The organism is Rhizobium sp. BK212, assembly GCF_014197475.1.
GTDB lineage: Bacteria > Pseudomonadota > Alphaproteobacteria > Rhizobiales > Rhizobiaceae > Rhizobium > Rhizobium anhuiense.
The window spans coordinates 110,086-164,543 of sequence record NZ_JACIFS010000012.1; the positions used below are offsets into that span (position 1 = coordinate 110,086).

The window sequence follows — 54,458 nt, forward strand, 5'->3', positions numbered from 1 at the left end:
TAGATCGAGCGCGCGGTCACTTCGAGCGTCTCGGCCATGTCAGCCGCCGTTATCGGCTTTCTTGCCAGCCGGAGGATCTGAATGATCTCGAAAAGCCGCGAGGCCTTGCGCATTTAACCTCTCCCATCCGCCACGCTCCTGACAGTACACTGTCAGTTGGGTTCCCGTATAGAGCCGCCTATCAGATTGAAATCAATCAGGGTCTTTGAAAACGGCCCGCAGAAATTCAAGGCGGTAACTGACATGAACTACCATGAAAACCTCTGGCTTTTCTTCACCCTTCTGTTCGGCATCATCATCGTGCCGGGCATGGACATGCTCTTCGTGCTCGCCAATTCGCTGACCGGCGGCGTCAGGCGTGGGCTGGCGGCAACCGGCGGCATCATGGCCGGGGGTGCGGTACATTCGGCCTATGGCGCGGCCGGCGTCGGCGTGCTCGTCACCATGCTGCCCCAGCTTTTCAACGTGCTGCTCTTTGCCGGCGTGGCCTACATGATCTGGATCGGGATTTCGCTGATCCGCAGCTCGATCACCGTCGAGGCGGTCGGGCCGGGAACGGCGCGCTCCGGCTGGCGCGCCTTCCGCCAGGGGGCCGTCACCTGTCTGGTCAACCCGAAGGCCTATATCTTCATGTTTGCCGTCTACCCGCAGTTCCTGAGACCGGAATATGGTCCGCTCTGGATACAGGGGCTGATCATGGGCGTCATGACTGTCGTCACCCAGTTCGCCATCTACGGCACACTGGCGATGACGGCCGGCCGCAGCCGCGACCTGCTCGTCGCCAACCCTGACGTCACGGCCCTTGTCGGCCGCTTCGCCGGACTGCTGCTGGTTGCGGTCTCCGCCTTCAGCCTCTGGCAGGGGTGGAAAAGCGCTTGAGCCGCTGCGGCCTATCACATTGTTTTTATGATGATCCGGCAAAACGTGACTGCCCGGACGCATGGATTTTGGCATGCTCCCGGTGCAGATTGGCCTTCGGCCACCCTGGCCGAGGAGAAACGGAGAGGAATATGAATTGGAAAGCAGTAGCTGCGGCCCTGGCGATGGCCGGCATGGCCGCCGGTTCGGTGACCGCCGCCGACGGCACTCATGATTCGCGCGTTGCGTTGATGAAGCAGATCGGCGGTTCGGCCGGGGCCTTGGCAGCCATCGCCAAGGGCACCAAGCCCTATGACGCCGAGGCCGTGAAGGCGGCGCTGACGACGATCGCCGCAACTGCCAAGGTCTTCCCCGACCAGTTCAAGCCGGGCACGGACACGAATGACGAAGGCGCGAGCCCGAAAATCTGGGAAAACATGGACGACTTCAAGGCGCGCGCCGCCAAGCTCTCCAGCGACGCTGAAACCGCGTTGGCTCAGCTTCCGGCCGATCCTGCGGCCGTCGGCGCCACGATGAACACGCTCGGCGCCAATTGCGGCGGCTGTCACAAGGCCTATCGCCTCAGCAAGTGAGCGATAGGCCATCTTCATCTGGATACAGGATCCGCGCCGGCCTTGTCGCCGGCGCGGATCGCCTTATTCTCCGCCTGCGCAGATCGATCGGGGGATCGATCGACGCGGAAATCTCGGCAAAAGGGGAGGCGGCGCATGGTCCGCAGGTTCATCCGGTTATTGCTCTGTCTGATCGGCGTCGCCGTCCTCGGCGGAGGCGCCTTCTATCTCGTCACCGCACCCGATCCGCTGCCGGAAAGCCATTGGGCCAATCTCGGCGCGCCTGATACGGCAAACGGTGAGATGGTCTTCTGGGCGGGCGGCTGCGTCAGCTGTCATGCCGCACCCGGTTCCGAAGGTGATGCCAAGCTGACACTGTCAGGCGGCCTGGCGCTGAAGAGCCCTTTCGGAACCTTCCACGTGCCGAACATCTCACCCGATGAAAAGGCCGGTATCGGCGGCTGGACGCTTGCCGAGTTCGGCAATGCGATGAAGCGCGGCGTCGGCCCGGGCGGTCAGCATCTCTACCCATCCTTTCCCTATGCCTCCTATTCCCGGATGAGCGACAAGGACGTCAACGATCTCTACGCCTTCCTGAAAACCCTGCCGAAGAGCGCAAACGTCGCGCCGCCGCATGAGCTGCCGTTCCCCTTCAATATCCGGCTTGCGCTCGGCGGCTGGAAATTCCTCTATTTCAACGACCAGCCGCGCGTGGCGCTGGCAAAGAGCGACGACAAGATCAAGCGCGGGCAATATCTCGTCGAAGGTCCCGGCCATTGCGGCGAATGCCATACGCCGCGCGATGCGCTCGGCGGCTTTACGGCGGATCAATGGCTTGCCGGCGCTCCCAATCCGGAAGGCAAGGGCCGCATACCCGATATCACGCCGGCCTCCAAGAGCATCGGCGGCTGGAGCGAGGCCGATATCGCCAGCTATCTCGAAACCGGCTTCACGCCCGATTTCGATTCCGTCGGCGGCTCGATGGTCGAAGTGCAGCAGAACATCGCCCATCTCCCGGCCGCCGACCGTGAGGCAATCGCCGCCTATCTGAAGGCCGTGCCGGGGCGTTAGTGGGGGGCGAAGTCACTGCGGCCTGCAGTTGATAATATCTTTCCACGGGATATCGCTTTGCCCGGCGGCGGCAGCGCTTTCCGCTTCGATATGTCGGTGCTAAACGGCGACGTTTGTATTTCAAGGACATATCATGAAAAGATTGCTTCGCCTGCTGCTGACGATCGCACTTGCGGTCGTGATTTTCACCGGTTTCCGCTGGTATCGCTATATTACCAACACCGACAGCCCCTATGATGAAATCGGCATCACGCTCAACAATGCCATGCCCGGCCCGATCAACAGCTGGGGCTGCGCCAAGCTGAAAATCACCTTTGCCGGCTCCCTGCCGCCATACGGCTGCGCCGCCGCTGACGGGACGCAGTGGAAATAACGGTGCCAACCGGGCGAGGGCTTTCGCGCGTTCACTTGGTTGCTTGGCGCCTTCGGAGGATCCGATGCTCTGTCTACAGGGAGGTGGGACCCGGCATGAGATCATAGGGATGGCGCCAGCCAGCCATGTTTCTGATCCGATCTTTCCAGGCTGCGATAGCCGGAAAGGCGCTGTGATCGATCCCGGTTTCCTCCGGCATGAAGACGTAGCCCGCCAAAGAGAGGTCTGCGATCGTCAGCCGGTCGCCGACCACGAAGGCCCGACGCGCCAGATGTTCGTCGACGATTGCGTAGGCAGCTTTAGCCCTCAGTCTTAAAAACTCGACGACTGGCGTCTCGCCGCACTTCTGCAGGCCATACATGAACCTCAACGTCGCGTAATAGCTCGTGAATTTGTGGTTATCGAAAAGAATCCAACGCATGATGTCTCGTCGTTCTTCGGCTGTCTGCGCCCCGAAGTGCCCAGTCACCTCCGACAAATAGTCAAGGATGATCCCCGATTGGCTGATCTTCGTTTGCCCATGTTCGAGCACAGGGGCTTCGCCCTGCTCGTTTATGGTCTTTCGCCATTCTTCGGTGCGCGTTTCGCCGCCCAGATAGTCAACGAAAGTGCTCTCCCACTCGATGCCGGCAAGTGCGAAGAAGAGCGCGACCTTGTAACAGTTCCCCGAGAGAGCAAAGCAATGTAGCTTGAAATCTGGCATGAAAGCTCCTCATGCAATTCGATAATTGTCGGTAGGCTGAAACCAGTTCCTGCACAAACCCGGCGGGCGCCTCGTGCCTGCCAGCCTTGAAGCGCGTCGCAATCTTTCAGATTCGTTCGTCGCGCTTTAGGGCTTTTTGTTAATGCATCCCGTTATCGCAACACCGCTCGCACCATGCCCGACGCGCTTCAGGCGATCGACTGCATGTAGCGCATGCCGGTTACCGGACGCGGGGTGAAATCCAGCTGTTCGTAGAAGCGGTGCGCCAGCACGTTTCCGGTCGCAGCACTGACGGAGAGGTAGCCGCAGCCGGCTTTGCGGGCGGTTTCGCGCGCCCGGTCGACGAGCAACTGGCCGGTGCCGTGACCGCGATGGCCGTCGCGAACGAACAGATGGTGCAGGTCCATGCCGCGCTTGCCTTCCTGCGCCCTGTAGAGCGGCACCAGAATGGCGTATCCGATCAGCCCTTCGGCGGTCTCGGCCACGAGCGCATGGATCCAGGGCAGCGGACCGAAGAGGTCGCGCTCCAGCTGCTCCGGCGTTGTCGCAGCCGCATCGCCATGATGGGCGGCGAGCAGGGCGATCATCTCGTTGAGCTCGGGCAGGTCGCGCGGCTTGGCGGCGCGGATCGTTACCACCGATGGGCGCATCAGTGAAATTTCGCTGTCTTCGATTTCGGTCATGGTCTTCGCGTCCTTTGATATTCTGCCGTCAGGACGCTGCCGATACAACAAAGCCGCCTGACGGCGGCTTGTTGACAATATGATCTTGTCCGGCCGCCCTTTACAGGTACAGCCAAAAATACGAGCGGCTCTGGTGCGCGTTTTTGATCATGGGCCATAGATCGTCGGAAACGCGGCCTTTGTCAATGGCGGATTAAGCCGCGTATTCGCTTTCATTAGAAAATGCTGTGAGGGGCTCGCGCGGCCATGATCGCATCGAATGTCGCGAGAAGGAGCGGTGCTGAACGACATCATCGGCATTGAGCCCTGGCTTTCGGCTTGATACTATACCCCCCTATGCTATATGAGAACCCACCATGTCCCACACCACCCTGCAGAAAAAGAAGCTCGTCGCCCGCATCAGCCGCCTGAAAGGGCAGATGGAGGCGGTCGAGCGTGCGCTCGAGGCTGAGCGCCCTTGCGGCGAAATTCTGCAGCTGCTCGCCTCGATCCGTGGCGCGCTGACCGGGTTGACCGGCGAGGTGCTCGACGACCACTTGCGCGAACATGTGCTGAATGCCGCCAATGATGCGGCGAGGGCCGAGGCGGTCGAGGAAATATCGGAAGTCTTGAGAATCTATATTCGCTGAATGCCGTGAAGAAGGAGCTGTAATGCGTGCCGGAATCGACAAGGCTGGAATGGACGCCCTGGAACACGACCATGTCTTCCTCGGCGCCGATCACACGCGCAATGAGCGGCGCATCTGGCTGGTGATCGCACTGACGGCGGTGATGATGGTGGCGGAAATCGCCGCCGGCACCGTCTACGGCTCCATGGCCCTTGTTGCCGACGGCTGGCACATGTCGACCCATGCCAGTGCGCTGCTGATTTCGGCGCTCGCCTATCTCTTCGCCCGTCGGCAGGCGCGCAATCCGCGCTTCACCTTCGGCACCGGCAAGCTCGGCGATCTCGCCGGCTTTGCCAGCGCCATCGTCCTTGCCCTGATTGCCCTGCTGATGGCCTGCGAAAGCCTGCTGCGCCTTTCTAACCCCGTGCCGATCGGCTTTGCCCAGGCGATTGCCGTCGCGGTCATCGGCCTTGCCGTCAACCTCGCCAGCGCCTGGCTGCTCGCTGGCGGCGGCCATGCCGGGCATGGCCAGCATGCGCACCATGGCCACCATCATCACGCTCACGGCCACCACGGACATGGCGATCACGGGCGCCATGGACATGGCGACCACGCCCACACCGCAAAGACCGGCGACAACAATATCCGCGCCGCCTATCTGCATGTGATCGCCGATGCCCTGACCTCGGTGCTCGCCATCGCGGCGCTGACGCTCGGCAGCCTTTACGGCTGGCTCTGGCTCGATCCCATCATGGGCATCGTCGGCGGGCTGGTCATCGCCAACTGGTCCTGGAGCCTGATGAAATCCTCGGGCGGCGTGCTTCTCGACGTCGTCCCCGAAGGCGAGACGCTGCCGGCCGAAATCCGCGGCGCCATCGAGACGGAGGACGATCGGATCACCGATCTGCATGTCTGGCAGGTCGGTCCCGGCCATCATGCCGCGATCGTCGCCGTCCTCACCTCGCAGCCGCGCGACCCGGCCTTCTACAAGGGCAGGCTTTCGGGCCTGGAGGAATTGTCCCATGTGACGGTCGAGGTCACCCGCGCCGCGTGACCAGTGCGGACGATAGAGGTCGCTCGGCGGGCGAAGAGGTCGCCGCGTTGACGACAAGTCGCCGCAATCGCTCCTTAGCTCTGTCCTCCCACCCGCCGGAGGATTTCATGGATCTCAGTTTGACCCGCCGCATGCTGCTCGGCTCGGGCCTTTGCCTGCCCGCGATGGGCCTGCCCGCGCTGGTGCTTCCCGCCAATGCCGAGGAGGGGACCAAGGAGGAGAATACCGAGAAGGGCGACGACGACATCCAGCACCGCCTTGCTGCGCTCGAAAAACGCACCGGCGGCCGTCTCGGCGTTTCGGTGCTCGACACTGAAACGAGCATCTCCTTCGGCTATCGCGGCAGCGAGGCCTTTCCGATGTGTAGCACCTTCAAGGCGCTGGCAGCAGGTTTCGTGCTGGCCCGTGTCGACAAGGGCGAGGAGAAGCTCGACCGACGGGTGACTTATGGCAAGGACAAACTCATCGACTATTCGCCGCTCAGCGAAAAACATGCGGGCACCGACGGCATGACCGTTGCTGAACTCTGCGAGGCGGCGGTGACCGTCAGCGACAATACCGCCGGCAACCTGCTGCTCGAAAGTTTTGGCGGGCCGGCAGGACTGACCGATTGGCTGCGCTCGATCGGCGATGGCACCACGCGTCTCGACCGCACCGAACCGACGCTGAACGAGGGCAGGAAGGGCGATCCACGCGACACGACGACCCCGGAGGCGATGCTCGACACGCTCGGCAATCTGACGCTCGGCTCGGTGCTTGCCGAGGCTTCCTGCGACCGGCTGATCGCCTGGCTGGTGGCCAGCACCACAGGCAAGGAACGGCTGCGGGCCGGTCTGCCCCAGGATTGGAAGGTCGGTGACAAGACCGGCACCGGCCCGAACGGCACTCTCGGCGATATCGCCGTCATCTGGCCCCCGGATCGCGGCCCGATCGTCGCCGCCGTCTATATCGCCGAGGCGACCGCACCGGTGACGGAACTCAACCCGGTCTTCGCCGAAGTCGGCCGCATGATCGTCGAGATGGTGTGAATCGGGAAAATGCGAAGGGCATAATCGACAGCTGTCCGGTTCTCGCCGGAAAACCCCTCCCCAACCCCTCCCCACAAGGGGGATGGGCTACCGTGCGGCGCCCGTTGCATTTCATTCCTGACGGCGCAGCATGTGGCGGCGTATTTTGGTGGCTGGATCCCGCAGCGGGTTAGTCCCTCCCCCTTGTGGGGAGGGGTTGCGGAGGGGTCTTTCTCAAACACGAGCAATTCGAAATGCTCCCGCTCAGGCGCCGGAAACGTCGCCTGCCGTCTCGGTGCCGTCGTCCTCATGCCGGCCATTTCGCTCTTGATCTGCTCGGCGATTTCCTTTTCGATCCGGCGCGCTGATCGTCCGGCATGAATTTCCGGATCAAGGCAGCGTATAGGCGATCACGTAGTCGCCGGGCTTCGTGCCGACCGAGCCGTGGCCGCCGGCGACCATGACGACATATTGTTTGTTGTCATCAGCCATATAGGTCATCGGCGTCGCCTGGCCGCCGGCGGGAAGCCGTCCCTGCCAGAGCTGCCGCCCACTCGTCACGTCGTAAGCGCGCAGATAGTTGTCGACCGCAGCCCCGAGGAAGGCGACGCCGCCCTTGGTCAGTATCGGCCCGCCGATGCCCGGCACGCCCACCTTGAAGGGCAGGGGTAAGGGCGTCATGTCGTGCACGGTGCCGTTCTTGTGCATATAGGCGATCTTGCCTGTGCGCAGGTCGACGCCGGCGACATAGCCCCAGGGCGGCGCCTGGCAGGGGATTTTGAGCAGCCCGAGGAAGGGACCCATGAAGACGCCGTAGGGCGCGCCGTCATTGCGGTTGAGTCCCTGTTCGCTGCCCTTCTCGTCCTGGCCCCTCGGCGGAATGTCGGCCGCCGGCACCAGGCGCGAGGTGAAGGCGAGATAGGTCGGCATGCCGAACATGATCTGCCGCTCCGGATCCACGGCCACCGAGCCCCAGTTGAAGGTGCCGAAATTGCCGGGATAGACGATCGTGCCGACGAGCGAAGGCGGGGTGTAGCGGCCCTCGTAGCGATAACGGTGGAAGTCGATGCGGCAGGCGAGCTGGTCGAACAGCGACACGCCCCACATGTCCTTTTCCTGAAGCGGCTCGGGTGAGAAGGTGAGATCCGAGATCGGTTGCGTCGGCGAGGTATGATCGCCGGCCACGGCGCCGCCCGGCGCCGGGATTTCCTTGACCGGAACGATCGGCTCGCCGGTCCGCCGGTCGAGCACATAGATATCGCCCTGCTTGGTCGGGCCGACCAGGGCGGGAACGGTCGTGCCGTCCTGCTTCGTCAGATCGATCAGAACGGGCTGTGCCGGCACGTCCATGTCCCAGAGGTCGTGATGCACGGTCTGGCGCACCCAGCGCAGCTGGCCGGTGGCGATATCGAGCGCGACGATCGAGGAGGAGAATTTCTCGACATTGTCGCTGCGGTTGATGCCAAGCTGATCAGGCACCTGGTTGCCGAGCGGGAGGTAGACCATGCCGAGCGCCTCGTCGACGCTGAAGACCGACCAGCTGTTCGGCGAATTGGTGGTATAGGTCTGCCCGTTGGCGAGCGGCGTCGTCACGTCGGGATTGCCGGAATCCCAGTTCCAGATGAGCGCGCCGGTATTGATGTCGAAGGCGCGGATGACGCCGGACTGCTCCTGCGTGGAGTAGTTGTCGTTGACCGCCCCGCCGATGATGATCTTGCCCGCCACCGCGACCGGCGGCGAGGTGGAATAATAATAGCCGGCCGGGTTGTAGCGCATGCCGGCTTCCAGATGCAGCACGCCCTGATCGGCAAAGCTGGTGCAGATCTTCCCGTCCGCCGCATCGAGCGCGATCAGCCGGGCGTCCGATGTCGGTAGATAGACGCGCTCGGCGCAGGGCTGGCCGGCGGCAACGGCGGGATCGGCATAATAGGTAACGCCGCGGCAAGTCTGATGCTGCCGGTCGGGGTTCATGCCGGAGTTGGCGTCGTACTTCCATTTCTCCTTGCCGGTCTTGGCGTCGAGAGCGATCGCCCAATTATGCGGCGTGCAGAGATAGAGCGTGTCCTTCACCTTGAGCGGCGTCACCTGATAGGTGGTCTCGCCGACATCCTCCGGCCGCTTGACGTCGCCGGTCTGGTATCGCCACACCTCCTTGAGGGTGGAGACGTTTTCGGCGGTGATCTGGTCGAGTGGCGAATAGCGCTGGCCGAAGGGCGTGCGGCCGTATTGATGCCATTCGCCGTCCGGCACGCTGCCGCCGGAGGCGGGGCTGGCGGCGACCTTATCGGTCGGCAGATCGCCGGCGAGATCATGCGGATCTGTGGTCATCGAATAGAGGGCGACGAGGATGGCGAGGATGACGGGTATGGCGAGCGGCCAGGGATTGGCGCCGTAAGTGAAGCCGGTCGGGCTGCGAAGGCCGAGCGGCCGGCGGATCCAGGGCGTCAGCAGCCAGAGCCCGAGCAGGATGATCATTCCGCCGCGCGGACCCAACTGCCACCAGTCGAAACCGACCTCCCACACCGCCCAGCCGAGCGCGGTGACAACAAGCACCGCATAGACCCAGAGCGCCACCGCCTTGCGCATCAGCAGCAGCCCGGCGGTGATCAGGAACATCAGCCCGGCGAACAGATAGAAGACGCTGCCGCCGAGCGTGACGAGCCACAGCCCGCCGCCGCCGAGGGCCAGCCCGATGATGATGAAGAAGATGGAGGTGATGACGATCGCCATAAGGCTGTATCTCCCGCTGAGGTTCGCCGGGTGAGGGATCGGCGGAAAAGTCCCGCCGATCAGCCAGATAGCGCGAAGGAGATGCCTTTCAACGGCCACAATTGCCGCAGGCTGTCGTCAGGTTTTGGATACCCTGAACTGGGCTTGATGCTGGTTGTGAGGAGATGACGACGCCTGTTACGTCCCGCAGAAGGTCGCGAGCACCCGTTCATCCGGCTTCGGCGGTGCCCGATAGGCGGCAAAGCCCGGCTGATCCTCATAGGGTTTTGAAAGCACGGTCAGCAGCGCCTCGAACAGCGAGAAATCGCCGTTCTCGACCGCGGCCTCGATCGCCTGCTCGACCCGGTGATTGCGTGGAATGAAGGCCGGATTGACGCTGCGCATGGCAATGGCGCGCACGGTGGCCGTCTGCGGATCGCGCGACAGCCGCTCGCGCCACTGCGCAAGCCAGGCGCCGCAGGCCTCCGGTTCGCGGAAACTCGCCGCAAAACCCGGCTCTGCCGCGTCATCGCCGGCAAGATCCGACAGCCGCCGGAAGGTCAGGGTGAAATCGGCGGCCTGCGTCTGCATCAGCGACAGCAGTGCCTGCACCAGTTCGAGATCGCCGTCCTCTTGCCCGGCAAGGCCGATCTTCTCTCGCATGCCGGCCAGCCAATGCGCCTGGAACCGTTCGCCATAATTCTTGATCACCACATTCGCCTTGTCGACGGCGCTGTCGGGATTGGCGTCGATCAGCGACAGCAGTGTCTCGCCGAGCCTTGCGAGGTTCCATTGGCCGATGCCCGGCTGGTTGGCATAGGCATAACGCCCGTGCTGGTCGATCGACGAGAAGACGGTCGCCGGGTCATAGGTATCCATGAAGGCGCAGGGGCCGAAATCGATGGTCTCGCCGGAGACGGTCATATTGTCGGTATTCATCACGCCATGGATAAATCCGACATGCAGCCAGCGGGCGATCAACGCCGCCTGGCGCTCGGAGACCGCATCGAAAAGCGCGAGATAGGGGTTCTCGGCCTCTTTCAGCGCCGGATAATGCCGGTCGATCACATAGTCGGCCAGCGCCCGCACGCCGTCGGTGTCGCCCCTGGCCGCGAAATACTGGAAGGTGCCGACACGGATATGGCTGGCTGCGACGCGGGTGAAGACCGCCCCCGGCAGCACCTCTTCGCGATAGACCGGCTCGCCTGTCGTCACCGCCGCCAGCGCCCGCGTGGCGGGTATGTCGAGCGCAAACATCGCCTCGCTGATGATATATTCCCTGAGCACCGGCCCGATTGCCGCCCGGCCGTCGCCGCGACGCGAAAAAGGCGTCGGGCCCGCACCCTTCAGCTGGATGTCATAGCGCTTGCCGTTGCGGTCGATCACCTCGCCGAGAAGGATCGCCCGCCCGTCGCCGAGCTGCGGCGAGAAGCCGCCGAACTGATGCCCGGCATAGGCCATGGCCAGCGGTTCGGCCCCTTCGGGCAGGAGATTGCCGGAAAAGATCGCCGCACCGTCGCGGCGCAGGGCCTCGACGTCAAGCCCGAGCTCGGCGGCGAGCGGCTCGTTCAGCTTGATCAGCCAGGGCTCCGCCACCGGCGTCGGCGCCTGCGGCGCAAAGAAGTGCTGAGGCAAGCCGACATAGCTGTTGTCGAACGGAAAGGCCGCACCGGGCCGGTTTGTCTGCAGGGCGGAGGTCATCACTCATAGGTAGGGCTGGGATGCATGCCGCGCAAGCCGGGAGATGAAGACCTTCACGAAGAGCGGACGAATGCAAGGAATCGTGATCTGCCTTTACCTCTCGTCAAAGCAGCTTTGCCATAAAGGACATAGCGCCGCCATGATCGCCGGCGTATAGCAAATCGTCTCCCCTTGGCCTTGCGCCATGTCATCTCCGCGGCCCAGCTGCTTCGTGTGCTCCGCCGCGCCACCGCGAGTGATTCCGGACGATGTCGGATCAGATTTACCAGGCGCCGATGGTTCGGCGCGCCGCGCCCAATTTCCGGGTGATCGCGATGATTGTCGCGAGTGCGATGCTGATGGAAAATATCGATGCGACCGTACTGGCGACGGCGCTGCCCACCATGGCGCGCGATTTCGCCGTCAGCGCGCCGGCCATGTCGATCGCACTCACCTCCTATCTCCTGAGCCTGGCGATCTTCATTCCGGCAAGCGGCCGGATGGCCGACAGTTTCGGCTCGCGCACCGTCTTCCGCGCCGCCATCGCCGTCTTCGTCGCCGGCTCCATCCTTTGTGCGCTCGCGCCGACGCTGTCCTTCCTGGTGCTGGCGCGGCTGCTGCAGGGCATGGGTGGCGCGATGATGATGCCGGTCGGGCGCCTGGTGCTGATGCGCAGCGTCGACCGCAAGGATATGGTCAGCGCCATGTCATGGCTGCTCGTGCCGGCGCTGATCGGCCCGATCATCGGTCCGCCGCTCGGCGGCTTCATCGTCACCTATCTCGACTGGCGCTGGATCTTCTATATCAACGTGCCGGTCGGCATCATCGGCATGATCTTCGTCTCGATCTACATTGACGAGGTGAAGGGCAAGGCCAGCGGTCCCTTCGATACAATCGGCTTCATCCTCTCCGGAATCTCGCTCGGCTCGCTGCTCTTCGGCTTCGAAATGTCGAGCCATGAAGGCGAGGGCGCCTTCTCGATCTTCCTGATCGCCCTTGGCCTCATCTTCGGCATCGCCTATCTCAAGCATGCCCGCAAGCACCCGTCGCCGATCATGGATTTCTCGCTGATGAAGGTCCCGAGTTTCGGCACGTCAGTCATCGCCGGTTCGTTGACGCGCATCACGCAAGGGGCGCAGCCCTTCCTGCTGCCGCTGCTTTTCCAGATCGGCTTCGGCCTGTCTGCCGCCGCGGCCGGCCAGATCGTCATCGCCACCGCGATCGGCGCGCTCGCCATGAAGCCGATGGCGAAGTTCGTCTTCAGCCGGCTGGGCTTCCGCCGCAGCCTCGTCCTCAACGGCATCTTCGGCACGATTGGCTATGGCCTCTGCGCCGCCTTCCGGCCGGACTGGCCGATGCCGCTGATCTTCGTCGTCCTGGTGCTCAGCGCCTTCTTCCTGTCGTTCCAGTTCACCGCCTATAACACCATTGCCTATGACGAGATCGACAAGGAGCGGATGAGCTCGGCCACCAGCTTCTACACCACCTTCCAGCAGCTGATGCTGTCGCTCGGCATCTGCATCGGCGCCTTGGCGCTGCACGGCTCCATGGCCCTGTCAGGCGCCGAAACGCCTGCTCTCGGCGATTTTTCGGCCGCATTCGTCGTCGTCACGATCATCTCGATCACCGCGACCTTCTGGAACCTGCGCTTCTCCCCGACCGCCGGCGAGGAGATCAGCGGCTACAAGGCCAAACCGTCGAAAGGCGCCGCCAAAGGCTGACGCCGGCTTTCCCTTCGTCAGAAGCCGACCGGCGCCCGCAGCCGCCTGCGTCGCGAGGACCGGCCCTCGCGCCAGTCCGCCTCAAGCCCATAGGTCACCTGGCCGTCGAAGCCGCCGAAGGCGAGATCGCTATCGCGCAGCGCCACCTCCACGGCCGCCTCAGGCTCGGGGCGCCTGTGCCGTCCCGTGATCGCAAGCCACAGATCGTGCCAGCCGTGCTCCCGTGTCACCACTCCCATCATCGCCCATCCAATCGTCATTCTCTCCTCCCTCTCAGGTCGTCACGCCGCCTGCGGCAGGCATGCCTCGCAGATCGCTGCAACATGGCGGTGGTCGGTGCCGCAGCAGCCGCCGAGCACGCGCACCGCGGGCATGCGGCCGAGCAGTTTGCGGTAGCGGCGGCCGAGATCTGCGGGATCGCCGGCATCCAGCGTCTCGCTATTGTCCAGCTGCTCGTGGCTCATGGTCGAGGCATTGGCGCGGATGCCGGAAATGCGCTTCACCCAGGCGCTTTCGGGATCGAGCGCGGCTTCGAAATGCGTCGGATGCGCGCAGTTGATCATGTAATAGGCCGGCGCCCCGCCGGTGGCCGCATCCGTCGTCTCGATGGCGTCCTGAATGCTGCGGCCCGTCACCAGCCGGCCATCCGTCTCCAGCGTGAAGGAGATGGCCGAGGGCATGCCGAGCGCCTGTGCCGCCCGCGCCACGCCGATCGCCTCGTCGATATTGGTCAGCGTAAAAGCGCTGACCATATCGGCCTCCGTGCCGGCGAAAGCCGCGATCTGGAAGGCGTGGTAGTCCTCCGCCTCGGCCGCATCCATGATGCCCGCCTTATAACCGTCACCGCGCGGGCCGATCGCGCCGCTGATGACGATCTGCTGCTCCGGCCGCTCATAGGCGCTGCGCAAGCCGACGAGCAGGTCGACGGCCTCCTCGTTGACCGCCTTCAAGGCTTCGCTGGTATAGCCGAGCTTCTGCCCCCAGTCCGGATTGGCCCGCCATGTGGCAGTGTCGAGCACGAAGCCTGTGCCGTGGCGCCGTGCGATATCGAGGTAGCGGCGATAGTAATTCCGCATGCGCTGCCGCCCCTCTTCGGAAGCCAGCAATATGAAGGCGGCAAAATGCGGAAGTTCGATCCCTTCGTGAAAGATCAACGTCGTTTCCATGCCGCCATCGGTAATGAAGGTGCCGCCTTTGAGTTGCGGCAAACCGTTTCTGTACTTTACCATTGTGAAGTCTCTCCCTCGCAGCGCCAGAAACGGCTGCTGTCGATGAATGATGTTCTGACGCTTATTCGGCTGCCAAACTAGGCGACTTGAGGTATACTCCAGACGGTTTTGGTTTTTGCCGATGGATATCAATTGCTTGCTTCGGTCGATGCTGCCGGGGCGATGGCAGATCTGAATATGCGGCGCTGAAAACCGTACCGCCGGTACAGGAGCCAGGGCAGGAGGGGACATGCGAAAGGGCGAGGAAACGCGGACCCGCATCCTCGATGTGGCCGAAGCGGCGGTCTTGCAGAAGGGTTTCGGCGGCACCTCCATCGAGGAGCTGATCGCCGAGACCGGCATCACCAAGAGCGGCTTCTTCTATCATTTCCGGGACAAGAACGAGCTCGCCAAGGCGCTGCTCAACCGCTACATCGAAAATGACGAGCGCATCTACGATGAGATCTTCAGCCGCGCGCGCGATCTGGTCGACGATCCGCTGCAATCCTTCCTGCTCGGTCTCAAACTGCTGTCCGAACTGCTCTCCGACCTGCCGAACGGCCATCCCGGCTGCCTCGTGGCGACCGTCTGCTACTACGAGCGGCTGTTCGACCGCGAGATACAGGAGACCAACCGGAATGCGGTGCTTGCCTGGCGGCGCCGTTTCGGCCGCATGCTGCGGGAGATCATGGCCATCTATCCGCCGCGCGAACCCGTCAATGTCGACCAGCTCGCCGACATGGTGTCCTCCGTCCTGGAAGGCGGCATCGTCCTGTCGAAGACGCTGAAGGAGCCGAACACGCTGGCCGAACAGGTGCTGATGCTGCGCACCTTCGTGAAGATGCTCTTTCTGCCGGTGGTGGAAATGCCGAGGGCGTCGGGCGGTTCAACTTTTCTTGGAAGCGCAGAACCGCACTGACTTTTTGGGGCCCCTCAGTCCTTGCCTTCCAGCGCCGCTGCCAATTCGGCGAGCTTCCGCACGGTATTGAGATTGCGCGAGGTTGCCGGCTTCAGCGCCGGCAGTTTCAGCTTCGAGCGGCCGGATCCATTGGGATAATGCACATAGATTTCCCGGCCGGCGAGCTTGGCCTCCTCGCCATCGGGCGCCACCATCTTTTCCAGCGCATCACCGGGTGCCTTTTCGGGCAGGAAGTGGACGAGCAGGAAGTTCGGCTTGGCCTCGGGAAAGGGGGCGTCGGCAGCGATCTTGTCGAGTTCTTTGCGGCTGCGCACCATCACGCCTGGCTGCTTGCCCATCTTTTTGCCGAGCGCTTCGTCGAGCCACTCCTCCACCGTCTTTTCCGTCTCATCCGAGCGGAAAAGCACGTTGCCGCTCTGGATGTAGGTCTTCACCTCGGTAAAGCCGAGGCCTTCGCAGACTGCCTTCAGTTCGGCCATCGGCAGAGAGCTGGTGCCGCCGACATTGACGGCGCGGAGTAGGGCGACATAGACGGGCATTTCTCTCTCCCTGGCCTCTGTGACGCCCCACCCAACCCTTACATCTTCCCCGCAACCTTGATCGCAAACGCATACTCGAAGGCGATCTCTTCCAGCCGCTGGAAGCGGCCCGAAGCGCCGCCATGGCCGGCGTCCATATTCGTCTTGAGCAGGATCGGCGCGTCGCCGGTCGTCTTATCGCGCAGCTTCGCCACCCATTTGGCCGGCTCCCAATAGGTGACGCGCGGGTCCGTCAGGCCGCCGAGCGCCAGAACCGGCGGGTAGGCTTTCGCACCGACATTGTCATAGGGCGAGTAGGAGGCGATCTGCTCGTATTCTTCCTTGCTGTCGATCGGGTTGCCCCATTCCGGCCACTCGGGCGGGGTGAGCGGCAGCGTATCGTCCAGCATGGTGTTGAGCACGTCGACGAAGGGAACGGCGGCAATGATGCCGGCGAACTTCTCCGGCGCCATATTGGCAACTGCGCCCATCAGCATGCCGCCGGCCGATCCGCCCTCGGCGATGATCTTCGTGTAAGAGGTGAACTTCTGTTGATTCAGATAATCGGCTGCGGCGACGAAGTCCTTGAAGGTGTTCGTCTTCTTGTCCATCTTGCCGTCTTCGTACCAGGCGAACCCCTTGTCCTTGCCGCCGCGGATATGGGCGATGGCATAGACGAAGCCGCGGTCGGCGAGCGACAGGCAATTGGTGTTGAAGCCGGCCGGAATGGTGATGCCGTAGGCGCCGTAGCCGTAGAGAAGGCAGGGTGCCGTGCCGTCGAGGGGGGTATCCCGGCGATAGAGCAGGGTGACCGGCACCTTCTCGCCATCCCAGGCCGGGGCGAAGACGCGGCGGGTGATGTAGTCGTCGGGATTGTGGCCGGACGGCACCTCCTGCGTCTTCAACAGCGTGCGTTCGCGCGTCACCATGTTGTAGTCGTAGAGCTGCGACGGTGTCGTCATCGAGGAATAGGAGAAGCGGATGATATCCGTGTCGTATTCGGCTGCACCCTGCAGCCCCAGCGAATAGGCTTCCTCGGCAAAGGCGATCGCATGCTCCTCGCCGGTCGCCCGGTCGCGGATCATGATCTGCGGCAGCCCGTCCTTGCGCTCCAGCCAGAGGAGATGGCGGGCATAGGCCATGTGGCTGATAACAAGCGTGCCGGGCTTGTGCGGCACCACTTCGCGCCAGTTTTCCTTGCCCGGCTTATCAACCGGCGCTTCCATGATCTTGAAATCCTTGGCGCCGCCGTCATTGGTCAGGATGTAGAAGACGTCGCCGCCCTCGGTCAGCGAATATTCGATGCCTTCCTCGCGCGCCGCCACAAGCTTCGGCTCGGCGGTCAGGTCCTTGGTCGACAGCAGCCGGTATTCGCTGGTCTCGTGGTCGTGAATGTCGATATAGATGAAATCGTCGAGCAGCGAGCCGCCGACGCCCATGAAGAAGCCGGCATCCGGCTCTTCATAGACCAGCCGGTCTTCCGACTGCGGCTGGCCGAGAATGTGGTGGAATACCTTCGACGGCCGGTGGTTCTCGTCCAGCGCCGAATAGAAGAAGCTCTTGCCGTCGGGCGCCCAGACGCCGCCGCCGCCGGTATTCTCGATCCGGTCGGCAAGGTCCTCGCCGGTTGCGAGATCGCGGACCTGCAGCGTGAAGAATTCCGAGCCCTTGTCGTCATAGCCCCAGATGCCGCGGCTGTGGTCGCTCGTATGGTCGAGACCGGCGAGGCGGAAATAGGCCTTGCCGGCGGCCTCCTTGTCGCCGTCGAGCAGCACGGTGCGGATCGTTTCGTCGGCGACATTGCCGTCGCGGGCGATGCGGAAATAGCGCGGCTGTTCGCCGCCGGTGACATAAAAGGTGCCGTAGGCATAGGCGCCGTCCTTCATCGGCACCGAGCTGTCGTCCTCCTTGATGCGGCCGCGCATTTCGGAAAACAGCACCTTCTGCAGCGGCTTGGTGTCTTCCATCGCCGTGTTCATATAGGCGTTTTCGGCTTCCAGATGCCGGCGGATCTCGGGGTCGAGGATCGACGGATCCTTGAACATCGCCTGCCAGTTGTCGGCGCGCAGCCAGGCATAATCGTCCGTGCGGGTAATGCCGTGGCGCGTATCGGAGATCGGCTTCTTCGGTGCGGCAGGCGGTGTCGGCAGGCTTTTGAAAACGGACAAGGAATGGCTCCGGTGGGAATGTCGGGTTGGCAAGAGATAGAGGCGCACCGGTCCCGGATCAAGCGGCAAGGATGCGCCAAGGGTCGAGGTGCCCTTCCACAGGCAAGAAGGGCGCTCTGTCCGCCTTGCCTTGATGTCACCACAATATTTAAGAAAGTCCGCTCTCGTTGCGCGAAATTTGCACGTGCCAAGCCTCCGGCAAGCCGTCGGTGGCAGGGTGAAGAATGGACAACAGTAAGGGATTTTCTCCACAATGCCGAAACGTCTGCTCCTGTTTGTATCCCTCGCAAGCCTTGCTGCCCCCGCCTTCGCCGTCGATCCCGCCATCAAGAAGCAGCTGGAAAAACTCGATCCCTCGACCCGGCTGGAACAGAGCTGCGACACCGAGGCGATGAGCCGCATCAACAAGGACAGCACCGGCTTCAAGCCCGACAAGGTCATCGCCTATACGTTCAAGGACCCCATCCCCGGCGACAATTCGCTGCAGGCGCCGGGCGCGGTCTTCCGCAGCAAGGGCGACTGGTATCATCTCTCCTACAATTGCATCACCGGTCCGCAGCATATCAACGTGCGCGAGCTCAACTACGAGATCGGCGAGAAGGTGCCGCGCGAGAAGTGGGACAAGTATTATCTTTACGATTGATGCGGCTCCGTCCGCCCAAACGGGTGCGGTGACATCCGGCCACATGGCGCCGGGCAAACCCAACCGTTAGAACTGCCGGATCGAATCGTAGAAATCCACAATATGAACCGCATCCTGCTCGCTTCGGCGTTCCTACTGGCCAACATGTCCGCGGCATTGGCGGATGAAGTGCCGCCAACGCTGCCTGCCGCCGTTGGACCGGCCTCGGCCGCAATCAGCCCGGCCCCGAAGGCGCCGGCGCCAAAGCTCGTCGAGCCGCATCTGCATATCGCCCGCTCCAATATTGCCGGCCACGCCCGCATTGCGCTGACCTTTGATGCCTGCATGGGCCAGGCGGACGAGCGCATCCTGTCGACGCTGGTGCGGGAACGCATCCCGGCGACGATCTTCGTCACCGCCCGCTGGCTGAAGCGCAATCCCGCTGCCGTCGCCGTGTTCCTGCAGAATCCCGATCTCTTCGAACTCGAAAACCATGGCGAGAACCATATTCCGGCCGTCGACACGCCGACGCTGATCTATGGCATCGCTTCCGCCGGATCACCGCAGGCGGTGCGGCAGGAAGTTGAAGGCGGCGCTGCCGCCATGGTCGCAGCCGGCATTCCGGCGCCGCACTGGTTCCGCGGCTCGACCGCCAAATACGATCTTTCCGCCATCGGCGAGATCCGCGCCATGGGTTATCGCATTGCCGGTTATTCGGTGAACGGCGACGGCGGCTCGCTGCTGGGAGCCGCGATCACCGAAAAGCGCATCGCCTCGGCCAGGGATGGCGATGTCGTCATCTCCCACGTCAACCAGCCGACCCATGCGGCGGGTGAGGGGGTGGCCAAGGCGTTGGTCGATCTCAAGGCCAAGGGGACCGAGTTCGTCCGCCTCGAGGACGTCGAGGACACCGGCGACGACAAGACGACGGAGTGATTTTGCGGCTGAAGGTATGCCGTGGGGGTGCCCCACGCCATGACAGTGAGACCTTACCTCAGCTCCTTGCCCAACCGCACCACATCCTCTCCAAAGCGACGCAAACCCGGTCCGTCCCTGTCGAGCGCGAAATCCTCGAACCAATCCCGTTGCATGCCGGCCAGCATCGCGCCGATCATCTGCGCGGCGAGATAGGAAAAGGTGATGCCGTTGCCGCCGTAGCCATAGGCGGCGAACACATGCGGCGTCTCCGGCACCGGGCCGATCAGCGGCAGGCCGTCGACCGTCTCACCGAAGGTGCCGCTCCAGGCGTGTTCCACCCGCGTATCCGCCTTCGGCCACAGCCGCTTCATCTTCTCCCGGATCGCCGTGATCTTGGCCGGCAGCTTGCGGTCGCGCGTCTGCGCGTCGATCGTCTCGTCATCCTCGCCGCCGGCGACGATGCGATTGTCCGCGGTCGTCCGCATGTAGAGATAGGGGTGGCTGTCCTCCCAGATCAGCGCCCTGTCGCGCCAGAAATGTGCCGGGTCCTGCGGCACGGTGGCGAGCGCCCAGCTCGAACTCGACCGATGCAGCTTCGACATGTCGAGGCCCGGCATCGAATAGCCGGTCGCCAGCACGACATGCCGCGTCCCGATCAGATGGCCTCCATCCGTCTCCGTCGTGACGTGATCGCCTTCGCTGTGAAGTGCCGTCACGGAAGCGTTGACCAGCCGCGCGCCGCGCCGTATCGCCATCTCCAGCAGCGCCCAGGTGAGAAGCAACGGATCGCATTCCGCCGAGCCCGGCGAATAGATCGCGCCATCCCGATCGAGTTCGAATTGGGTGAAGAGATCGGGATGTTCGAGATAGACGCCGGGCAGGCCGGCCCGGCGGCGAAGCTGGCGCTCCTCCAGGAGATTGCGTGCGCCTTCCTGATTGGCGGCGAGATAGAGCGTGTTGCGCGGCCGGAAGCCGCAGGCAATCCCATTGGCGGCGATCAGCTTGGAAAGGCCGGCCACCGCGGCACCGCTGCGGCGGTAGATGCCGGCCGCGCGCTCGAAGCCATAATAATCCTCGAGCTCGGTGAGCGTGCTGTCGATTTCCCATTGCAGCATCGCCGTGCTCGCCGCGGTGCTGCCGAAACCGGGCTGCTCCCGGTCGATGACAACAACGGAAAAACCGCGCGCCGTCAGATGTTCGGCAACCAATGCGCCGGTGATGCCGCCGCCGATCACCGCGACGTCGGTGGAAAAGCTCTGCGCGATCGGCCGCCATTCCGGTCGTATGCCGCTTTTCCCCCAGAGAGAACGGCCGCTGACCATCTGGTCGTGATCGGATTCGGCAAGATCGAGATCAGCTGCCACGAACGTCCCCCCGGTTGATCATTTCGGCAATTGCGGCTGCGGTTTTTCCTCGATCAGCAGTTCGTCGATAACAGTCATGACAATCAGCGACAGCGGCAGCGCCAGCATGGCGCCGACGGCCCCCCACATCCATGTCCAGAACAGGATGGCGAGAAAAACGACGAAGGGATTGATTTCCAACCGCCGCCCCATCACTGCGGGAAAGATCAGGTTCTCCATGAGGAGATGCACCGTGAAGAAGGCCGCGGCCGGCATCAGGCCGATGAGAAAGCCATCATGGGTGAGGATGCCGGCGACCGCGACGGCAAGCGTCATCAGCGTGATGCCAAGGTAAGGGATGAAGCTCGAGAGGAAGGCGAAGAAGCCCCAGAGCACCGGGGCAGACAGCCCGCCGGCATAGGCGATAACGGTCATGACGACGCCGAGCCCGACATAGATCAGCGAGGCCGTCGCGAAATAGAAGCCGAGCACCTGCTCGACGGCGTTGATGACGCGGATGGCTGCCAGCCGTTGCGTGCGGGTGCGGAAGGTCATGATGATCGTTTTGCGTAGGTTGACCCGACCAGCGAGGAAGAACAGCAGCGCCGCAAAGAATATCATCCCCTGCACCAGCGCCGGCGTCAGGCTGCTCGTCACCACATGCAGCACGTTGCCGGTATTTTCGAGCAGTGCACCGATCGACATCGACCCGCTTTCGAATGTCGCTGGCGTAATATGCAGCCATCTGATGCGCTCGAGATAAGGCATGACGCGGTTGATGGTTCGCTCGGCGAAGGCCGGGCCTTCATTGGCAAACGTCATCAGCGGGTCGGCGAGCGAGTTGATAAGCAGGAAGATCACCAGCGCCACGCCGCTTGACAGCATGAAGGCGTTGGCAAGCCGCGGCACGCCCATCTTGCTGAGCTTTTCCGCCGCCATGCCGAGGATCATGCCGACGACGACGGCGAGCGTGATCGGAATGAGGATGAGCGACATCAGGTAGACGGCGGCAAGGAAGAGAATGCCGAAGATGCCGATGATCGCCCAGGCCATGGTGACATCGAGCCCGTCCTTTTCCAGACGGTGCAGCGGCGGCGGCGGCGGCAGCTCTTCCGCGGCTTCCTTCAGCGACTGTGCCCAGGCGCTGGTGTGGCGTTCGCCGATTGCGATCTTCTTTGCTTGTTTGCGGATGCCATTGGCGATGCCCATTCGGTGAGGTCCCCGAAGCCCCATTGCTTCCTCACGGAAACGCGCTGACAGGGTTCCGGTTCCGTGACGGGACTGACCATCCGATACGCTGCATGCCGCATGTCTTTGCGTCGACGGCATTGCTCCATGGCGCGAGCCTCTTCAACCGTTATGGCTGACCCGACGCGACCTGGAAATTATGCCGAAAGCGTCAGGCCGATGCCCCAGGGATCCTTGAGGAATACGCCGCCGTCGCGCTTCTCGCTCTTGATCTCCAGTGCATCGAGCTTGGAGACTGCCGCATCCAGCGTCGCCTTGTCATTGAAGCGGACCTTGTAGTCCGAAAGCCCGGTCATGTTGCCGGCGCGCGCAGTGGCGCCGCGGCTGTTCCAGATATTGGCGGCGAGATGGTGATGGTAGCCGCCGGTCGCAAAGAAGCTCGCGCCGGGATAACGCGCCATCAGCTTGAGGCCGAGAACGTCGTGGTAGAAGGCGTCGGCCTGCGGGATGTCGCCGACCTGCAGATGCAGGTGGCCGATCGCCGTCCCCGCAGCCATGCCGTCCCAGCGCTCATCAGGCGCACTGTTGTAGAGCGCCTGGAGGTCGAGGCGCAGCGTCGCCATCTCCACCATGCCATCCTGGTGGAACTTCCATTGTTCGTGCGGCCGGTCGGCATAGATCTCGATACCATTGCCTTCGGGATCGGACAGATAGATCGCCTCGCTGACGAGATGATCCGAGGCGCCGTCGAGCACGACATTATTGTGTGCCGCATGGCGCAGCCAGCGTGCGAGTTCGACCCGGTTCGGCATCAGGAAGGCGGTGTGGAAAAGGCCGGCGGCATTGCGGGGCGCGATCGCAGCATCTTTTGCCGTGGTCAGCGTCAGCAACGGCAGATCGCCGACACCCAGCACTTCGCCGCTCGCCGTCTTCTCGATCACCTTCAGGCCGAGCATCGATTGATAGAAGCCGGACACCAGGCCGAGGTCGGTCACGACGAGATGCGACTGATCGATATAGGCAGGCCGCGTTAGCGCATAGGAAGTTTCGCTCGTCATGGATGGCTCTCCTGGAGAATTGGCCCGCGAAAGGGAAGGCGTACCGGCTGTGGCGGCAAACACGCCGCCCGTGGCAAGCTCAAGGAAGTTTCGCCGGTTCATTCGTCTTTATCTCCCTGGCTGCCGTACTTGACCCCTATATGGCGCATTCCGATTGTTCACAGAAGACCCGTTTTTGACGATGAAGCGTTGAGCAGATGTTGACGATGGCTTGCGCCCACTTGATTGCGATCAATGCGCCCATATCTTCTTTAGAGGAAGCTTATATATCTCAGTCATGGAGGGAAGCCATGTACAGGAAGATCATCGTAGCGATCGCGCTCGGCGGCATCGAAAAGGGAGAAAAGATCCTCCGCAAGGCCGCGTCCTTGCTCGATGACGGCGGCGAGATCATCGCGCTCAACGTCATCGAAGATGTGCCGAGCTATGTCGCGATCGAACTGCCGGCCAATATGGTCGAGGACGCCATGCAGGACAGCCGCGACAAGCTGCAAGCGCTGCTCGCGACCACCGGCGTCACGGCAACCGTCGAGATCCGCAACGGTCCACCTGCCAAAGCCATCATCTCGACCGCCGAAAGCCACGGCGCCGATCTCATCATCGTCGCCTCGCACGTTCCGGACTTTTCCAACTACTTCATCGGCGCCACTGCCGATCGGGTCGTGCGCCATGCCAAATGCTCGGTGCTGGTCGACCGGCAGAAGATTTGATCCTGGGCCACTGCCTGTTCGGCGTGTCGTGCGTCGGCCGCAGTCCTTGTCCGCGTACCATCAAAGGCAGCGCAGACTGCCTGCCTGGCTGTCACGAAGATTTACCGCCGGTGCGCTTTGCCGCAGTTGCGCCTCCACCCGTTCGATGCGACGATTGCAACCGGGGTATGAAACGGATTGGCGTGCATGGCCGAGTTCAACGGCATTCGCTGGGCTTACGACAGATATGAACTGATCGCCGACGGTATCGTCCACGGCGTCGGTCTCGTGCTGGCGCTGATCGGCGCCACCGTCCTGATTTTCTACGCCACGGTCTGGAGCTCCTACGGCGCGCTCGCCGCCGCCTGGATCTATGGCGTCGGGCTGGTGCTGACGCTGGCCATTTCCTTTTCCTACAACGCCTGGCCGGTCTCGCGTACGAAATGGTACCTGCGCCGCTTCGACCATTCGGCGATCTTCCTGCTGATCGCCGCCACCTACACGCCCTTCCTCGAACGCGGCGCCGACGATCCACTGCTCCTCTTCATGCTGGTCGCGATCTGGCTGTTCGCCGCTATCGGCATTATCCTGAAATGCGTCTTTCCCGGGCGCTACGACCGCCTCGCCATCCTGCTTTATCTCGCCATGGGCTGGAGCGGCGTGCTGGTGGCCGGACCTGTCGCCGCGCGCATTCCCTCGGCCTCGATGCTGCTGATCGTCATCGGCGGCGTCATCTATTCGCTCGGCGTCATCTTCCATGTCTGGGAGAAGCTGCGCTTCCAGAACGCCATCTGGCACGGTTTCGTCGTCACCGCTGCGGCGGTGCATTATTCGGCCGTCTTCACCTGTTTCAGCCTGCCGGCGCCGGGTGTCTGAACGACGGCCGTTTACATCTGTCGGGGTCGGGCGTATGCCGCCTTCGCAGACAATGTGAACCTGAGCATCATGACAGACGCTGTCCTCCTCCGCGACGCCACCGAAGCCGATCTTTCCGCTATCCGCGATATCTACAATCACGCCGTCGAGCACACGACGGCGATCTGGAACGACACGCTGGTCGATCTTGAAAATCGGCTGGAATGGTTCAAGGCGCGCAAGGCGCGCGGCTTTCCCGTCATCGTTGCCGAGATGGCGGGCAAGGTCGCGGGTTACGCCTCCTATGGTGACTGGCGGGCCTTCGACGGTTACCGCCACACGGTGGAGCATTCCGTCTATGTCGACAAGGATTGCCGCGGTGCCGGCATCGGCGAGCGCCTGATGCGGGAACTGATCGCACGTGCCGCGGCCGCCAATATCCATGTGATGATCGCCGGCATCGAGGCTGAGAACACCGCCTCGATCAGGCTGCACGAAAAGCTCGGTTTCCGCATCGCCGGCAGATTTTCCGAGGTCGGCACCAAGTTCGGCCGCTGGCTGGACCTTACCTGCATGGAGCTTCGCTTGCCTCTGGAGTCGTCCGGCAACCCATTGTGAAGGGCGCTTGCCATCTTTTTATTGTAGTCTGAGCTGTGTAAGAAAGTGGAAGAAGCCTGCTTCGCCGGAGGCGGCTTCAGAATGTCACGGAGGTGAACAGTTCAATGGCAATGCACAGATCGTCGCTCGGTCTCCTTGCCCTCATTCTACTGGCATTTCCGCCGGTTGCAGCACGCGCCGCCGATTGCGGCAGCCTGGCATCGCCAAAGCTCGACTGGCAGGAATGCACCAAGAAGAACCTGATGCTGCAGGGCAGTGATCTCGAAGGCGCCAATCTCTTCGGCACCGATTTCTCGCTGACCGATCTCGCCGGCGCCAACGTCAAATCCGCCAATCTCGAGAAGGCGACCTTGGTGCGCGCCTCGCTCGAGGGCGCCCATGCCGAAGGCGCCAACTTCGCCAAGATCGAGGCCTATCGCGCCAGCTTCGCCAATATCATCGCCGAAGGCGCTTCCTTTGCCGGCGCCGAGTTGCAGCGGGCCAATTTCGCCAGCGCCCGGCTTGCCGGCGCAAGCTTCGAAAAGGCCGAACTCGGCCGCGCCGATTTCGACAAGGCCGTGCTGACGGGGACGAAATTCTCTTTCGCCAATCTCTCCCGCGCCGATCTCTCCGGCGCGGCCCTCGAAGGCCCGGCGATGTTCGAACGCGCCTTCATGTTCTTGACCCGCATCGAAGGTCTCGACCTCTCGGCCGCAACCGGGCTCGAACAGGCGCAGATCGACCTTGCCTGCGGCGATGCCTCGACCAAGCTGCCGGCCGGCCTCTCCGCCCCGACAAGCTGGCCCTGTCCCGCCGACCACGAGTGATGGGTCCGTACAGCTCTACGCCGCGTCCGTGATGTAGAGGTAGAATTCCATCATGCCGCCATCGGGGCTGCCTGTTTTGGCGAATGTTTCCCGCCGCCGGTGCACCCGCTCCGCAACGCGCCGCGAGAGAATGTTGTCGGGCCTGACGATGGAGACGATGCGCGCAAGACTAAAGGTATCAAGCGCGTGGTCCCGGCATGCGGTGGCTGCCTCGACCGCATAGCCCTTGCCCCAATGGTCGCGCCACAGATGATAGCCGATCTCAGGTTCCAGCCCCGCAGACGTTTCCTGCATCGTTATGCCGCAATCTCCGAGCAACGCGCCGCTCTGCCGGTCCGTCACCGCCCAGAGGCCGAAACCGTGACTGGCATAACTGTCGAAGGCGAGCCTCTGAAACCAGCGCGCGGTTTCGTCGAAACTCTTGATGCCGGGGTAATAACGCATGGATTCGGCATCGCTGAAAATGCGGTGGAGAAACGGCAGGTCGGCAGGCGTGATCTCCCGCAGCACCAGCCGATCGGTCTTCAGGATATCTCCCGCCATTGGCTTCTCCTGGGACTACCGGTCGGTCGATAGCGTGAACGACACAGAAGATCAGCGGCTCATTGCATCCGGACGAGCCGCTTGCCGATGGCGCGGCTCAGCACTTACTTTCCGGGTTCGAACACCATGGAATGGCCGTTGATGCAGTAGCGCAGGCCGGTCGGCGGCGGGCCGTCGGGAAAGACGTGGCCGAGATGGGCCTCGCAGGCGCCGCAGCGGATTTCGGTGCGCACCATGCCAAAGGTCGTGTCGCGATGTTCGGTCACCGCATCGGGCGAGACTGCCTCGAAATAGCTTGGCCAGCCGCAGCCGGCATCGAATTTGGTGTCGGAGCGGAAAAGCGGGGCATTGCAGCCGACGCAGCGGTAAAGCCCTGTCTCGAAGGAATCCCAATAGGGGCCGGTGAAGGCGCGTTCGGTGCCGTGCTGGCGCGTGATGCGGTATTGCTCAGGCGTGAGCTGCTCTTTCCATTCGGCATCGGTCTTGTGGATCTTGGCGGTGGTTGCAGTTTCGGACATGCCATGCTCCTTTCGCCGAGGGCGGTTCCGTTTCGCGCAAAATGTGGTGCGCCGTCACCGATTCATCAAGTCTTGGGCACCATCCTGCCCAATTCGCCGTGTACCGCTTTTGGGGGAGGACGCTTGCTCTTACATCCGTTAGGGGTTTTCTGTTAGGGTTAATGTTACGTGCATTGGGGAATCACAGGTGTTTGAAGCAGCAATCGTCCTGCTCTACGGCCTCGTCGCCGTGGCCGCCATGGCGGTCACGCTTTTGGAAGGCTGGGCCAACCATGACGGCTTGACGCTGCATCGTCTCGCCGGCCTCTTTGCCTGCCTGCTCTGGCCGCTGACGCTTCTGGTCTTCGTCCTGCACGGCTGCGTCGCCCGGCTGCTGACGCGTCTTTCCCGGCCGACGGCCTGATCGACGGACCGGCCGACGGCCTGATCGACGGGCCGGTCTGCGGTCTGAACCGCTTCGAACACACCTGCAGCTTTGTCTGCGGCCGAAATCGCTTGAGGCGCCCTCCCGTTTCGCCTAAGTCATGAAGACAGGCCGGTTTTCGCTGGCGTTTCGTTTCTTTTGCGGTTGGGGAGGAGACATGGCCGATGTCACGGCTCTGACATTTCTGGCCCTGTGTCTCCCGCTCGCCGGCGCTCTTGCCGCCCCCTTCGTCATCCGCATGCTCGGTGCCAACGGGGCCTGGCTTCTGGCGATCGCGCCCTTGCTCGCCTTCCTGCATTTCCTGCGTTTCGTCCCGCAGATCGCGCGCGGCCAGGTCGTCACCGGCGGGTATGCCTGGGTACCGAGCTATCATCTCTCCTTCTCCTGGTTCCTCGACGGCCTGTCGCTGGCTTTCGCGCTGCTGATCACCGGCATCGGCACCCTGATCGTGCTTTATGCCGGCGGCTATCTCAAGGGACACAAGGATCAGGGCCGCTTCTTCTCCTTCATCTTTCTCTTCATGGGCGCGATGCTCGGCCTCGTCGTTTCCGACAGTTTCCTGATGCTCTTCATCTTCTGGGAACTGACATCGATCACCTCCTTCCTGCTGATCGGTTTCGATCACGAGCGGGAAGCGGCTCGCCGCGCCGCCCTGCAGGCGCTTGTTGTGACCGGCGGGGGAGGGCTCTGCCTGTTGGCCGGCCTGCTGCTGCTCTGGAACATCACAGGCGTCACGCAGATGTCTGAGCTCACAGGCTTCGGCGATGTCGTGCGCGAAAGTCCGCTCTATCTCGCCGCCCTCATCCTGGTCCTGGGCGGTGCCTTCACCAAGTCGGCGCAGTTTCCCTTTCATTTCTGGCTGCCGAACGCCATGGAGGCGCCGACGCCGGTTTCGGCCTACCTGCATTCGGCCACCATGGTGAAAGCCGGCGTCTATCTCTTGATGCGGCTTAATCCCGCCATGGGGGCGACGGCTGCCTGGGAAATCCTTCTGCCCTTCTTCGGCGGGCTGACGCTGGTGGTCGGCACCACGCTCGCAATCCGCCAGACAGACCTGAAGCTCAAGCTTGCCTATACCACCGTCTCATCGCTCGGCCTGCTGGTCATGCTGATCGGCTTCGGCTCGGAACATGCGGTGGAGGCGGCGGCCCTCTATCTGGTGGCGCATTCGCTGTTCAAGGGCGCGCTCTTCATGATCGCCGGCATCATCGATCACGAGACCGGCACACGCGATATCACCAGGCTCCGCGGCCTGATGCGGGCGATGCCGCTGACTTGGATCATTGCGCTCGCGGCGGCTTTCTCCATGGCCGGCCTGCCGCCCTTCTTCGGCTTCCTCGCCAAGGAGGAGATCTATACCGCCCTTATCGGCGGCGACATCCGCGCGCTGACCTTCACCGCCATAACCGTCTTCGGCAATGCGCTGATGTTCGCGGTCGCCTTCGCCGTGGCGCTGAAGCCCTTCCTCGGCCAGCCGGTGGAGACACCGAAACATCCGCACGAAGCGCCCGTCCTGCTCTGGCTCGGCCCGGCCGTTCTCGCCATCCTCGGCCTGCTCGCGGCGGTCTTTTCGACTTTCACCCATGCCGTTCTGTCCTCGCCGATATCAGCCGCCATCCGCCAGACCCCTGTGGAAATCGACATTTCGCTGACGCCGCATCTCGGCCTGCCTTTGGCACTCTCCGCTCTGACCGTGCTCGTCGGCATCGGCGTCTACTGGCAGCTCGCGCCCGCCCGCTCGGCGATGGCCGTCCTCCTGCGTGCGGCCGGGCGCGGGCCGGATCACGGTTTCGACCTCGCCATATCCGGCCTTGTCCGCTTCGCCGCCCGCGCCATGCGTGTGCTCCAGCCGGGGCGGCTCGAGATCTATGTCACCTGCACTTTCCTCTGCGTTGCCGCCATCCTCATCGTCCCGCTTGTCGTCTATGGCGAACTGCCGCGTCTTCCCGCCTGGCCGGCCGATGTCAGGCTGCATGAATGGGCGGTCTTCTTGATCGCCGCCTTCGGCCTTGCCGCCGTGCTCGTCGCCCGCGACCGGCTGACGGCGATCGTCTCGCTCGGCATCCAGGGTTTCGCCGTCGCCATCATCTTCCTGCTGTTTGGTGCGCCGGATCTCGCCTTCACCCAGTTCATGGTCGAAACGCTGTCGGTGGTCATCCTCGCCCTCGTCATGACCAGGCTTCGCCTCTCGCCCGCCGACCGGCGCCCGCTCGGCCGCAGGCTCTTCGACGGTGCGCTTGCGCTCGTCTGCGGCCTCGGCTTCGCGCTTCTGCTGATGCGGGCGACCGAGGCGCCGTTCAACGACGCGCTGATGGTCTTCTTCAATACCTATTCGAAATCGATTGCCCACGGCGCCAATGTCGTCAACGTCATCATCGTCGATTTCCGCGGCACCGACACGCTCGGCGAAATCGCCGTCGTCGCCGTCACCGGCCTCGCCATATTGGCGCTGATCCGTATCCGCGCCGGCAGTGAGCGCAAGCTTGCCGCCAATGATCCCGGGGTGGAGGGCTGATCCGATGAACACCCTGATCTTCCGCACCGTCGCCCCGTTCCTCACCGCGCTGATGCTGCTGTTTTCCGTCTTCGTGCTGCTGCGCGGCCACAACGAGCCGGGCGGCGGCTTCATCGGCGGGCTGATCGCCGCCTCGGGACTGGCGATCTACGGCATTGCCAGCGGCGTTGCCGCCGTTCGCCGGGCGCTGTTCTTCCATCCGCTGTCGATTGCCGGCTTCGGCCTGCTGCTGTCGACCCTTGCCGGCCTTCTCTCCATCCTCTTTGCCGTTCCCTTCATGACCGGCCTCTGGATCTATCCGAACCTCTTCGGTCTCGAAGTGCCGCTGTCGAGCGTCATGCTCTTCGATGTCGGCGTCTATCTCGTCGTGCTCGGCGCCACCACCTCGATCGCGCTGGCATTGGAAGAAAAGGAGGTGGGATGATGGAGCCGCTTCTTTCGATCCTCGTCGGCCTGTTCTTCGCCGCCGCCATCTATCTCTTGTTGTCGAAATTCTCGATCCGCATCGTGCTCGGCATCGCCATCCTCGGCAATGCCGTCAACCTGCTGCTCTTCACCGGTGGCCGGCTGACGCGCGGGGTGCCGCCGATCATTCCGGCGGGTCTCGAAACCTTGCCCGTAGGTGCGGCCAACCCGCTGCCGCAGGCCCTCATCCTGACGGCGATCGTCATCTCCTTCTCCTTCCTCGCCTTCCTGCTGGTGCTGACCTATCGCGCCTATCAGGACCTCGGCACCGACGACACCAACGACATGCGCGCCGCCGAGCCCGACGACCGGCCGCTGCCGCCATTGGGGTATTGAGGCGGATGCTGGTGCGGATGCTTGCCCCATGGCAAACCCTTTCTCGCGGTAGTGGAGGCGTCACCTGATGGCCGCCCCAACCACCGTCGATCTCTCCGATGCCCTGATTGCCGCCCCGGTGCCGCTCGCCCATTGGCTCGCCATCCTGCCGGTCGCCCATTGCATCACGCTCGGTGCGGTTCTGCTGATGCTCCGTGGCTATCCACGTGTGCAGGCCTGGCTTGCCATATCAGGGCTTGCGGGCCTGGCGCTGATCGATGCGGCGCTGCTCGCCAAGGTCGCAGCCGAAGGGCCGCTGACCATGGTCATGGGGCGCTGGCTGCCGCCCTTCGGCATCGCCTTCACCGTCGATCTCTTCGGTGCGCTGATGACCTTCACAGCAGCTCTTGCGGCGCTCGCCGGCGGCATCTATGCGCTGGCCGATATCGGTCAGAGCGGCCGGCGGTACGGTTTCTTCCCGCTGCTCATGCTGCTGATGGCCGGCGTCACCGGCGCCTTTCTCACAGGCGATATCTTCAATCTCTATGTCTGGTTCGAGGTGCTGCTGATCTCTTCCTTCGGGCTGATCATCCTCGGCTCCGAACGTGAACAGATCGACGGCGCGCTGAAATATGCGGTGCTCAATCTCATCGCCACGACGCTGTTCCTGATCGGCGTCGGCATTCTCTATGCTGCCTTCGGCACGCTCAACATGGCCGATATCGCCGCAAGAGCGAGGGATTTGCGCGGCACCGCACCGCTGATGACGCTGGCGAGCCTCTTCCTGCTCGCCTTCGGTATGAAGGCGGCCGCCTTCCCGGTGAATTTCTGGCTGCCCGCCGCCTATCATACGCCGCGCATCGTGGTCTCCGCGCTGTTTGCCGGCCTGCTCACCAAGGTCGGCATCTACGCGCTGATACGGGTGATCGTCATGCTGCTGCCGGTGGAACGCGCGGAACTGAGTCCGCTGATCGCGCTCACCGCTGCCGCTACCATTGTCGTCGGCGCTCTCGGCGCTCTTGCCGAAAACGATATCCGCAGGCTGTTCGGCTATGTCGTCATATCGGGCATCGGCAACATGCTCGCCGGCGTCGCTCTCGGCGGCGTCAGCGGCCTTGGCGGCATCAGCGGCGCGGTCTTCTATGCGCTCCATTCCATGGTGCTGATGACCGCACTTTATCTTGCCGCCGGCGAGATCGCCCGGCGCGGCGGCGGCTTTTCACTGTCAGCCCTCGGCGGGCTCTACCGGCAAAGCGGCGGCTTCACCGCGCTCTCCCTGGTGCTCTTCCTGGCTGCCTGCGGCTTGCCGCCCTTTTCCGGCTTCTGGCCGAAAGTCATGCTCGTCAAGGCCTCGCTCGATAGCGGCGCCTGGTGGCTGGCGGCGGCGATTCTCGTCGGCGGTTTTTTGACGACGATCGCCTTCGGCCGCCTCTTCCTGCTCGTCTATTGGCGCCCGGCGGCGATGGTGCTCGCTCCGTCGAGAGCGAACTGGCGCACCGGCCTGCCGCTCGCCGCGCTGACGGCGCTGGTCATCGGCTTCGGCATCCTGCCGGAGCGGCTGCTGGCGCTGTCGCAATCGGCGGCCGCCGGCCTTGTCGAACCAGGGGCCTATCTTCATTCGGTCTTCCCGGGAGGCGCGCGGTGATCGCCTTCCTCTTCAACCTGCTGCTGGCCATTGCCTGGGTCGCCGTCACCGGCAGCGCCTCGCTGCACAATCTCGTCTTCGGCTTCCTGCTTGGGGCCCTGGCGCTGGTCGTCATCCGCGACTCTTTCGGCGGCAAGGGGGGGCATATCCCTCGCATCGGCCCGCTGCTCTCGCTCGCCGCTTTGTTCCTGAAGGAATTGTCGCTGTCGGCCTGGAAGGTCACGGTCACCGTGCTCTCGCCCGATATGAAGCTGAAGCCCGGCATCTTCGCCTTCCCTTTGACGGTGACGAGCGATTTCGAGATCACCTTGCTCGCAAACCTCATCACCCTGACGCCCGGCACGCTTTCGGTCGACGTCTCCACAGATCGCCGCACGCTCTATGTCCACGCGCTCGATTGTTCCGATGCGGAGGCGAGCAAGCGTGACATCGCCAACGGTTTTGAACGCAAGATCATGGAGGCCTTCCGGTGATCACACCTGCCGCCATCGTCGCGGTCGCATCCTCGGCCGCACTCGTCATCCTCGGCCTGGCGCTGATTCTGACGGTCTGGCGCGTCGTCGCCGGGCCGACATTGCCGGATCGTATCCTGGCGCTCGACATGCTGACCGGCGTCGCCATCGGTTTCATCGCCGTCATCGCGGTCAAAACCGGCTTTTCGCTCTATATCGATATCGCCATCTCGCTCGGTCTCGTCGGCTTCCTGGCGACGGTCGCCTTCGCCCGATTCGTGCTGTCGCGCGGCAACATCAAATCGCCGCCTTCCGCAGCTGCAGCAAAGGGTGGCGGGAATAAGCGCCGGGCAGGGGGCAAGACGCGATGATGGATTATCTCGTGGCTGCGATCACCGCTGCGTTGCTGATTGCCGGGGCGTTCTTTACGCTGGCGGCGGCGATCGGCCTGGTCAGATTGCCCGATCTCTACATGCGCATGCACTCGGCCTCGAAGGCCGGTACGGTCGGCTCAGGCCTGCTGCTGCTTGCCGCCGGCCTCTATTCGCAAGATCTGGCGATTCTCGCCCGCGCCATTGCCGGCTTCGTCTTCTTCCTGCTGACGGCGCCGGTGTCTGCCCATCTGCTTGCCAGAGCTGCCCATCATTCGGGATATGATCTGGCTGCACTCTCGGTTCGTGATGATATGCCGGATCGCTGAGCCTGTGCTGTTTGGCGACTTTACCAGATTTATGCAAAACTTATGCACAGGAAGCTGTGAGTAAAGCTTGCCGGAAAGCCCTTCAATTCTTCATCTGTCATTTTTTCTCAAGAAAAACGACAAATAATAATTGGCCTTTTGGCCAAACGATGGTATTTGAAAATGCAAGTAGAGTTCTGATTGTGAATTGCAATCGTACTGCTTCCAAGTCCCTCAGTTTTGATTTTTAATGTCTAAACTGAGGCCATCGCGTGGAGCATGACGTAGTGGTTTCCAGTCAGGCAGTATAAGAATAGGTATCGGTCTTCGGAATCTAGGGGTGGATTTCGCGTTTTTCGAAACAGAAGGTCGCTTCCTGTACTTTTGCTGTTCGCTTCTACGAGGCGGGTCTTTGACGTGTCAGTCAAAGACCGTTTGAGCATGCTAACAGGAGAAAGAATATGACGGATATAGCGACCGGCAATGCGCCGGAGCTGCTTGTGGAACTGACGGCCGACATCGTCGCGGCTTATGTCAGCAACCATGTTGTACCGGTCAGCGACTTGGCCAATCTGATTTCCGACGTGCATTCGGCACTGAGCAACACGTCCGTTCCGCAGCCTGCTGCGGCGATCGTCGAAAAGCAGAAGCCTGCAGTTTCTGTCCGCAAGTCGGTACAGGACGAGCAGATCACGTGTTTGGAATGCGGCGGCAACTTCAAGTCCCTCAAGCGTCACCTCATGACGCATCACAGCCTCTCGCCTGAAGAATACCGCGAGAAGTGGGACCTGCCGACCGATTACCCGATGGTAGCGCCCGCTTATGCCGAAGCGCGTTCGCGCCTGGCAAAGGAGATGGGCCTGGGTCAGCGCCGCAAGCGCGGCCGCGGCTGAGCTTTTTCGAAAGCGTCGACGACAAGAGCCGGGCCTAGTGCCCGGCTTTTCAATTTGTGGAACTTCGCTCTCGACTCGGCGTCATGCCATTGCTGTCCGGTTCGCACAGGCGCGGCATCACCTTCGCCCCGTTTACGGGGGCCGAAAGATGGGTCGAGACCCTGTGGCTCGACCCCGGTAGGTTAGAGTGAGGGGCCGGTCTCATGTTTTTGTGTGCCGTTTCAAGGCGAGGAAAATAATCTTTCCAGTATTTCGAGCCTGCGCAAATGATTCGGGCGGATGTCCAGAGAGCGTGCGCGATCCCGTCTTATGCTTTGCCGGCGGATTTAGAATGTATTCCTATACTATGAGCAAGTGTGAATATACTGGATACACCTGAGCGGGCGCTTGCGAATCCGCCGCCCTGTTTGCTTCAAAGCCGCTCGGCCATGATCGCGTTCAAGCCGCGACGCGGACTTTCGCCTCTTCGCGGATCCGGTTCACCATCGAGCGCAGTCCGTTCGAGCGCTGCGATGACAGGTTCTCCACCAGCCCGATCTTCGAGAAAATCTCGAAGGCATCGAGCCCGGTAATTTCGGATGCCGGCTTGCCGGAATAGGTGGCCAGCACGATGGCGACGAGACCGCGCACGATATGGGCGTCGGAATCCCCCTCGAAGCTCATGACCGGGTTGTCGGGATCGCCTGTCGTATGCGTCACCAGCCAGACCTGGCTGGCGCAGCCCATCACCTTGTTCTCGGAGGTGCGCTTCTCCTCGGCCAGGTCGGGCAGCGCCTTGCCGAGTTCGATGACATAGCGGTAGCGGTCTTCCCAATCGTCCAGGAAAGCGAAGTCGTCGATGATCTGGTCGAGGGATGCCATGGGGAAGCCTTTCACTGTTAAAGCAGTTCCAGCAAAAGTGCGCAGCGGTTTTGCGTCCGGAATGCGTGAGGAAATGCTCTAGATGTGCATATAGGTGAAAGACCGGCAGTTTTGAACCACTAAAGCAATTCCAGGAAAAGTGTGAAGCGGTTTTCCCAGGCAAAGCGCGAAGCGGTTTTGCCGGGAATTGCGCAGACCGGAGCAATTCCAGGAAAAGTGTGAAGCGGTTTCCCAGGCAAAGCGCGAAGCGGTTTTGCCGGGAATTGCGCAAACAATAGAAAAAACGCCGTGAGGGATGGGCATCCTCACGGCGCAGCAACATGCTGAATTAAACAGGGCAGGCACGTCAGGCATGGGGCATCACCGCGTCATGCGAACCACCGATGCAAGCTGTAAAACCGAAAGGCACTGCGGGCGGGTGCCCGCGAAATTTCGTCAGATCGCCGGCTTTGGCGTCGGCAGCGGAATCGCGCCCGTTACCACCGTCTCGGCTGCGGCATCATCCTCGACGGGCGGGCGGTAAGGCATCGGCTGGTTGAGCGCGGCCTTTGCCTCGCGCACCTTTTCCTGGATGGTGGGTGCTGCCAGCGAAGGCATGTTGAGTGCGACCGGCGTCTGCGGTTCGCCAAGCTTAGCGGTCGCCGACGCCTCGTCCTTGAACTGGCTGTCGAGAAGTTCATAGGCAACGCGCGCGCCCTCGCGGGCCCGGTAACCGAGTGCGGTGAGGGTTTCGCCGCCCTTGGCGCAGACCTCGGGTTTTTCCGAGCACATGCCGGTGAGATAGTCATAGGCGCCGCTGGCCGCGGTGAAGGCGTCAGAAAGCTGCAATTGCGGGCCGCTGGCGAACTTGTCGGAACTCTCCGTGCTGAAGACGGAGAGAAGCACGAGCACAAGGCCAAACCAGAAGGATCCTTTGATCAGAAACCACATTGTCGTTGCCCATCCTGTTTCCCGTCCGGTTCTTGTCGCCGAATCAGGCCGGTTGTCCGGTGTGTTTTCACCCTACCGCCAAGTTGCGAATGCCGCTTTTCGAAACTCACGCGCATTTGCGGCAAATTTAGTTCAAATTTTAGCGAACGGCATTTGAGGGACATTTTAGTCGAATGCGAGCGATCGGCGTTAAGCATCAGGGCAGCACCTCCTTGCAATTGCAGGGCTTTTGCCGGCTCGCCTTGCCACATGAGTTAACGCAATGCTGAAATATGAGGAAAATCCGTCGCTTACCTGCTATTAACCACAAAAGGCAAAGACGCTTCCAGATGCCTCAAAACGGGAAATTCGGTCGTTTCAGGCTGTGAACTGCGCTTTTGCCTTATCCTTTCTTTAAGTCGCCAAGGCCTATTGTCCGGATCGATAGACAGCCTTTTGGGCGGGTATTGCGTGCGTGTATTGAGTAACATTGGCGGCTGGGTGACGGCCCTCGTAGACCGGGCAGCGACAAGCTGGCTCTCCCGGACCGGGGGCGGTGAAGCCGTGCGTCAACGCGAGCTCGCGATCCTGCGCCGCCTCGTGCTGTTCTCGTCGGTCGCTCTTGTCGCCGCGCCCATCGGTCTTTCGGCGGTCACCAGTCCGGCTGTCGCGCTGCCGGCCGGTGTCGCCATGGTCTGCGCCGCCTTTCTCTTTTCCGCCGTCGGCAGCATCGCGCTCGCCCGTCAGGGTTCGTCCGCCGGTATCGCCACGCAGTCGGCCGAGGATTTCTTCCTTGCCGCCACTCCCGGCCTCGTCTTCTTCCTCGACCCGCACGGCAGTGTGGCGACCGTCGGCGGCCGCGACCGGCGCGATTTCCTCGCCTGGATGCGCGATCCCAAGGGCAGGGGCTTTCTGGAGCAGGTGCATGTCTCCGACCGCATTCTTTTCCTGCAGGCGCTCGATGACATGCGCCGGGGCGAGGATGCGGCAAGCGTCGATCTGCGCCTCGATCGGCCCTCGGTCTCGCGCGATCAGCGCCAGTTCGCTTATCTTAGAATGGACATGACGGCCCGGCGCGATGCCGACGGCGAACTTGCCGCCATCATTGCCCAGCTGCGCGATGTCTCCGTCGAGCAGCAGCTGCGTGACGAAGCCCAGAACCGCGCGGCCGATGCCGAATCGGCAAACGACGCCAAATCGCGCTTCCTCGCCGCCGTCAGCCATGAGCTGCGCACCCCGCTGAACGCCATTCTCGGTTTTTCCGATATCCTGATCGGCGAATATTTCGGCAAGTTCGAAAACGACCGCCAGCGCGAATATGTCGGTCTGGTCCGCGAATCCGGCGCGCATCTGCTGTCCGTCGTCAACACCATGCTCGACATGAGCAAGATCGAAGCCGGTCGCTATGAGCTGATCCTCGAAGCCTTCGATATTTCGAGCTCCGTCAAATCTTGCGAATCGATGCTGGCATTGCAGGCCAAGACCAAAGGCCTCACGCTGACCAGCCGTATCCAGCGCGGCCTCGGCGAGATCGTCGCCGATCAACGCGCCATCCAGCAGATCCTCATCAATCTCGTCGGCAATGCCATCAAGTTCACCGAGGCCGGCGGCGTCGTCTCGGTCGATGCGGCGGCGCGCGACGGTATCCTCAAGCTGACGGTCAGCGATACCGGCATCGGCATCCCGGCCGACAAGCTGGCCTCGCTCGGCCAGCCCTTCGTCCAGATACAGAACGACTATACCCGCCGGTTCGAAGGCTCCGGCCTCGGCCTTTCCCTGGTCAAGGGACTGGTGGCGCTGCATGGCGGACATTTCGCCATCGCCAGCCAGCCGGGCGAAGGCACGATTATCACCATCGAGATCGCGGTGGACGGCTCGGGCGCCAAGCACGCCGAAGACGCCGGCCATGGTGCGACTGTCGAGTTTCCGCCGCGGCTGAAGGGCGCGGTCAATACAGGTGCAGAACTGGAAGAGGGGCGCTTCGATGGCCGCGCGCAAGCGAAAATCGCCTAAGGGAAAAAGGGGACGGCAGCAGCCGGGCCTACTGATGTCAGGCGCCGCCGCCCTCGGCGGGCTCAGCCTGCAGGGCGCATCCGCGCTCGGCGGCGTCATCGGCCGCAATCCGTCGGTCGCCGGCGGCACGATCACCTTCGTCGTTATCTTCTCCTTCGTCGCCGCCAATGCGCTCTGGTATCAGCCGGGCCTGCATCCGCACCCGATCTTCCGCACCCGCGATCCCCAATCTCCAGCCGTGCTCGGCGCCCGCCGCCTGGCCGAGGAGCAACAGGGCGACGTCACCACCTTCCGGATCGAACGGCCGGAGGATGCCGCCACCACCAACGCGACGCCAGCGCCGGCGGCACCCGGTCAGCAGCCGAGCCAGCTCGTCATGGAGATCCAGCAGCAGCTGGTGCGCCGCGGCCTCTATAACGGCACCCCCGACGGCATCATCGGTCCGCGCACCAGTGCAGCCATCCTCTTCTTCGAGGAGACCGTCGGCATGGCTCAGACCGGCGATCCGACGCCGGAGGTGCTGGCGGCGCTGAAGACCGATGCATCAGGCCCTTCGACCGTGCCCGCCGAAAAGCCGGCCGAGGATGTGAGCTCGAAGGCGGCGGCGGAAGACCCGGTGGCAGCCGCGATCCGCAGCGCCGAAAAGACGGTCAAAACGTCTCCACCGGCCGCAAAGCAGGTTCCCTCTGGCGGACTCACCAATGTCGATCTGGTACTGAAGATCCAAAAGGGCCTTTCCAACATGGCCTATGCCAATGTCGGCGTCGACGGCGTCGCCGGCGAGCAGACCCGCGCAGCCATCCGGCATTTCCAGAAGCACTACAACCTGCCCGAAAACGGTGAGCCGACCGAGGCGGTGCTGAAGAAGCTCAAGGAAATTGGCGCGATCTAGCGGCTCCGCAGTTACCGAGCGGGCCTTCTCACTACAACCTAAGTCTAAGGTACGGCCGCTGTTTGCAACTTGTTAACCATGTTGCCTGAAGCTTTTCTGATTGAGGCGGGGGAGCGTCGGCATGCATGCGCTGAAGGCGATAGACGATCTGGCCGGAGAACCGGCGGTCGAAGCGGAAGGCCCTGATCCCGAGGCGTTGCGCCATATCCTGCTGCGCCTTGCCGAAGAGGCTTCCACCCTTGGCATCGATCTCGTCGATATCGCCGGCGCCATACAGGATATGGCGGGAATGTCGGCCCGGCATGCCTCCGCCTTCGATGATGTCACCCGCACCGCGCTTTCGATCGCCGAGACCAACCGCTCGGTCGCCGTATCACTGCGCGAAACCGACCGCACGGCGGCAGAGGCCCGTCACATGTTGAAGGAATCGGCCGACCGTCTGACGGGCTCGGTCGCCGAGATCGGCCACATGGTTCAGTCCTCGAACGAGATCGGCACTGAGATCGCCGGCTTCTCCAAGTCGCTTGCCGATGTCGACAATATCGCCGAGGAGATCAGTACCATCGCTCGCCAGACCAACCTGCTGGCGCTGAACGCCGCGATCGAGGCGGCGCGCGCCGGCGATGCCGGCAAGGGTTTTGCGGTCGTTGCCGCCGAGGTCCGGGCGCTGTCGCTGCAGACCTCGAAGGCGACCGGCTCCATCCAGCAGACGCTCGACGAACTGCGTGTGAAGATCGACCGGCTGTCGGCCGTCGGCAGCGATGCGCGCGACAGTGCGGCCGGTGTGCGCGACAAGTCGGAGGCGATGCGCGGGGCCTTCGAAAGCATGGAACATGTCATCACCCGCATCCTCGACAGTTCGACTGTCATGGCCAACACCACTGAGGCCGTCGACCTGCAATGCGCCGGCTTCGTCGGGAAACTCGGCGAGATGTCGGCCGAGGTCGCCGGCTCGAATGTCAGGTTGCAGCAGGCGGCAAAACGCGTCGACAGCGTCGTCGGCCTCTCGGAAACCCTGATCCAGCTGACGGCGAGCGCCGGCGTCAAGACCGCCGACAGCCGTTGGATCGAGGAGGCGCAGTCGGTGGCGAGGCAGATTTCCGCCGCCTTCGAACGCGCCGTTGCCGAGGGACAGATCGGGCTCGATGCTCTGTTCGACCGGCGTTATCGGCCGATACCGGGCTCGGATCCGGCCCAGGTGATGGCCGCCTTCACCGAACTCACCGATCGCCTGCTGCCACCGATCCAGGAACCCGCGGCTGCTTCGGACGAGCGTATCGCCTTCTGCGCGGCAATCGACGAGAACGGCTATCTGCCGACCCACAACCGCAAATTCTCGCAGCCGCAACGCCCCGGCGACGTCGTCTGGAACACCGCCAATTGCCGCAATCGCCGTATTTTTGCCGATCGCGTCGGCCTTGCCGCCGGCCGCAGCACCGCGCCCTTCCTCGTCCAGACCTATCGGCGCGACATGGGCGGCGGCAATTTCGTGATGATGAAGGATATCTCCGCTCCGATCACCGTCCGCGGACGGCATTGGGGTGGATTGCGGCTCGCCGTCAAAGTCTGACCCTCGTCAAACTCTGACTCCATGGGTCAAACACTGACCCTGCATTGCCGCCGCCGGCGCGCCGGTCTATACCGCGCCGATGAGATTACGCGCCGACATCTTCGTTTCCGCCCTCCTGCGTCGCGTCTTCGCTAGCGGCGATTTTGCCGCCGTCGAGAAAAAGGGGGCGGAGGAGGCGGGTGCGATCTTCATCCGCCAGCATTTTCGCGACGGCCTGGAAACGCTCTATGCGCCGGCGCCGCAGACCGCCTTCGACGAAGGCCAGGCCGGCGACCGGCTGTTCGAGATCCGCCTGTTGCGAGCCGAGCCGGAAGCGGTGCGCGCCATGCTGGAGCGTGAACGCAGGTTCGATCCCGATCTTTGGATCGTCGAGCTGGAGGCGGAGGAATTGGGAGACGTGATCCCGCTTGCCAAGGACGGCTGACAGCCGCCCCCCGGTTCAGCGATACCGCCGTCCCATGACGCGCATGTCGCGTTGCGGCGGCGTCTGGTGGATGAAGCGATGGTTCGGCGTTTCCTGAGGAGGCGTCACATTCGGCGCCTCCGGCTTATAGGTGTAGCGATCGGCGCGCCGCCAGGCGTCGACACGTTCGTGGCATTCTTCCGGGTCAAGTGCATCGAGCACCATCCAGCCGCGTGTGACGTTGTGCTGCTGTTCGGCAAGATGCGGATAGAGCCTTTCGAGCACGAAGACGGCATCAAGAAAACCCATGCCGAGGCTGGTCAGCGTCGTGGCGAGCTGTTGACCGGAAAGATCAAGCATGATGCGCTCGGCAAGCCAGCGGCTGGCCGACAGCGCATCGGCAAGGGCTGTTGCGAAATGCGCCGCCTCGCGGGAGCGGGCGAAGCGCACCAGCAACGCCTCCTGAATGTCGGTGAGCGTGCGCAGGCCGAGCCTTTCCTCGTCGGCACGGCCGAGATGACCGGCAAGCCCGAGAAGGCGCTCGCGCAACGCCTCTTCGTTGGCCACCCGCTGTTCCTCCAGCGCATCCGCCTCATTGGTTTCGGTGGGCGTCGGCGAAAGCGGGACTGCCGGCGATTCCGTGATCGGCGCCGAGGCGGCGGCCGATCGCGGCTGGGTCTGGCGCAGCGCCACCAGCGCATCGATGACCTTCGGCGAGAGTGAATCTCGGCTAACGATCGCCTTGACATGCGCAGCACCCTGCATGCGCGCGATGGTGATCAGCGTATCGTCGGCAATTGCCTTTGAGGCGGCAAGAAAAGGGGCGGCGATCTCGATCGGCTGATTGCCGATGAACAGCGCCACGGCGGCCGGCATGTTCTCGCATTGGGACAGGGCTGCGACCGCCTGGCGCTTGGCCTCGTCGGAGGAGGCTTGGAACAGCGGCATGAAAAGCTCGGCAAATTGGCGCAGTTCGGACCGTGTCGGATGCGACAGGTTCTCGAAACTGCTGACAGTCGCCATCAATACCACGTCCTTTTTCCTGACAGCCAAGGGGCCTTCTAGGTCTCGAAACCGGTCACGCACAACAATACCCCGAAAACGCAGAATAAGGGGACCACAGGCCGATATGCGCTGGCGGAACGCATGTCGGGCCATACGGTTATGAATAAATCCTACACCGGTACGGTTAATGCATGCTGAAGATTTTATTAAAATGTAACAGAAATATACACGCAACGCGTGTCGCGGCATGGTTGGCCGGCAATATAAAAATGCTTGGTTTGAAAGGGCGCTGGGCCGCCTGCGTATCGCCGCTGCGATTGCGGAAAAGTTCAGGCGATCCTGTGATCGCGCAGCGCGTGCAGCAGCTTTTCGCGGCTGTCGTAACCGGCTTGATAGAGGTCGAGTGCGGTGGATGCCGCAAACTGCGCCTCGACGCTTCTGATGTCGATGCGCCGTTCCGCGCACCAGTCGTCGAGCGCACTGCGCAGCACGTCGAGATCCTCAGGCGAGAAAGAAGAATTCACCAGCAAAGACACCGCTTGCACTCCGCATTCCGGCAAGAGCGTGGATGATCCGCGATCGATCGGGGCCCGGAAACGTATGATCGATGAGAGCAACAATACGCGCATCTCAGTCGCTCGCAATTAAATATTTTCATGAAGCATTTTTGCAACACTGCCTTTTTCCGCGCGTGCAAGCTTGCCGCCTCAATGCCAACTATATGAATTGTTTCTAATTTTACGCGTCGATCTTCAACCCTGTCTTTCCGTGGGCGGCGTGAAACCAAATCAACTCTTCGCGCGTTACAGAGGAAGTGAGGTGAACTGTGTTTGGCATCCGCCGAATATTAGTAAACTGTTAACTGTCATCTGTCTCAATTCGGATAGGAACGACGCGATTTGAGTGTTTGGATCGTTGAAACTCCGCATCACGGTATTTCAATCAGGTGCCGTGGGAAAGGCGCGAATGCCCTCGGTCCGGTCATCCCGGTTCCGCAGGACGCGCCGGCCCGCACATTGGCGGGCAGGGTGAAATCCATCGCAAGTTCATCCGTCTCGGGCAGTGCATGGAGACGAGAATGGCAATAGTAGTCGCATTGGCGGATCGGCGGCCGCGGGCGCCGCGTCGTCCGGGCAAGGAGCCCCGCGAAGCCAAGATCCTCTGGTTCACCGGCGTTCGCTACGAGCGCTTGGCCGAGAGCCCGAAACATCGTCCGGCGCCCGCGCCGCGCGTCAACAAGAAGTAACCGCTTGTTCAACCTCAGCGAGCGGTGAATTGCTCGCAGCCGGCTTCCGTGAGAAAGTTGCGCGCGGCCTCATTAAAACTCGCCTGCGGCGCCAGCGTCCGCAGCACGGCATAGCCGTCCGGCCGTGCCATTTCCACCAGGATCGCCTGCTGCAATTCCTGCGGCAGGTTCTTGCGCAGGTCCGTCAACTGGATCGGACCGCCGGCCAGCACATCGAGCGCCCCGCCGACCGACGTCCTGTCGTTCATGCTGAAGACCTCATTGGAGGCGCTGTCATAGATCGCGATCGACCAGAAGGGCACATTGCCCTTGGCGGTGAAATGCACCGGCCCATCTTCGATGTCGAAGGAGCAGACAGCGGTGCGCACGAAGGGGTCGCCATTGGCAAGGCCGGCCTCGTCATACCGGTCGGCGAGCAGATAGAAATTGTTGAGGTCGCCCTCCGCCTCCACACGGGTCGCCGCATCCCTGCCGGTGAAATGCGGCAGCGACAGGATGATGACGAGATGCAGCAGGGCTGCGCCGAAAAGACCGGTGAGGATAGCGAAGAATATCCTAAGCATTGCCGCATCCGGTCTTGGTGAGCTTCGGCATGGCGAGGTCGATCACGCCGGAGCTGCCGGCGGTCGGGGTGTCGAACAGCGTCAGCACCAGCCGGAAGGTGCCGGCTTCCGGCAAGGCCAGCCAGTTGCCCGGTTGCGCGACGGCGGAGATCTCGATCGAGAAGCTGCTGTCCGGCTGGCGCAGCACCGTCCAGGAATTCAGCGCCGAGGGATGCCCGGTCTTCACCGCCGCCGGATTGCCGCCATTGTCGGCGGTAAAGAGGGTCCAGAGCCGGGCAGGCGGCGTCTGCCCGCTGATGCGGTAGCGGCAGTTGGCATTCAGCCGGCCGCCCTCGTCGTCGACGCTCGCCGTAAAGGTCAGGCCCTCGGCGCTGCCATAGAGCAGCTTGCCGGCGCGCGCCCGGTGCGACTTGGCGTAAGGGTCGGCTTCGACCGTCTGCAGCGCCGGAAACGCCTCCCAGGCGCCGAGCTTGATCGCCCCGAAACCCTGCGTCGCATCCAGCGCATAAAGCGAAATCATGATCCCGCCGCCGAAGGCGACGATCAGCGTGATCGCGATAAAGAGGGGGAATCGAAACACGTCAAGACCTTGGAAACCATATCGGATGAAAGGGTTACCACTGATTCTGGCGGGGTGGAATGCCGCGCCGCGACATAGGCGCCGATTGATCCCCGGTTGGTGGCGGCAGCCAGATGAGGGGCAGGCTCCGAGGATCTGCTGGGTCGAGGATTTCTGAATCTGCGCGTGATGCCGCCAACTACTCCGCGCTCGCCACCTTCGCAGGCGCGAGCGGGGCGGCATTCTTCAGCTTCTCGCCGAGTTTCTTGAGGATGTCGGTCGATTGAACCGAGAGCATGCGCGGCCGGATGAGCTGCGGCAAACCGTCCTGCGGCTTGGCGGCGGCGGTTTTGGCGAGGTCCTTTTCCGAGGGTAGGGGGTTTTCGATGCCGGGAATGGCGCGCAGGGTCACACCCTGATGGGCATAGTCCATAGCGCGCTTGAAGGTCATCGCCGGCAGCGAGCCGCCGGTCATCTCGTTGGTCGAGGTATAGTCGTCATTGCCGAACCAGACGGCGCAGGTGTAGTTGCCGGTGTAGCCGACGAACCAGGCGTCGCGATAGGCCTGGGTCGTACCGGTCTTGCCGGCGGTCACAATGCCGTTGTCGAGGGCTGCCTTGCGCGCCGTACCGACATAGGGAACGCGCGACAGCATCTGGTTCATATAGGCGTCGGCCTGTTCGGAGAGCACACGTTTCGGCGCCGGCTCGTCGCGGTCGAAATCATAGAGCACGTCGCCGTCGTAGTCGAGGATCTGGGTGATGCCGTGGCGGCGCGACTGGTAGCCGCCGGCCGGGAAGGTGGCATAGGCCGTCGCCTGGTCAAGCACCGTCACCTCGGAGGTGCCGATCGGGATGGTGACGTCGTCGCGGATCGGCGTTTCGACGCCGAGGTTCTTCGCCATCGCCCGGATCGGCTGGATACCGAGTTTTTCCTTGGCAAGCCGCACCGGCACGGTGTTGATCGACTGGGCGATCGCGGTCTCAAGCGTGATGCGGCCGGCATAGCGGTTGGCATAATTATGCGGGCTCCAATTGCCCCAGGAGATCGGCGCGTCGACGATCGTCGTCTGCGGCGTCATCCCGCTCTCCATCGCCACCGAATAGGTGTAGACCTTGAAGGAAGAGCCCGGCTGGCGCAGCGCCCTGGTGGCGCGGTTGAACTGGCTCTCGCCATAATCCCGGCCGCCGACCATGGCGCGCACGGCGCCGCCGTTTTCGATCATCACCATGGCGCCCTGCTTGGCGTGATAGGCCTCGCCATATTCGCGCAGCGACGTTTCGACCGAATCCTCGGCCGCCTGCTGGATGCCCATGTCGATCGTCGTGCGCACGATCAGCGAATGCTGGTGGAAACGCGGTGAAAGCCGCTGCACCTCGTCGAAAGCCCAGTCGAGGAAGAAGTCAGGCGATTCCACTTCGTTGCGGTCGACGACGGTCGCCGGATTGCGCCGGGCGGCGATCACCTGGCCTTCGGTCATCAGTCCGCTCTGCACCAGATTGGTCAGCACTTCGTTGGCGCGAGCACGCGCCGCCGGCAGGTTGACATGCGGCGCATATTTCGCCGGCGCCTTGAACAGGCCGGCAAGCATGGCGGATTCGGCAAGGTTCACATCGGTGATGTTTTTGCCGAAATAGAACTGTGCCGCCGCCGCGGCGCCAAACGTACCGCCGCCCATATAGGCCCGGTCGAGATAGGTGGAGAGGATTTCCTTCTTGGAAAGGTTCGCCTCGAGCCACAGCGCCAGGAAGGCCTCGGTCACCTTGCGGTCGATCGAGCGTTCGTTGGACAGGAACAGGTTCTTGGCGAGCTGCTGGGTCAGCGTCGAGCCGCCCTGGACGACTTCGCCGGCGCGGGCATTCTCGCTCATGGCCCGGAAGAGGCCGATGAAATCGATGCCGAAATGGTCGAAGAAGCGCCGGTCCTCGGTGGCGATCACCGATTTGATCAGCGAATCCGGCAGCTCGTCGATCGGCACGGAATTCTGGTGGATGACGCCGCGATGGCCGATGACGTTGCCGTAGCGGTCGGTGAAGGTGACAGCGAAATCGCCGCGATTGCGCCAGTCCTCCTTGGTCGCCTCGAAGGCGGGCTGGGCGAGCAGCAGCATCAGCACCGAGCCGGCCGCCCCGAGCGTCAGCCCTTCGCCGGCAAGTTCGAAGACCATGCGCTTCCAGCCGCGCACGCGGAAGCGGCGGAAGAAGATGGTGATGTCTTCCCAGATCTCGGCGGCGCGGAAGCCGGCGTTCCAGACGGTCGAATCGATCCAGGAATCGATGCGCAGCAGAATGTGACGGCTCTTCCTCGGCCGCTTGTCCGCCGCCCCGTTCGCCACTTTTCCGGGCTCGTTGTCTGGCCCGTTTTCTGGGTTGTCCGGATCCTGCACGTCCTGTATTCCCGCCTGATCGTGCTTCGGTCATCTCCGACGAAAGCGCAAGGCCCGCATATGGCCGCAAAGCTCTCCGATACCAGGAGAGAATTCTCCGAGTACCAGGAGTATATTGAAGAATTGATTGATTTTGCGGCTGATAACAAGAGAGATGCATGAGGGTCACGCGAATTTGCGGGCCGCTGTTGCAAGAAACGAACGATGAACGATCTGCCCTTCTGGAAGAGCAAGACGCTGGCCGAAATGACCGTCGCCGAGTGGGAAAGCCTCTGCGATGGCTGCGGCCTCTGTTGTCTCAACAAGATCGAGGAATGGGACAGCGGCGATATCTATTTCACCTCGGTGAGCTGCAAGCTGCTCGACGGCGAAAGCTGTCGTTGCTCCAGCTATGAGAACCGCTGGGACTTCGTGCCGGATTGTGTGCAGCTGACCAAGGAGAACGTGCCCGATATCGCCTGGCTGCCGCCCACCTGCGGCTACCGGCTGGTCAATGAAGGCCATGACCTCTACTGGTGGCACCCGCTCGTCTCCGGTGACCCGGAAACCGTTCATGCCGCCGGCATTTCCGCGCGAGGCCGCACGATCAGCGAAAACGAGATCGATATCGACGATCTCGAGGACTACGTCGTCGACTGGCCGCTGACCGTGGGTGAGGTAAAGGACGATGAGGAAGCCTGAGGCGGCCGGCGCTCCCGGCTTTCTGTTGCGGGGCGAGTGACGCATTCGCACTGCCGCCTCCCGCGCGACATATAAAATTGGCGCCGGCCGCTGCTTGATTATTGAAAAGTGAGACCCCACTTGCGGTGCGACCCGCTGGTCCGGGCCCCTCTGGCGAGAGCTTCGGCACTCTTGCGATGTCGGACCTCTTCTCCGACAACCAGTGCCGACAGGGGACTATCCTTGAATCTCTCTTTTTTGTTCGTCGAGTGGCTAGGAACGCCGCTCTGGATGTGGTCGAGCTTTTTCGCCCTCGTCATCGCCATTCTGTCGTTCGACCTCGGTATTCTTCATAAGCAGAACAAGGAAATCGGCGTCGGCGAAAGCGTCAGGCTTTCCGCCCTCTATATCGCGCTCGGCCTCGCCTTCGGTGGCTGGGTATGGTGGTATCTCGGCTCCGAGGCGGGCCTTGCCTATCTGACCGGCTTCGTCGTCGAAAAGACGTTGGCCCTCGACAACGTCTTCGTCATTGCCCTGATCTTCTCCTTCTTTGCCGTGCCGCGCATCTACCAGCACCGGGTGCTCTTCTGGGGCATTCTGGGCGTCATCCTGTTGCGCGCCATCATGATCGGCGTCGGCGCCACGCTGGTCGCCGAATTCGCCTGGCTTCTCTATATCTTCGCCGCGTTCCTGATTGCCACCGGCATCAAGATGCTGTTCGTCAAGGAGGCCGAGCCTGAGGTCTCGAAGAACGTCCTCGTCCGCTTCATGCGCAGCCGCTTCAACGTCACCGACGAGCATCACGGCGAGCGGTTCTTCGTCAGAAAGGCAAACCCCAAAACGGGAGGGATGACCTGGTTCATCACGCCGCTCTTCATGGCGCTCGTGATGGTCGAAGTGGCAGACGTCATCTTCGCCGTGGATTCGGTGCCCGCGATCTTCGCGATCACCACCGATCCGTTCATCGTCTACACCTCGAACATCTTCGCGATTCTCGGCCTTCGCGCCCTCTATTTCGCGCTGGCGGCGATGATTCATCGCTTCCGCTATCTGAAGCCCGCGCTTGCCATCGTGCTGATCTTCATCGGCTCGAAGATCTTCCTCGCCGATCTGCTGGGCCTGGAAAAATTCCCGGCCGCGCTCTCGCTCAGCATCACTTTCACGATCATCGCCGCCGGCGTGGTCTGGAGCCTCCTGAAGACGCGGGATCCGCAGCAGCCCGCCTGAGCGGGCTCTGCACACGCAAACGCTAACAAAGGAAGGAACCGGATATGATTTCGGATTTCATCGGCTGGATTTTTGCCCTCCTCGTCGTCGGTCCGCTGCAGGCTGAGATACAGGAGCAGGCTGAGCGCGCCCGGCTTCCCGTGGAGATCGTCCGCCAGTCCCGGGCCTGCCTGACATCCCAGGGGCCGCAGCTCATCGAGCGCGCCGCCGGCGACTACGGCTGGGCGGCGGCCACAGTCGTCAGCATAGCGATCGGCCATACCGCGCCGGCAGAACTTCTCGACGGCAGCGACCCACAATGCGCAGCCCTTGCCAGCGCCCTGAAGGGAGCCGGCGAGGGTGCGTGACCGCGATCGGCTGAAAATGGACCGTGTGATTGATCACGACGGAAATAGACGACCGCGCGGTGTGGCCACCGCGCGGCTTCGGGAGATGCTGGAACTCGCCCGGGCGAAAGGCGGCCTCTCCATCGGCGAGGCTCTGGAGGCGATGGGCCCGACCAGCATCGCCTTCACCATCCTGTTCCTGGCAATCCCGGCTCTAACCCCGATCCCCGGGCCGTTCGGAATGGTTTTCGGCACCGCGCTTGCGCTGGTCTCCCTCCAGATCGTCGCGGGTGGCCGGAAGGTCTGGTTGCCCGCTATCATCAGGGATCGCCGGGTTTCGTCCGTGGCGCTTGATCTTATCGTGGGTCACGCGGTCCCGGTGATCGCCCGGGTGGAAAAGCTCGTGCGCGCCGGCCGGCTGCAGGCCCTCACCGGCCGAACGGTACAGGCGCTTCTTGGCATTCCTGTCTTTCTGCTCGCCGTCGTGATCGCGCTGCCGATCCCCTTCGGCAATATTCTGCCGGTGTTGTCGCTGGTGGTGCTCGCCGTTGCCCTGATGGAGCGGGATGGTCTCGTCACCCTGATCGGACTGCTGCTCACATCGGCGACGATCGTCGCGACCACCGCCTTGCTTTATTTTATCAAGGCGATGATCTTCACGGCCTCCTAGGCTGAATGGACAGGTACCGCGCCGAGGAAACGCCGCAACTCCGTCTCGACATAGGCAGCCACCGGCCCTTCGGCGCCAAAACCCCACCAGAGCAGCGAACCCTGCCATTGCGACAGCATCAGCCGGGCGATCGTCTCCGGCGCCTTCGCCGATCCGAAACATTGCGCGATATCAGCCATCAGCGCTGTTCCCCAGGCTGCACCCCGGGCGCGCAGCACCGGATCGCGGAAATCCTCGCGAAGCACCAGCAGTCCTTCGCCATAGGCGGCGGCATCGTCCCCGTAGTCCTGCGACAGGCCGACGAGCAACGCGACGGCGCCGTCCGGGGTTTTCGGCACGGTCCGGGCAAGTCGCGCCGTTTCCGCGTCAAGCCTGTCCCAGGCATAAAGCAATGCTGCGCGCAGCATCGCCGCCTTCGTTGCGAAACGCTGCACCAGCGTCGAGCCGGAAAGGCCGCTTGCTTTCGCCACCGCCGCAAAGGTCGCCGCATCCGGCCCCTGTGCCTGGATCAGCGCAAGCACCATGGCGAGAAGCTGTTCATCGGAAACTGTGCGGCGGCGCGGCATGAAATTCCTCTCGCATTCATGTTGAATGTAAACGATCATTCGTTTATATACAACCAACCCCGGAAAACCGGGGCGCGTTCCATTTCGGCGTGAGAGCCGTTTTAGCGTGGAGGATGGAGAAGTGACAGCGAACTTGCGGGAGAAAGTGGCGTTGGTGGCGGGAGCTACGCGCGGCGCCGGCCGGGGCATTGCGATGGAGCTCGGCGCCGCCGGCGCCACCGTCTATGTCACCGGGCGTACGACACGCGCTCAGCAATCCGAATATATGAGGCCGGAGACGATCGAGGAGACGGCCGAACTGGTGACCGCTGCCGGCGGCAAGGGCATTGCCGTGCAGGTGGACCACCTCGTCAATCAACAGGTCGAGGCGCTGGTCGCCCGCATTCGCCAGGAAGCCGGCCGGCTCGATATTCTCGTCAACGACATCTGGGGCTGCGAGAAGCTGTTCGAATGGGACAAATCAGTCTGGGAGCATTCGCTGGACAAGGGCCTGCACATGCTGCGGCTCGGCATCGAAACACATCTGATTACCGCCCACTACGCGCTGCCGCTGATGATCGAGCGGCCGGGTGGACTGCTGGTGGAAGTAACCGACGGAACGGCCGAATACAACGCCACGCATTACCGGCTTTCGCCCTTCTACGATCTCGTCAAGACAGGCGTCACCCGCATGGCCTGGGCGCATGCGCAGGATCTGGCGAAACACGGCGCCACCGCCGTTTCGATCACACCCGGCTGGCTGCGCTCCGAAATGATGCTGGATGCCTACGGTGTGCGCGAGGAGAACTGGCGCGATGCGACGAAGATACAGCCGCATTTCGCCATTTCCGAAACCCCGCGTTTCCTCGGCCGCGCCGTTGCGGCGATTGCCGCCGATCCCGACCGCGGCCGCTGGAACGGCCAGTCGCTATCGAGTGGCGGCGTGGCGAAGACCTACGGCTTCGACGACATCGACGGTTCGCGGCCGGATTGCTGGCGCTACCTGGTGGAAGTGCAGGAGCCGGGCAGACCGGCGGATGTGACGGGTTATCGCTAAAGCGAAACTGCGCGGGGTTTTGTGTCCGCAAAAACCCGACCGATTCCAGGGAAACCGTCAACCGGTTTCCCTGGATTTTCGTAAAAACAAAAGGTCAGAGCGGTCTGCGCTTCAAAAGCGGAACCGCTCAGAGCTCGCCGGTTATCTTGCTGCGGCGAGCCGGGCTGCGTCGCGAAACGACACCAGCCGCTTCGCCTGTTCGTCCCACAGCACCAGCTTGACGCAGCGCAGGCTGTCCATCAGCGTGATGCGGCCGATATCGGCAAGCTCAGGATGATCTCGCAGCACCTCCGGCAGCCGGTAGTAGGGCACCCGGCTCGACAGATGATGCACGTGGTGGATGCCGATATTGCCGGTGATCCAGCGCAGCACCGGCGGCAGGTCGTAATGCGAGGCACCGTGCAGGGCCGCATGCTGGAACTGCCAGTCCGGCTTCTTCGACCAATGTGTTTCCTCGAACTGGTGCTGGACGTAGAACAGCCAGACGCCGGCAGCGCCGGCCAGAAGCACGATCGGCAGATGCACCAGCAGAAAGGGGACGATCCCGACTGCCCAGATCAGCAGTGCGGCGGCTGCTGCGATGGCAAGATTGGTCGCCATGGTCGAGATCCAGGGCAGGGCGCCGGAGCGCATCATGCCGAAAGGCAGGCGCTGCTTGATGAGAAACAGCCATGCCGGTCCAATGCCGAACATCACGATCGGGTGCCGGTAGAGCCGGTAGCCGATCCGGCCCCAGCGCGACAGCGCGTTGTATTCGGCAATCGTCAGCGTCTCGATGTCGCCAACGCCGCGCTCGTCCAGGTTCCCGGCCGAGGCGTGGTGTTCTGCGTGCGCCCGGCGCCAATAGTCGTAAGGCGTCAACGTCAGGATGCCGATCGTGCGTCCAACCCAGTCGTCGACGCCGCGACGGGCGAAAAACGAGCCGTGGCCGCAATCATGCTGGATCATGAACAGCCGGAGCAGGAAAGCGGCGGCGGGAACGACGAGGATGAGACCTGGCCAGAAGCTGTAATGAACCGCCGCCCATGCGGCGGCCCAGAACAGCGCGAAGGGGACGACCGTGACGGCAAGCTCGAAGGCGCTGCGTCCGGCCCGTGGCTGGCGATATTGGGCAAGGATCTTCAACCAGCCCTTCTCGGTGAAAAGGGCGGTTTGATCTTCGGATCGCTTCGGGTTTTCGTCAGGCTCGCCCGAAGGGGCAACCCGGATTTCCTCGCACTCGCTGCGGCGCGCAGATTCGATCACAGAATAGCGCCGTGAAAGGCAGCGACAGTCGAAAAGCCGAGTGCAATCACCACGGCTGAGCGAATGAGGAATAGCGGATAGTCGAAGCGGTACATGGTATGAAGAGGGGTCATTTTGTGTGGCACCTTCCGTTTTCTTTAAAACACGTTCATGCGTGATCCCGTCACGCCAGAGCGCGGCGTGCCCGAAAGGGCACGCTGTGACTTTGAATCTGCGCATAATCCTTCCGCAAATCGATTTTGATTTGCGCTGTTATGCGCCATCGATGATGAGAGCCCCGTCCAGGGCTCGAGACGAGGCCCTATTTTTTTGGAGCACTGCCCTGCGGGGCGGCTTTGGTCGCCGTCTTCATCTGGTTGGCGAATGTGCTTTCCACTTTCGCAGCTTGCTTGTCCTTTTTTGGCTTCCGGACCTCGCGATTGCTTCTTACCTGTCCTTTTGCCATGGATGAGTCTCCCTTTGGATCGACATTAAAAACCGCGGCCTGCGTGGTATTCGCCCCGCTTGTCGGTCGCGACTGGAGATCGCGGGATCGTCATGAGGGGCAACCCGACAACACCGGGCCGCAGGGATGGAATGAAAATGATGCCTGCTGAAACCGCATCGCAGTCTGGAGGCGGATGACCGGAGAGGTCACCGAAAGCCAAACCCGACGTTGAGACGGGACGTCACCATGCTTTCGCGATCGGGAAAATGGCGGGGCCGGAAAACCGGTCACCGCAAATGCCGCATCGGCCAAATCAGCGAGCCCTCTTCATAGAATAAAATTGAGGTGCCATTAAGGCCATCGCCGCAGGAAAGCCATATTTCCACAGGGCTTATTCATTTAATGGAAACAGCCGGATCAGCTTCGTTCTTTCCATCTCGGCCATGCCTGATGCCGACATGATGCCGCGAGCCAAACAGAGTTCGATATCCCGCCCGATATCGAGTGGCACCCGCATGCCGCCGGCCTTGAGAAGGCGGTCGGTCATCGACAGAAGCAGATCCACTTTCGCCTGGCAGCCGTCGATCTCAAGGAGCGCCACCCGGCGCTCCTTGTCGATGTCTGCAAGATCCTTGTCCTGCTGCCGTTGCTGGTAAGCTCCGAATTGCACCCATCCGAAATAGGCGGCCGCTGCGACTGAGATACAAAGCAAGAGGGTTTTCCGCACAATAATCCTTCGGAGCCGGGCGGCTGGCTAGCCGGCGGCACGTCTTTCGCGGGGCAATCCCTGTATCGCATATCGGTTACAGACAGGAGTTACCACTTTCGGCGGGGCCTTCGGCTTGCCGAAATGGTGTTCGAGCGCCCGTGAGAGCATGGCCGGCGAGGTGACGCCCTCTTGGAACAGCCTGATCAGCAGGATGGCCGCGACGTTGAAAACCCGTTCGTCATCGATCAGGATTCTGGCGTCGTAGCCGGCGTCGTCGAGCACGCCCTGAAGCATGTCGAGATCGGACGAGGTCAGATGCGGCTTTTCTGAGGTGGAAGACATCGGTCCTCCTTTCGTCGGGGCGAGGGTATAAAAACCCTCAGTCGGCAGCGCCCGTGCGATGGCTGCCGAAGGCGGGACCATGCGCCTTTCGCTGAGGCAACGCAACGGGAATCTTGCTGCGGATATCGCACCGGTTGATGGGCAGCCCGCACCGGTCAGGGTGCGGGCCGAGATGGTTATTCCGCCGCCTGATAGCTGGGTCTCCGGGCGGCCGATGTCCGCGGACCGGCGGCTGCAAGCAGGGTGATGGCGATGGCAAGCAACGCCACGAAGGCGATGCCGGCGACATAAGGGTCCCAGCCGAAATGCGGCGCGGCGCCGAAGACCGCCGAGGCGGCCGCAAGCACGATGCCGCCGCCGATCTGGAAGGAGGCAAAGAGCAGTCCCGAGGCGAGTCCAGCCTTGTCGTCCTCCACATCGGAAAGGGCCGCGACCTGCACCGAGG

The 54,458-nt window shown here is 62.6% G+C and carries 61 protein-coding genes (2 of these 61 only partly in view); 34 read left to right on the forward strand and 27 right to left on the reverse strand.

The annotated features are described in order from the left end of the window. Positions 1–113, reverse strand: the 5' end (the start) of a protein-coding gene (locus FHT79_RS28655) for a YafY family protein (RefSeq protein ID WP_025570135.1). Its footprint begins 580 nt before the window's first position; only the first 113 of its 693 coding nucleotides appear in the window; its start codon is at positions 111–113; its stop codon lies off the left edge, out of view. 130 nt (positions 114–243) lie between these two features. Between FHT79_RS28655 and FHT79_RS28660 the strand changes: the two genes are divergently transcribed. The 4 genes from FHT79_RS28660 (at position 244) to FHT79_RS28675 (ending at position 2,874) form a co-directional block, all read left to right on the forward strand. After that, entirely contained in the window at positions 244–879 is a 636-nt protein-coding gene (locus FHT79_RS28660) for a LysE family translocator (RefSeq protein ID WP_025570137.1), read from the forward strand. Between the two features lie 131 nt (positions 880–1,010). After that, positions 1,011–1,451 carry a cytochrome c gene (locus FHT79_RS28665; RefSeq protein ID WP_025570139.1) on the forward strand — a complete coding sequence of 147 codons (441 nt, stop codon included), beginning with the start codon at positions 1,011–1,013 and terminating at the stop codon, positions 1,449–1,451. Between the two features lie 135 nt (positions 1,452–1,586). Beyond that, positions 1,587–2,501, forward strand: a complete 915-nt coding sequence (locus tag FHT79_RS28670; protein WP_025570141.1) for a cytochrome c — start codon at positions 1,587–1,589, stop codon at positions 2,499–2,501. A 133-nt stretch (positions 2,502–2,634) separates the two neighbouring features. Further along, positions 2,635–2,874, forward strand: a complete 240-nt coding sequence (locus tag FHT79_RS28675; RefSeq protein ID WP_047614263.1) for a hypothetical protein — start codon at positions 2,635–2,637, stop codon at positions 2,872–2,874. 73 nt (positions 2,875–2,947) lie between these two features. On the opposite strand, the gene FHT79_RS28680 is transcribed toward FHT79_RS28675, so the two are convergent. Beyond that, positions 2,948–3,577, reverse strand: a complete 630-nt coding sequence (locus tag FHT79_RS28680) for a glutathione S-transferase (RefSeq protein WP_025570145.1) — start codon at positions 3,575–3,577, stop codon at positions 2,948–2,950. A 188-nt stretch (positions 3,578–3,765) separates the two neighbouring features. Then, the gene (locus FHT79_RS28685; protein WP_025570147.1) at positions 3,766–4,260 is read right to left on the reverse strand and encodes a GNAT family N-acetyltransferase; all 495 of its coding nucleotides are present in this window, start codon (positions 4,258–4,260) and stop codon (positions 3,766–3,768) included. Between the two features lie 356 nt (positions 4,261–4,616). On the opposite strand from FHT79_RS28685, the gene dmeR reads away from it, so the two are divergent. From dmeR to bla, 3 genes are all read left to right on the forward strand, one after another. Beyond that, positions 4,617–4,889, forward strand: a complete 273-nt coding sequence (gene dmeR / locus FHT79_RS28690; protein WP_025570150.1) for a Ni(II)/Co(II)-sensing transcriptional repressor DmeR — start codon at positions 4,617–4,619, stop codon at positions 4,887–4,889. Between the two features lie 22 nt (positions 4,890–4,911). Further along, positions 4,912–5,922, forward strand: coding sequence for a CDF family Co(II)/Ni(II) efflux transporter DmeF (gene dmeF / locus FHT79_RS28695; protein WP_025570152.1), 1,011 nt, complete (start codon positions 4,912–4,914; stop codon positions 5,920–5,922). Between the two features lie 107 nt (positions 5,923–6,029). Further along, positions 6,030–6,950, forward strand: coding sequence for a class A beta-lactamase (gene bla, locus FHT79_RS28700; RefSeq protein ID WP_183904591.1), 921 nt, complete (start codon positions 6,030–6,032; stop codon positions 6,948–6,950). A 369-nt stretch (positions 6,951–7,319) separates the two neighbouring features. Here the strand turns inward: bla and FHT79_RS28705 are convergent, their stop codons facing one another. Together FHT79_RS28705 and FHT79_RS28710 are read right to left on the reverse strand one after the other, a co-directional pair. Continuing rightward, entirely contained in the window at positions 7,320–9,659 is a 2,340-nt protein-coding gene (locus FHT79_RS28705) for a glucose/quinate/shikimate family membrane-bound PQQ-dependent dehydrogenase (RefSeq protein ID WP_025570155.1), read from the reverse strand. 177 nt (positions 9,660–9,836) lie between these two features. Further along, entirely contained in the window at positions 9,837–11,339 is a 1,503-nt protein-coding gene (locus FHT79_RS28710) for a protein adenylyltransferase SelO (protein WP_025570157.1), read from the reverse strand. A gap of 248 nt (positions 11,340–11,587) precedes the next feature. Here FHT79_RS28710 and FHT79_RS28715 point away from each other — a divergent pair, with 248 nt between their 5' ends. After that, positions 11,588–13,039 (forward strand): MFS transporter, encoded by a 1,452-nt coding sequence (locus tag FHT79_RS28715; protein WP_025570158.1) that lies wholly within the window; start codon positions 11,588–11,590, stop codon positions 13,037–13,039. A gap of 17 nt (positions 13,040–13,056) precedes the next feature. Here FHT79_RS28715 and FHT79_RS28720 read toward each other — a convergent pair whose 3' ends face one another. Next, positions 13,057–13,299, reverse strand: coding sequence for a hypothetical protein (locus FHT79_RS28720; protein ID WP_025570160.1), 243 nt, complete (start codon positions 13,297–13,299; stop codon positions 13,057–13,059). A gap of 21 nt (positions 13,300–13,320) precedes the next feature. Then, positions 13,321–14,268 carry a homocysteine S-methyltransferase family protein gene (locus tag FHT79_RS28725; RefSeq protein WP_025570161.1) on the reverse strand — a complete coding sequence of 316 codons (948 nt, stop codon included), beginning with the start codon at positions 14,266–14,268 and terminating at the stop codon, positions 13,321–13,323. 229 nt (positions 14,269–14,497) lie between these two features. Between FHT79_RS28725 and FHT79_RS28730 the strand changes: the two genes are divergently transcribed. Beyond that, positions 14,498–15,166: a TetR/AcrR family transcriptional regulator gene (locus tag FHT79_RS28730; protein WP_025570163.1), complete on the forward strand. Its 669-nt coding sequence runs from the start codon at positions 14,498–14,500 to the stop codon at positions 15,164–15,166. 14 nt (positions 15,167–15,180) lie between these two features. Here the strand turns inward: FHT79_RS28730 and FHT79_RS28735 are convergent, their stop codons facing one another. Both FHT79_RS28735 and FHT79_RS28740 read right to left on the reverse strand, forming a co-directional pair. Next, positions 15,181–15,705, reverse strand: a complete 525-nt coding sequence (locus FHT79_RS28735) for a DUF1697 domain-containing protein (protein WP_025570165.1) — start codon at positions 15,703–15,705, stop codon at positions 15,181–15,183. 38 nt (positions 15,706–15,743) lie between these two features. After that, entirely contained in the window at positions 15,744–17,852 is a 2,109-nt protein-coding gene (locus tag FHT79_RS28740) for a S9 family peptidase (RefSeq protein ID WP_025570166.1), read from the reverse strand. A 253-nt stretch (positions 17,853–18,105) separates the two neighbouring features. Between FHT79_RS28740 and FHT79_RS28745 the strand changes: the two genes are divergently transcribed. Both FHT79_RS28745 and FHT79_RS28750 read left to right on the forward strand, forming a co-directional pair. Next, positions 18,106–18,495, forward strand: a complete 390-nt coding sequence (locus FHT79_RS28745; protein ID WP_025570167.1) for a DUF930 domain-containing protein — start codon at positions 18,106–18,108, stop codon at positions 18,493–18,495. A gap of 102 nt (positions 18,496–18,597) precedes the next feature. Beyond that, on the forward strand, positions 18,598–19,410 hold the full coding sequence (locus FHT79_RS28750; RefSeq protein ID WP_025570169.1) for a polysaccharide deacetylase family protein: 813 nt from the start codon (positions 18,598–18,600) through the stop codon (positions 19,408–19,410). 53 nt (positions 19,411–19,463) lie between these two features. Here FHT79_RS28750 and FHT79_RS28755 read toward each other — a convergent pair whose 3' ends face one another. The 3 genes from FHT79_RS28755 to FHT79_RS28765 all read right to left on the reverse strand — a co-directional run bounded on the left by FHT79_RS28755 (position 19,464) and on the right by FHT79_RS28765 (position 22,981). Further along, positions 19,464–20,756, reverse strand: coding sequence for an FAD-dependent oxidoreductase (locus tag FHT79_RS28755; RefSeq protein WP_183904592.1), 1,293 nt, complete (start codon positions 20,754–20,756; stop codon positions 19,464–19,466). An 18-nt stretch (positions 20,757–20,774) separates the two neighbouring features. Beyond that, the gene (locus FHT79_RS28760) at positions 20,775–21,944 is read right to left on the reverse strand and encodes an AI-2E family transporter (RefSeq protein WP_025570172.1); all 1,170 of its coding nucleotides are present in this window, start codon (positions 21,942–21,944) and stop codon (positions 20,775–20,777) included. A 176-nt stretch (positions 21,945–22,120) separates the two neighbouring features. Then, positions 22,121–22,981 carry a VOC family protein gene (locus FHT79_RS28765; RefSeq protein ID WP_047614286.1) on the reverse strand — a complete coding sequence of 287 codons (861 nt, stop codon included), beginning with the start codon at positions 22,979–22,981 and terminating at the stop codon, positions 22,121–22,123. A 290-nt stretch (positions 22,982–23,271) separates the two neighbouring features. Here FHT79_RS28765 and FHT79_RS28770 point away from each other — a divergent pair, with 290 nt between their 5' ends. The 4 genes from FHT79_RS28770 to FHT79_RS28785 all read left to right on the forward strand — a co-directional run bounded on the left by FHT79_RS28770 (position 23,272) and on the right by FHT79_RS28785 (position 25,949). After that, on the forward strand, positions 23,272–23,691 hold the full coding sequence (locus FHT79_RS28770) for a universal stress protein (RefSeq protein ID WP_028756897.1): 420 nt from the start codon (positions 23,272–23,274) through the stop codon (positions 23,689–23,691). A 186-nt stretch (positions 23,692–23,877) separates the two neighbouring features. Then, positions 23,878–24,546, forward strand: a complete 669-nt coding sequence (locus FHT79_RS28775; RefSeq protein WP_028756898.1) for a hemolysin III family protein — start codon at positions 23,878–23,880, stop codon at positions 24,544–24,546. Positions 24,547–24,615: 69 nt separating this feature from the next. Continuing rightward, complete coding sequence (locus tag FHT79_RS28780; protein WP_025570645.1) at positions 24,616–25,143, forward strand: GNAT family N-acetyltransferase; 528 nt, start codon at positions 24,616–24,618, stop codon at positions 25,141–25,143. Between the two features lie 104 nt (positions 25,144–25,247). Next, positions 25,248–25,949 (forward strand): pentapeptide repeat-containing protein, encoded by a 702-nt coding sequence (locus tag FHT79_RS28785; protein WP_025570647.1) that lies wholly within the window; start codon positions 25,248–25,250, stop codon positions 25,947–25,949. Positions 25,950–25,964: 15 nt separating this feature from the next. Here the strand turns inward: FHT79_RS28785 and FHT79_RS28790 are convergent, their stop codons facing one another. Further along, a complete protein-coding gene (locus FHT79_RS28790; protein ID WP_025570648.1) occupies positions 25,965–26,492 on the reverse strand; it encodes a GNAT family N-acetyltransferase in 528 nt (175 codons plus the stop codon). Positions 26,493–26,596: 104 nt separating this feature from the next. Then, entirely contained in the window at positions 26,597–27,010 is a 414-nt protein-coding gene (msrB, locus tag FHT79_RS28795) for a peptide-methionine (R)-S-oxide reductase MsrB (RefSeq protein WP_025570650.1), read from the reverse strand. Positions 27,011–27,197: 187 nt separating this feature from the next. On the opposite strand from msrB, the gene FHT79_RS28800 reads away from it, so the two are divergent. The 9 genes from FHT79_RS28800 to FHT79_RS28840 all read left to right on the forward strand — a co-directional run bounded on the left by FHT79_RS28800 (position 27,198) and on the right by FHT79_RS28840 (position 34,398). Further along, entirely contained in the window at positions 27,198–27,413 is a 216-nt protein-coding gene (locus FHT79_RS28800) for a hypothetical protein (protein WP_025570652.1), read from the forward strand. 178 nt (positions 27,414–27,591) lie between these two features. Next, on the forward strand, positions 27,592–29,949 hold the full coding sequence (locus FHT79_RS28805; RefSeq protein ID WP_183904593.1) for a putative monovalent cation/H+ antiporter subunit A: 2,358 nt from the start codon (positions 27,592–27,594) through the stop codon (positions 29,947–29,949). Between the two features lie 4 nt (positions 29,950–29,953). Then, on the forward strand, positions 29,954–30,373 hold the full coding sequence (locus FHT79_RS28810) for a Na(+)/H(+) antiporter subunit B (protein WP_097595734.1): 420 nt from the start codon (positions 29,954–29,956) through the stop codon (positions 30,371–30,373). Beyond that, entirely contained in the window at positions 30,373–30,750 is a 378-nt protein-coding gene (locus FHT79_RS28815; protein WP_028757653.1) for a Na+/H+ antiporter subunit C, read from the forward strand. The genes FHT79_RS28810 and FHT79_RS28815 overlap by 1 nt, the downstream gene beginning before the upstream one ends. Before the next feature lie 67 nt (positions 30,751–30,817). Further along, on the forward strand, positions 30,818–32,374 hold the full coding sequence (locus FHT79_RS28820; RefSeq protein WP_047614294.1) for a Na+/H+ antiporter subunit D: 1,557 nt from the start codon (positions 30,818–30,820) through the stop codon (positions 32,372–32,374). Continuing rightward, positions 32,371–32,847 carry a Na+/H+ antiporter subunit E gene (locus FHT79_RS28825; protein ID WP_048338353.1) on the forward strand — a complete coding sequence of 159 codons (477 nt, stop codon included), beginning with the start codon at positions 32,371–32,373 and terminating at the stop codon, positions 32,845–32,847. Before FHT79_RS28820 ends, FHT79_RS28825 begins: the two co-directional genes overlap by 4 nt. After that, positions 32,844–33,197 carry a cation:proton antiporter gene (locus FHT79_RS28830; RefSeq protein ID WP_097595733.1) on the forward strand — a complete coding sequence of 118 codons (354 nt, stop codon included), beginning with the start codon at positions 32,844–32,846 and terminating at the stop codon, positions 33,195–33,197. Before FHT79_RS28825 ends, FHT79_RS28830 begins: the two co-directional genes overlap by 4 nt. After that, the gene (gene mnhG, locus FHT79_RS28835; protein WP_047614299.1) at positions 33,194–33,526 is read left to right on the forward strand and encodes a monovalent cation/H(+) antiporter subunit G; all 333 of its coding nucleotides are present in this window, start codon (positions 33,194–33,196) and stop codon (positions 33,524–33,526) included. Before FHT79_RS28830 ends, mnhG begins: the two co-directional genes overlap by 4 nt. Before the next feature lie 440 nt (positions 33,527–33,966). Beyond that, positions 33,967–34,398 carry a MucR family transcriptional regulator gene (locus tag FHT79_RS28840; RefSeq protein ID WP_003557810.1) on the forward strand — a complete coding sequence of 144 codons (432 nt, stop codon included), beginning with the start codon at positions 33,967–33,969 and terminating at the stop codon, positions 34,396–34,398. A 438-nt stretch (positions 34,399–34,836) separates the two neighbouring features. Here the strand turns inward: FHT79_RS28840 and FHT79_RS28845 are convergent, their stop codons facing one another. Next, positions 34,837–35,259: a SufE family protein gene (locus FHT79_RS28845; protein ID WP_097595732.1), complete on the reverse strand. Its 423-nt coding sequence runs from the start codon at positions 35,257–35,259 to the stop codon at positions 34,837–34,839. 435 nt (positions 35,260–35,694) lie between these two features. Next, a complete protein-coding gene (locus FHT79_RS28850) occupies positions 35,695–36,189 on the reverse strand; it encodes a DUF5330 domain-containing protein (RefSeq protein ID WP_097595731.1) in 495 nt (164 codons plus the stop codon). A gap of 450 nt (positions 36,190–36,639) precedes the next feature. On the opposite strand from FHT79_RS28850, the gene FHT79_RS28855 reads away from it, so the two are divergent. The 4 genes from FHT79_RS28855 to FHT79_RS28870 all read left to right on the forward strand — a co-directional run bounded on the left by FHT79_RS28855 (position 36,640) and on the right by FHT79_RS28870 (position 41,067). Further along, positions 36,640–38,181 carry a HAMP domain-containing sensor histidine kinase gene (locus FHT79_RS28855; protein WP_048338354.1) on the forward strand — a complete coding sequence of 514 codons (1,542 nt, stop codon included), beginning with the start codon at positions 36,640–36,642 and terminating at the stop codon, positions 38,179–38,181. After that, positions 38,153–39,073, forward strand: a complete 921-nt coding sequence (locus FHT79_RS28860; RefSeq protein WP_097595730.1) for a peptidoglycan-binding domain-containing protein — start codon at positions 38,153–38,155, stop codon at positions 39,071–39,073. Before FHT79_RS28855 ends, FHT79_RS28860 begins: the two co-directional genes overlap by 29 nt. 121 nt (positions 39,074–39,194) lie before the next feature. Next, the gene (locus tag FHT79_RS28865) at positions 39,195–40,643 is read left to right on the forward strand and encodes a methyl-accepting chemotaxis protein (RefSeq protein ID WP_097630693.1); all 1,449 of its coding nucleotides are present in this window, start codon (positions 39,195–39,197) and stop codon (positions 40,641–40,643) included. 79 nt (positions 40,644–40,722) lie between these two features. Beyond that, positions 40,723–41,067, forward strand: coding sequence for a DUF1491 family protein (locus FHT79_RS28870; protein WP_063476659.1), 345 nt, complete (start codon positions 40,723–40,725; stop codon positions 41,065–41,067). A gap of 15 nt (positions 41,068–41,082) precedes the next feature. On the opposite strand, the gene FHT79_RS28875 is transcribed toward FHT79_RS28870, so the two are convergent. Both FHT79_RS28875 and FHT79_RS28880 read right to left on the reverse strand, forming a co-directional pair. Then, positions 41,083–42,132, reverse strand: a complete 1,050-nt coding sequence (locus FHT79_RS28875; protein WP_097595799.1) for a DUF2336 domain-containing protein — start codon at positions 42,130–42,132, stop codon at positions 41,083–41,085. Between the two features lie 248 nt (positions 42,133–42,380). Continuing rightward, positions 42,381–42,587, reverse strand: coding sequence for a hypothetical protein (locus FHT79_RS28880; protein WP_047614508.1), 207 nt, complete (start codon positions 42,585–42,587; stop codon positions 42,381–42,383). Positions 42,588–43,129: 542 nt separating this feature from the next. On the opposite strand from FHT79_RS28880, the gene FHT79_RS28885 reads away from it, so the two are divergent. Next, positions 43,130–43,297 (forward strand): hypothetical protein, encoded by a 168-nt coding sequence (locus FHT79_RS28885; protein WP_179874697.1) that lies wholly within the window; start codon positions 43,130–43,132, stop codon positions 43,295–43,297. Positions 43,298–43,311: 14 nt separating this feature from the next. Here the strand turns inward: FHT79_RS28885 and FHT79_RS28890 are convergent, their stop codons facing one another. From FHT79_RS28890 to FHT79_RS28900, 3 genes are all read right to left on the reverse strand, one after another. Continuing rightward, complete coding sequence (locus tag FHT79_RS28890; protein WP_047614314.1) at positions 43,312–43,860, reverse strand: membrane protein; 549 nt, start codon at positions 43,858–43,860, stop codon at positions 43,312–43,314. Next, positions 43,853–44,440: a DUF1214 domain-containing protein gene (locus tag FHT79_RS28895; RefSeq protein ID WP_047614316.1), complete on the reverse strand. Its 588-nt coding sequence runs from the start codon at positions 44,438–44,440 to the stop codon at positions 43,853–43,855. Before FHT79_RS28895 ends, FHT79_RS28890 begins: the two co-directional genes overlap by 8 nt. A gap of 178 nt (positions 44,441–44,618) precedes the next feature. Then, positions 44,619–46,805 (reverse strand): PBP1A family penicillin-binding protein, encoded by a 2,187-nt coding sequence (locus FHT79_RS28900; RefSeq protein ID WP_063476661.1) that lies wholly within the window; start codon positions 46,803–46,805, stop codon positions 44,619–44,621. A gap of 204 nt (positions 46,806–47,009) precedes the next feature. On the opposite strand from FHT79_RS28900, the gene FHT79_RS28905 reads away from it, so the two are divergent. The 4 genes from FHT79_RS28905 to FHT79_RS28920 all read left to right on the forward strand — a co-directional run bounded on the left by FHT79_RS28905 (position 47,010) and on the right by FHT79_RS28920 (position 49,688). Beyond that, a complete protein-coding gene (locus FHT79_RS28905; RefSeq protein ID WP_048338360.1) occupies positions 47,010–47,486 on the forward strand; it encodes a YcgN family cysteine cluster protein in 477 nt (158 codons plus the stop codon). 222 nt (positions 47,487–47,708) lie between these two features. Beyond that, positions 47,709–48,692 (forward strand): TerC family protein, encoded by a 984-nt coding sequence (locus tag FHT79_RS28910; RefSeq protein ID WP_183904594.1) that lies wholly within the window; start codon positions 47,709–47,711, stop codon positions 48,690–48,692. Positions 48,693–48,736: 44 nt separating this feature from the next. Further along, positions 48,737–49,039 carry a hypothetical protein gene (locus tag FHT79_RS28915; protein WP_097595727.1) on the forward strand — a complete coding sequence of 101 codons (303 nt, stop codon included), beginning with the start codon at positions 48,737–48,739 and terminating at the stop codon, positions 49,037–49,039. Positions 49,040–49,064: 25 nt separating this feature from the next. Next, a complete protein-coding gene (locus FHT79_RS28920) occupies positions 49,065–49,688 on the forward strand; it encodes an exopolysaccharide biosynthesis protein (RefSeq protein ID WP_097595798.1) in 624 nt (207 codons plus the stop codon). Here the strand turns inward: FHT79_RS28920 and FHT79_RS28925 are convergent. Continuing rightward, a complete protein-coding gene (locus tag FHT79_RS28925; RefSeq protein WP_183904595.1) occupies positions 49,685–50,254 on the reverse strand; it encodes a TetR family transcriptional regulator in 570 nt (189 codons plus the stop codon). The two genes, FHT79_RS28920 and FHT79_RS28925, sit on opposite strands and share 4 nt — an antisense overlap. Before the next feature lie 121 nt (positions 50,255–50,375). Here FHT79_RS28925 and FHT79_RS28930 point away from each other — a divergent pair, with 121 nt between their 5' ends. Next, complete coding sequence (locus FHT79_RS28930) at positions 50,376–51,290, forward strand: SDR family oxidoreductase (protein WP_047614513.1); 915 nt, start codon at positions 50,376–50,378, stop codon at positions 51,288–51,290. Positions 51,291–51,431: 141 nt separating this feature from the next. Here FHT79_RS28930 and FHT79_RS28935 read toward each other — a convergent pair whose 3' ends face one another. From FHT79_RS28935 to FHT79_RS28955, 5 genes are all read right to left on the reverse strand, one after another. Continuing rightward, complete coding sequence (locus FHT79_RS28935; RefSeq protein ID WP_047614325.1) at positions 51,432–52,535, reverse strand: fatty acid desaturase; 1,104 nt, start codon at positions 52,533–52,535, stop codon at positions 51,432–51,434. A gap of 301 nt (positions 52,536–52,836) precedes the next feature. Next, a complete protein-coding gene (locus tag FHT79_RS28940; protein WP_164735919.1) occupies positions 52,837–52,980 on the reverse strand; it encodes a hypothetical protein in 144 nt (47 codons plus the stop codon). A gap of 373 nt (positions 52,981–53,353) precedes the next feature. Further along, positions 53,354–53,689: a hypothetical protein gene (locus FHT79_RS28945; protein ID WP_097595725.1), complete on the reverse strand. Its 336-nt coding sequence runs from the start codon at positions 53,687–53,689 to the stop codon at positions 53,354–53,356. Positions 53,690–53,716: 27 nt separating this feature from the next. Beyond that, entirely contained in the window at positions 53,717–54,094 is a 378-nt protein-coding gene (locus tag FHT79_RS28950; protein WP_174824448.1) for a hypothetical protein, read from the reverse strand. A 95-nt stretch (positions 54,095–54,189) separates the two neighbouring features. Next, a protein-coding gene (locus FHT79_RS28955; RefSeq protein WP_132574010.1) for an MFS transporter crosses the window boundary here: on the reverse strand, positions 54,190–54,458 show its end. 1,132 nt of this gene lie beyond the right edge of the window; the window shows 269 of its 1,401 coding nt (coding positions 1,133–1,401); the start codon falls outside the window, past its right edge — the gene reads right to left on this strand; the stop codon is at positions 54,190–54,192.

Bases quoted from the DNA above. Each gene is read 5' to 3' on its own strand.
- FHT79_RS28905 (WP_048338360.1), top strand. From the start codon at position 47,010: ATGAACGATCTGCCCTTCTGGAAGAGCAAGACGCTGGCCGAAATGACC.
- FHT79_RS28715 (WP_025570158.1), top strand. From the start codon at position 11,588: ATGTCGGATCAGATTTACCAGGCGCCGATGGTTCGGCGCGCCGCGCCC.
- FHT79_RS28810 (WP_097595734.1), top strand. From the start codon at position 29,954: ATGAACACCCTGATCTTCCGCACCGTCGCCCCGTTCCTCACCGCGCTG.
- FHT79_RS28660 (WP_025570137.1), top strand. From the start codon at position 244: ATGAACTACCATGAAAACCTCTGGCTTTTCTTCACCCTTCTGTTCGGC.
- FHT79_RS28750 (WP_025570169.1), top strand. From the start codon at position 18,598: ATGAACCGCATCCTGCTCGCTTCGGCGTTCCTACTGGCCAACATGTCC.
- FHT79_RS28925 (WP_183904595.1), bottom strand. From the start codon at position 50,254: ATGCCGCGCCGCCGCACAGTTTCCGATGAACAGCTTCTCGCCATGGTG.
- FHT79_RS28710 (WP_025570157.1), bottom strand. From the start codon at position 11,339: ATGACCTCCGCCCTGCAGACAAACCGGCCCGGTGCGGCCTTTCCGTTC.
- FHT79_RS28785 (WP_025570647.1), top strand. From the start codon at position 25,248: ATGGCAATGCACAGATCGTCGCTCGGTCTCCTTGCCCTCATTCTACTG.
- FHT79_RS28940 (WP_164735919.1), bottom strand. From the start codon at position 52,980: ATGGCAAAAGGACAGGTAAGAAGCAATCGCGAGGTCCGGAAGCCAAAA.
- FHT79_RS28860 (WP_097595730.1), top strand. From the start codon at position 38,153: ATGGCCGCGCGCAAGCGAAAATCGCCTAAGGGAAAAAGGGGACGGCAG.
- FHT79_RS28780 (WP_025570645.1), top strand. From the start codon at position 24,616: ATGACAGACGCTGTCCTCCTCCGCGACGCCACCGAAGCCGATCTTTCC.
- mnhG (WP_047614299.1), top strand. From the start codon at position 33,194: ATGATGGATTATCTCGTGGCTGCGATCACCGCTGCGTTGCTGATTGCC.
- FHT79_RS28725 (WP_025570161.1), bottom strand. From the start codon at position 14,268: ATGGTAAAGTACAGAAACGGTTTGCCGCAACTCAAAGGCGGCACCTTC.
- FHT79_RS28765 (WP_047614286.1), bottom strand. From the start codon at position 22,981: ATGACGAGCGAAACTTCCTATGCGCTAACGCGGCCTGCCTATATCGAT.
- FHT79_RS28770 (WP_028756897.1), top strand. From the start codon at position 23,272: ATGTACAGGAAGATCATCGTAGCGATCGCGCTCGGCGGCATCGAAAAG.
- FHT79_RS28685 (WP_025570147.1), bottom strand. From the start codon at position 4,260: ATGACCGAAATCGAAGACAGCGAAATTTCACTGATGCGCCCATCGGTG.
- FHT79_RS28790 (WP_025570648.1), bottom strand. From the start codon at position 26,492: ATGGCGGGAGATATCCTGAAGACCGATCGGCTGGTGCTGCGGGAGATC.
- FHT79_RS28890 (WP_047614314.1), bottom strand. From the start codon at position 43,860: ATGCTTAGGATATTCTTCGCTATCCTCACCGGTCTTTTCGGCGCAGCC.
- FHT79_RS28675 (WP_047614263.1), top strand. From the start codon at position 2,635: ATGAAAAGATTGCTTCGCCTGCTGCTGACGATCGCACTTGCGGTCGTG.
- FHT79_RS28915 (WP_097595727.1), top strand. From the start codon at position 48,737: ATGATTTCGGATTTCATCGGCTGGATTTTTGCCCTCCTCGTCGTCGGT.
- FHT79_RS28775 (WP_028756898.1), top strand. From the start codon at position 23,878: ATGGCCGAGTTCAACGGCATTCGCTGGGCTTACGACAGATATGAACTG.
- dmeR (WP_025570150.1), top strand. From the start codon at position 4,617: ATGTCCCACACCACCCTGCAGAAAAAGAAGCTCGTCGCCCGCATCAGC.
- FHT79_RS28730 (WP_025570163.1), top strand. From the start codon at position 14,498: ATGCGAAAGGGCGAGGAAACGCGGACCCGCATCCTCGATGTGGCCGAA.
- FHT79_RS28665 (WP_025570139.1), top strand. From the start codon at position 1,011: ATGAATTGGAAAGCAGTAGCTGCGGCCCTGGCGATGGCCGGCATGGCC.
- FHT79_RS28815 (WP_028757653.1), top strand. From the start codon at position 30,373: ATGGAGCCGCTTCTTTCGATCCTCGTCGGCCTGTTCTTCGCCGCCGCC.
- FHT79_RS28705 (WP_025570155.1), bottom strand. From the start codon at position 9,659: ATGGCGATCGTCATCACCTCCATCTTCTTCATCATCATCGGGCTGGCC.
- FHT79_RS28745 (WP_025570167.1), top strand. From the start codon at position 18,106: ATGCCGAAACGTCTGCTCCTGTTTGTATCCCTCGCAAGCCTTGCTGCC.
- FHT79_RS28680 (WP_025570145.1), bottom strand. From the start codon at position 3,577: ATGCCAGATTTCAAGCTACATTGCTTTGCTCTCTCGGGGAACTGTTAC.
- FHT79_RS28670 (WP_025570141.1), top strand. From the start codon at position 1,587: ATGGTCCGCAGGTTCATCCGGTTATTGCTCTGTCTGATCGGCGTCGCC.
- FHT79_RS28870 (WP_063476659.1), top strand. From the start codon at position 40,723: ATGAGATTACGCGCCGACATCTTCGTTTCCGCCCTCCTGCGTCGCGTC.
- FHT79_RS28820 (WP_047614294.1), top strand. From the start codon at position 30,818: ATGGCCGCCCCAACCACCGTCGATCTCTCCGATGCCCTGATTGCCGCC.
- FHT79_RS28735 (WP_025570165.1), bottom strand. From the start codon at position 15,705: ATGCCCGTCTATGTCGCCCTACTCCGCGCCGTCAATGTCGGCGGCACC.
- FHT79_RS28885 (WP_179874697.1), top strand. From the start codon at position 43,130: ATGGCAATAGTAGTCGCATTGGCGGATCGGCGGCCGCGGGCGCCGCGT.
- FHT79_RS28760 (WP_025570172.1), bottom strand. From the start codon at position 21,944: ATGGGCATCGCCAATGGCATCCGCAAACAAGCAAAGAAGATCGCAATC.
- bla (WP_183904591.1), top strand. From the start codon at position 6,030: ATGGATCTCAGTTTGACCCGCCGCATGCTGCTCGGCTCGGGCCTTTGC.
- FHT79_RS28850 (WP_097595731.1), bottom strand. From the start codon at position 36,189: ATGTGGTTTCTGATCAAAGGATCCTTCTGGTTTGGCCTTGTGCTCGTG.
- FHT79_RS28840 (WP_003557810.1), top strand. From the start codon at position 33,967: ATGACGGATATAGCGACCGGCAATGCGCCGGAGCTGCTTGTGGAACTG.
- FHT79_RS28950 (WP_174824448.1), bottom strand. From the start codon at position 54,094: ATGGTCCCGCCTTCGGCAGCCATCGCACGGGCGCTGCCGACTGAGGGT.
- FHT79_RS28845 (WP_097595732.1), bottom strand. From the start codon at position 35,259: ATGGCATCCCTCGACCAGATCATCGACGACTTCGCTTTCCTGGACGAT.
- FHT79_RS28805 (WP_183904593.1), top strand. From the start codon at position 27,592: ATGGCCGATGTCACGGCTCTGACATTTCTGGCCCTGTGTCTCCCGCTC.
- msrB (WP_025570650.1), bottom strand. From the start codon at position 27,010: ATGTCCGAAACTGCAACCACCGCCAAGATCCACAAGACCGATGCCGAA.
- FHT79_RS28865 (WP_097630693.1), top strand. From the start codon at position 39,195: ATGCATGCGCTGAAGGCGATAGACGATCTGGCCGGAGAACCGGCGGTC.
- FHT79_RS28720 (WP_025570160.1), bottom strand. From the start codon at position 13,299: ATGACGATTGGATGGGCGATGATGGGAGTGGTGACACGGGAGCACGGC.
- dmeF (WP_025570152.1), top strand. From the start codon at position 4,912: ATGCGTGCCGGAATCGACAAGGCTGGAATGGACGCCCTGGAACACGAC.